The organism is Acutalibacter sp. 1XD8-36 (assembly GCF_009917525.1).
Taxonomy (GTDB): domain Bacteria; phylum Bacillota; class Clostridia; order Oscillospirales; family Acutalibacteraceae; genus Acutalibacter.
In genome coordinates, this window is the sequence record NZ_QZDU01000004.1 from 57,527 (window position 1) to 115,197 (window position 57,671).

Annotated in this window: 47 protein-coding genes, 1 tRNA gene and 3 pseudogenes (1 of these 51 cut by a window edge); 29 read left to right on the forward strand and 22 right to left on the reverse strand. The window is 55.2% G+C overall.

The features are described from left to right. Positions 1–9: 9 nt before the first annotated feature. From D5270_RS08245 to D5270_RS08255, 3 genes are all read left to right on the forward strand, one after another. Positions 10–786, forward strand: a complete 777-nt coding sequence (locus tag D5270_RS08245) for an HAD family hydrolase (RefSeq protein WP_166543650.1) — start codon at positions 10–12, stop codon at positions 784–786. A gap of 354 nt (positions 787–1,140) precedes the next feature. Beyond that, positions 1,141–4,272, forward strand: a complete 3,132-nt coding sequence (ileS, locus tag D5270_RS08250; RefSeq protein ID WP_166543651.1) for an isoleucine--tRNA ligase — start codon at positions 1,141–1,143, stop codon at positions 4,270–4,272. Beyond that, complete coding sequence (locus D5270_RS08255) at positions 4,269–4,979, forward strand: HAD family hydrolase (protein WP_166543652.1); 711 nt, start codon at positions 4,269–4,271, stop codon at positions 4,977–4,979. Before ileS ends, D5270_RS08255 begins: the two co-directional genes overlap by 4 nt. Before the next feature lie 57 nt (positions 4,980–5,036). Here D5270_RS08255 and D5270_RS08260 read toward each other — a convergent pair whose 3' ends face one another. After that, the gene (locus D5270_RS08260; protein WP_166543653.1) at positions 5,037–6,635 is read right to left on the reverse strand and encodes a xylulokinase; all 1,599 of its coding nucleotides are present in this window, start codon (positions 6,633–6,635) and stop codon (positions 5,037–5,039) included. Positions 6,636–6,828: 193 nt separating this feature from the next. On the opposite strand from D5270_RS08260, the gene D5270_RS08265 reads away from it, so the two are divergent. The 5 genes from D5270_RS08265 (at position 6,829) to D5270_RS08285 (ending at position 12,313) form a co-directional block, all read left to right on the forward strand. Further along, positions 6,829–7,371, forward strand: coding sequence for an RNA polymerase sigma factor (locus D5270_RS08265; RefSeq protein WP_166543654.1), 543 nt, complete (start codon positions 6,829–6,831; stop codon positions 7,369–7,371). After that, positions 7,368–8,189, forward strand: coding sequence for a hypothetical protein (locus D5270_RS08270; RefSeq protein WP_166543655.1), 822 nt, complete (start codon positions 7,368–7,370; stop codon positions 8,187–8,189). Before D5270_RS08265 ends, D5270_RS08270 begins: the two co-directional genes overlap by 4 nt. Before the next feature lie 163 nt (positions 8,190–8,352). Beyond that, positions 8,353–9,045, forward strand: coding sequence for a response regulator transcription factor (locus D5270_RS08275; protein WP_166543813.1), 693 nt, complete (start codon positions 8,353–8,355; stop codon positions 9,043–9,045). Positions 9,046–9,048: 3 nt separating this feature from the next. After that, the gene (locus D5270_RS08280; protein WP_166543656.1) at positions 9,049–10,599 is read left to right on the forward strand and encodes a sensor histidine kinase; all 1,551 of its coding nucleotides are present in this window, start codon (positions 9,049–9,051) and stop codon (positions 10,597–10,599) included. Then, positions 10,592–12,313 (forward strand): S1C family serine protease, encoded by a 1,722-nt coding sequence (locus tag D5270_RS08285; RefSeq protein WP_166543657.1) that lies wholly within the window; start codon positions 10,592–10,594, stop codon positions 12,311–12,313. Before D5270_RS08280 ends, D5270_RS08285 begins: the two co-directional genes overlap by 8 nt. A gap of 66 nt (positions 12,314–12,379) precedes the next feature. Here D5270_RS08285 and D5270_RS08290 read toward each other — a convergent pair whose 3' ends face one another. The 6 genes from D5270_RS08290 to D5270_RS08315 form a co-directional block, all read right to left on the reverse strand. Continuing rightward, the gene (locus tag D5270_RS08290) at positions 12,380–13,231 is read right to left on the reverse strand and encodes a hypothetical protein (RefSeq protein WP_166543658.1); all 852 of its coding nucleotides are present in this window, start codon (positions 13,229–13,231) and stop codon (positions 12,380–12,382) included. Further along, entirely contained in the window at positions 13,212–14,582 is a 1,371-nt protein-coding gene (locus D5270_RS08295) for a UDP-N-acetylmuramoyl-tripeptide--D-alanyl-D-alanine ligase (RefSeq protein WP_166543659.1), read from the reverse strand. The genes D5270_RS08290 and D5270_RS08295 overlap by 20 nt, the downstream gene beginning before the upstream one ends. A gap of 41 nt (positions 14,583–14,623) precedes the next feature. Continuing rightward, positions 14,624–15,958 carry an aminopeptidase C gene (locus D5270_RS08300; RefSeq protein ID WP_166543660.1) on the reverse strand — a complete coding sequence of 445 codons (1,335 nt, stop codon included), beginning with the start codon at positions 15,956–15,958 and terminating at the stop codon, positions 14,624–14,626. 186 nt (positions 15,959–16,144) lie between these two features. Continuing rightward, positions 16,145–16,507: an effector binding domain-containing protein gene (locus tag D5270_RS08305; protein WP_166543661.1), complete on the reverse strand. Its 363-nt coding sequence runs from the start codon at positions 16,505–16,507 to the stop codon at positions 16,145–16,147. Further along, positions 16,504–17,958 carry a UDP-N-acetylmuramoyl-L-alanyl-D-glutamate--2,6-diaminopimelate ligase gene (locus D5270_RS08310; RefSeq protein WP_166543662.1) on the reverse strand — a complete coding sequence of 485 codons (1,455 nt, stop codon included), beginning with the start codon at positions 17,956–17,958 and terminating at the stop codon, positions 16,504–16,506. The genes D5270_RS08305 and D5270_RS08310 overlap by 4 nt, the downstream gene beginning before the upstream one ends. A 40-nt stretch (positions 17,959–17,998) precedes the next feature. Next, positions 17,999–18,646, reverse strand: coding sequence for a lysoplasmalogenase family protein (locus D5270_RS08315; RefSeq protein ID WP_166543663.1), 648 nt, complete (start codon positions 18,644–18,646; stop codon positions 17,999–18,001). A gap of 236 nt (positions 18,647–18,882) precedes the next feature. On the opposite strand from D5270_RS08315, the gene D5270_RS08320 reads away from it, so the two are divergent. Both D5270_RS08320 and D5270_RS08325 read left to right on the forward strand, forming a co-directional pair. Beyond that, positions 18,883–19,950: an RING finger protein gene (locus tag D5270_RS08320; RefSeq protein WP_166543664.1), complete on the forward strand. Its 1,068-nt coding sequence runs from the start codon at positions 18,883–18,885 to the stop codon at positions 19,948–19,950. Between the two features lie 22 nt (positions 19,951–19,972). Next, complete coding sequence (locus tag D5270_RS08325) at positions 19,973–20,848, forward strand: UTP--glucose-1-phosphate uridylyltransferase (RefSeq protein WP_166543665.1); 876 nt, start codon at positions 19,973–19,975, stop codon at positions 20,846–20,848. A 69-nt stretch (positions 20,849–20,917) separates the two neighbouring features. Here D5270_RS08325 and nrdR read toward each other — a convergent pair whose 3' ends face one another. The 3 genes from nrdR to D5270_RS08340 all read right to left on the reverse strand — a co-directional run bounded on the left by nrdR (position 20,918) and on the right by D5270_RS08340 (position 22,181). Then, entirely contained in the window at positions 20,918–21,382 is a 465-nt protein-coding gene (nrdR, locus tag D5270_RS08330) for a transcriptional regulator NrdR (protein ID WP_161472936.1), read from the reverse strand. Positions 21,383–21,497: 115 nt separating this feature from the next. After that, positions 21,498–21,728 (reverse strand): hypothetical protein, encoded by a 231-nt coding sequence (locus tag D5270_RS08335; RefSeq protein WP_166543666.1) that lies wholly within the window; start codon positions 21,726–21,728, stop codon positions 21,498–21,500. An 18-nt stretch (positions 21,729–21,746) separates the two neighbouring features. After that, positions 21,747–22,181, reverse strand: a complete 435-nt coding sequence (locus D5270_RS08340) for a helix-turn-helix transcriptional regulator (protein WP_166543667.1) — start codon at positions 22,179–22,181, stop codon at positions 21,747–21,749. Positions 22,182–22,429: 248 nt separating this feature from the next. Here D5270_RS08340 and D5270_RS17240 point away from each other — a divergent pair. The 4 genes and pseudogenes from D5270_RS17240 to ppdK form a co-directional block, all read left to right on the forward strand. Further along, positions 22,430–23,039, forward strand: a pseudogene (locus D5270_RS17240) (ATP-binding cassette domain-containing protein); the annotation flags it as partial. An 86-nt stretch (positions 23,040–23,125) separates the two neighbouring features. Continuing rightward, a complete protein-coding gene (locus D5270_RS17245) occupies positions 23,126–24,355 on the forward strand; it encodes an ABC transporter ATP-binding protein (RefSeq protein WP_442858597.1) in 1,230 nt (409 codons plus the stop codon). Next, positions 24,345–25,643, forward strand: a complete 1,299-nt coding sequence (gene mtaB / locus D5270_RS08350) for a tRNA (N(6)-L-threonylcarbamoyladenosine(37)-C(2))-methylthiotransferase MtaB (protein WP_166543669.1) — start codon at positions 24,345–24,347, stop codon at positions 25,641–25,643. The genes D5270_RS17245 and mtaB overlap by 11 nt, the downstream gene beginning before the upstream one ends. Before the next feature lie 159 nt (positions 25,644–25,802). Beyond that, positions 25,803–28,433, forward strand: a complete 2,631-nt coding sequence (gene ppdK, locus D5270_RS08355; RefSeq protein ID WP_166543670.1) for a pyruvate, phosphate dikinase — start codon at positions 25,803–25,805, stop codon at positions 28,431–28,433. Here ppdK and D5270_RS08360 read toward each other — a convergent pair. From D5270_RS08360 to D5270_RS08380, 5 genes are all read right to left on the reverse strand, one after another. Then, positions 28,358–30,193 carry a recombinase family protein gene (locus D5270_RS08360; RefSeq protein WP_166543671.1) on the reverse strand — a complete coding sequence of 612 codons (1,836 nt, stop codon included), beginning with the start codon at positions 30,191–30,193 and terminating at the stop codon, positions 28,358–28,360. The two genes, ppdK and D5270_RS08360, sit on opposite strands and share 76 nt — an antisense overlap. A 194-nt stretch (positions 30,194–30,387) precedes the next feature. Then, complete coding sequence (locus D5270_RS08365; RefSeq protein ID WP_166543672.1) at positions 30,388–30,912, reverse strand: type II toxin-antitoxin system PemK/MazF family toxin; 525 nt, start codon at positions 30,910–30,912, stop codon at positions 30,388–30,390. 609 nt (positions 30,913–31,521) lie between these two features. Further along, positions 31,522–31,971 (reverse strand): RNA polymerase sigma factor, encoded by a 450-nt coding sequence (locus D5270_RS08370; protein ID WP_166543673.1) that lies wholly within the window; start codon positions 31,969–31,971, stop codon positions 31,522–31,524. A 565-nt stretch (positions 31,972–32,536) separates the two neighbouring features. Next, positions 32,537–32,941, reverse strand: coding sequence for a winged helix-turn-helix domain-containing protein (locus D5270_RS08375; RefSeq protein ID WP_207709336.1), 405 nt, complete (start codon positions 32,939–32,941; stop codon positions 32,537–32,539). 85 nt (positions 32,942–33,026) lie between these two features. Further along, positions 33,027–33,572 carry a flavodoxin family protein gene (locus D5270_RS08380; RefSeq protein ID WP_166543674.1) on the reverse strand — a complete coding sequence of 182 codons (546 nt, stop codon included), beginning with the start codon at positions 33,570–33,572 and terminating at the stop codon, positions 33,027–33,029. A 144-nt stretch (positions 33,573–33,716) separates the two neighbouring features. Here D5270_RS08380 and D5270_RS08385 point away from each other — a divergent pair, with 144 nt between their 5' ends. Beyond that, entirely contained in the window at positions 33,717–34,049 is a 333-nt protein-coding gene (locus tag D5270_RS08385; RefSeq protein ID WP_166543675.1) for a winged helix-turn-helix transcriptional regulator, read from the forward strand. A 67-nt stretch (positions 34,050–34,116) separates the two neighbouring features. Here the strand turns inward: D5270_RS08385 and D5270_RS08390 are convergent, their stop codons facing one another. Together D5270_RS08390 and D5270_RS08395 are read right to left on the reverse strand one after the other, a co-directional pair. Beyond that, positions 34,117–34,707, reverse strand: a complete 591-nt coding sequence (locus D5270_RS08390; RefSeq protein ID WP_166543676.1) for a DUF1349 domain-containing protein — start codon at positions 34,705–34,707, stop codon at positions 34,117–34,119. Then, on the reverse strand, positions 34,697–35,917 hold the full coding sequence (locus D5270_RS08395) for an MFS transporter (RefSeq protein ID WP_166543677.1): 1,221 nt from the start codon (positions 35,915–35,917) through the stop codon (positions 34,697–34,699). Before D5270_RS08395 ends, D5270_RS08390 begins: the two co-directional genes overlap by 11 nt. Positions 35,918–36,030: 113 nt before the next feature. Here D5270_RS08395 and D5270_RS08400 point away from each other — a divergent pair, with 113 nt between their 5' ends. Beyond that, entirely contained in the window at positions 36,031–36,975 is a 945-nt protein-coding gene (locus D5270_RS08400; protein ID WP_166543678.1) for an AraC family transcriptional regulator, read from the forward strand. 170 nt (positions 36,976–37,145) lie between these two features. Here D5270_RS08400 and D5270_RS08405 read toward each other — a convergent pair whose 3' ends face one another. The 4 genes and pseudogenes from D5270_RS08405 to D5270_RS08420 form a co-directional block, all read right to left on the reverse strand. Beyond that, entirely contained in the window at positions 37,146–37,607 is a 462-nt protein-coding gene (locus D5270_RS08405; protein WP_166543679.1) for a MarR family winged helix-turn-helix transcriptional regulator, read from the reverse strand. Positions 37,608–37,748: 141 nt separating this feature from the next. Then, positions 37,749–38,675, reverse strand: a pseudogene (locus tag D5270_RS08410) (CHAP domain-containing protein); the annotation flags it as partial. 767 nt (positions 38,676–39,442) lie between these two features. Continuing rightward, a pseudogene (locus tag D5270_RS16595) lies at positions 39,443–40,249 on the reverse strand (ParA family protein); the annotation flags it as partial. A gap of 417 nt (positions 40,250–40,666) precedes the next feature. After that, on the reverse strand, positions 40,667–42,445 hold the full coding sequence (locus D5270_RS08420) for an HAD-IIIC family phosphatase (RefSeq protein WP_166543681.1): 1,779 nt from the start codon (positions 42,443–42,445) through the stop codon (positions 40,667–40,669). Between the two features lie 186 nt (positions 42,446–42,631). Here D5270_RS08420 and pheS point away from each other — a divergent pair, with 186 nt between their 5' ends. The 4 genes from pheS to D5270_RS08440 all read left to right on the forward strand — a co-directional run bounded on the left by pheS (position 42,632) and on the right by D5270_RS08440 (position 46,758). Next, a complete protein-coding gene (pheS, locus tag D5270_RS08425) occupies positions 42,632–43,660 on the forward strand; it encodes a phenylalanine--tRNA ligase subunit alpha (protein WP_166543682.1) in 1,029 nt (342 codons plus the stop codon). Between the two features lie 16 nt (positions 43,661–43,676). Further along, positions 43,677–46,052 carry a phenylalanine--tRNA ligase subunit beta gene (gene pheT, locus D5270_RS08430; RefSeq protein WP_166543683.1) on the forward strand — a complete coding sequence of 792 codons (2,376 nt, stop codon included), beginning with the start codon at positions 43,677–43,679 and terminating at the stop codon, positions 46,050–46,052. A 92-nt stretch (positions 46,053–46,144) separates the two neighbouring features. Next, the gene (locus D5270_RS08435; protein ID WP_161473437.1) at positions 46,145–46,396 is read left to right on the forward strand and encodes an IreB family regulatory phosphoprotein; all 252 of its coding nucleotides are present in this window, start codon (positions 46,145–46,147) and stop codon (positions 46,394–46,396) included. A 29-nt stretch (positions 46,397–46,425) separates the two neighbouring features. Next, a complete protein-coding gene (locus D5270_RS08440) occupies positions 46,426–46,758 on the forward strand; it encodes a hypothetical protein (RefSeq protein WP_166543684.1) in 333 nt (110 codons plus the stop codon). Between the two features lie 95 nt (positions 46,759–46,853). On the opposite strand, the gene D5270_RS08445 is transcribed toward D5270_RS08440, so the two are convergent. After that, positions 46,854–47,696 carry a GNAT family N-acetyltransferase gene (locus D5270_RS08445; RefSeq protein WP_166543685.1) on the reverse strand — a complete coding sequence of 281 codons (843 nt, stop codon included), beginning with the start codon at positions 47,694–47,696 and terminating at the stop codon, positions 46,854–46,856. 192 nt (positions 47,697–47,888) lie between these two features. On the opposite strand from D5270_RS08445, the gene D5270_RS08450 reads away from it, so the two are divergent. From D5270_RS08450 to D5270_RS08490, 9 genes are all read left to right on the forward strand, one after another. Further along, complete coding sequence (locus D5270_RS08450; protein ID WP_166543686.1) at positions 47,889–49,274, forward strand: NCS2 family permease; 1,386 nt, start codon at positions 47,889–47,891, stop codon at positions 49,272–49,274. Between the two features lie 69 nt (positions 49,275–49,343). Beyond that, complete coding sequence (locus D5270_RS08455) at positions 49,344–49,874, forward strand: GNAT family N-acetyltransferase (protein ID WP_166543687.1); 531 nt, start codon at positions 49,344–49,346, stop codon at positions 49,872–49,874. Positions 49,875–50,455: 581 nt separating this feature from the next. After that, positions 50,456–51,862 (forward strand): MATE family efflux transporter, encoded by a 1,407-nt coding sequence (locus D5270_RS08460; RefSeq protein ID WP_166543688.1) that lies wholly within the window; start codon positions 50,456–50,458, stop codon positions 51,860–51,862. Between the two features lie 457 nt (positions 51,863–52,319). Next, positions 52,320–52,943 carry a histidine phosphatase family protein gene (locus D5270_RS08465; RefSeq protein WP_166543689.1) on the forward strand — a complete coding sequence of 208 codons (624 nt, stop codon included), beginning with the start codon at positions 52,320–52,322 and terminating at the stop codon, positions 52,941–52,943. Between the two features lie 259 nt (positions 52,944–53,202). Further along, on the forward strand, positions 53,203–53,412 hold the full coding sequence (locus D5270_RS08470; protein ID WP_120427046.1) for a cold-shock protein: 210 nt from the start codon (positions 53,203–53,205) through the stop codon (positions 53,410–53,412). 275 nt (positions 53,413–53,687) lie between these two features. Continuing rightward, positions 53,688–53,763: transfer RNA gene (locus tag D5270_RS08475), tRNA-Gly, on the forward strand. A 95-nt stretch (positions 53,764–53,858) separates the two neighbouring features. After that, a complete protein-coding gene (locus D5270_RS08480) occupies positions 53,859–54,797 on the forward strand; it encodes an AAA family ATPase (RefSeq protein ID WP_161473430.1) in 939 nt (312 codons plus the stop codon). A 13-nt stretch (positions 54,798–54,810) separates the two neighbouring features. Further along, positions 54,811–55,971, forward strand: a complete 1,161-nt coding sequence (locus tag D5270_RS08485) for a DUF58 domain-containing protein (RefSeq protein ID WP_166543690.1) — start codon at positions 54,811–54,813, stop codon at positions 55,969–55,971. A gap of 20 nt (positions 55,972–55,991) precedes the next feature. Beyond that, positions 55,992–57,671, forward strand: the 5' portion of a protein-coding gene (locus tag D5270_RS08490; protein ID WP_166543691.1) for a transglutaminase-like domain-containing protein. It continues 1,119 nt past the right edge of the window; 1,680 of the gene's 2,799 nt are visible here — the first part of the coding sequence; its start codon is at positions 55,992–55,994; its stop codon lies beyond the right edge, outside the window.

The window sequence follows — 57,671 nt, forward strand, 5'->3', positions numbered from 1 at the left end:
GCGGCTGAAATGGCAATCAAAATGATAGTGACCGACCTGGACCGGACCCTGCTCCGGGACGACAAGACCATCTCAGAATATACCTCAAATACCCTGGAGGAGCTGGCCCGCAGGGGCATATCATTTGTGATAGCCACAGCCAGGCCCGCCAGGGCGGTGCGGAAGGCCATGCCATGGCTCAGGTATGACGGAGCCGTATTCTTCAACGGCGCGGTGGTAATGGCGGGAGAGGAAAGCCTGGGAGCCTATAAGGTGGAGGGGGCTTTCCGTATAGTGACGGATATACTCAGGGAGAGGCCCGGGACCCTGCTCTCCGTGGAGATGGACGACTATCTCTACAGCAATATCCCCCCTGAGGGGATGGGGGACTGGGGCAGCGACTACTGCTATACCACGGACTTTAAGGAGACCGCCGGGCGGCTGGTTGAGAAGATTCTCATATCCTCAAAGGAACTGCCGCCAGAGAGGTGGATGGAGGAGTACGCAAGGTACATACCCCAGGGGCTCTACATGCAGATGTCGGAGAAAACCCTGATAATGGTGATGAACCGGCAGGCCACGAAGCTGGGCGGCATAAGGCTGTTGGCTGAGCGCTGTGGGGTGGGGCTCAGCGAGATTGCCGCATTCGGGGACGATGTGAACGATATGGACATGCTCCGGGAGTGCGGCACCGGGGTGGCGGTGGGAAACGCCCTGGCGGAGGTGAAGGCCGTGGCCGACGAGGTCTGCGGGAGCAATGAGGAGGACGGGGTGGCCCGGTGGATAGGGGAGAATGTGCTGGCGTGAGGGAAGGGCTGTATAATGTCCCAAGGCCAGCCCAATGACCCTTGACTTTCAACCCCCTTTATGCTATAATACCCGGTAAAGACGCTGACGGAGACAGGCAGGCGGAGTGTATGGCCCCAGAGAGCCGGTGGGTGGTGTGAACCGGCGCCGAAGCTTTGCGCTGCATCCCTCCCAAGTCGCGAGCCGAACACGACATTCGCCTGACGGCGAAGTCGTCAAGTAAGCAAGCCGGGCCCCACCGTTACCGGGGAGCTATTGGTGGATAGTGTAAATGGGTGGTATAGCGAAGGTTCCCTTCGTCCCGTTTCGGGGCGGGGGTTTATTTTTTTGAAAAAGCTGAAAGGAAGATTGAAGATGAGCAAGTACAGGGAGGTCTCCGCAAACATGGATTTTGTGGAGCGGGAGAAGGCCACGGAAAAATTCTGGCGGGAGAACAGGATATTTGAAAAGAGCGTGGAGGAGCGGGAGGGGGCCCCGGCCTATATATTCTATGACGGCCCCCCAACAGCCAACGGCAAGCCCCATATAGGGCACCTGGAGACCAGGGCCTTTAAAGACATGTTCCCCCGGTACCACACCATGAAGGGCAGGGAGGTCCAGCGCAAGGCGGGGTGGGACACCCACGGCCTGCCTGTGGAGCTGGAGGTGGAGAAGCTGCTGGGAATCAACGGCAAGGAGCAGATAGAGGAGTACGGAATCGCGCCCTTTATTGACAAGTGCAAGGAGAGCGTGTGGAAATATAAGGGCATGTGGGAGGATTTCTCAAAGTCTGTCGGCTACTGGGCGGACATGGAGCACCCCTATGTGACCTATGAGAACAGCTTTATTGAGAGCGAGTGGTGGGCGCTCAAACAGATATGGGACAAGGGGCTGCTTTATAAGGGCTTCAAGATAGTCCCCTACTGCCCCCGCTGCGGCACGCCCCTTTCATCCCACGAGGTGGCCCAGGGCTATAAGGACGTGAAGGAGCGCTCGGCCATCGCCAAGTTCAGGTGCAGGGGCGAGGACGCATACATCCTGGCCTGGACCACCACCCCCTGGACCCTGCCCTCCAACGTGGCCCTCTGTGTCAACGCCGGGGAGGACTATGTGAAGGTCAACTATACTAAGGAGGATAAAACCGAGACCTACTATATGGCGGAGGCCCTCTGCGACAAGGTGCTGGGGGAGGGGAGCTATACTGTGCTGGAGCGCTATAAGGGCTCGGAGCTTGAGAACAAGGAGTATGAGCCCCTATTTGACTTTGTCTCCCCCAAGGAGCGCTGCTGGTATATAGTCTGCGACGACTATGTGACCCTCACCGACGGCACCGGCATAGTGCATATAGCCCCGGCCTTCGGCGAGGACGACGCCAAGGTGGGCAGGAAATACGGCCTGCCCCTGGTGCAGCTTGTGGACCAGAAGGGCCAGATGACCTCTGAGACCAAGTGGCCCGGAGTGTTCTGCAAGGATGCGGATAAGGAAATACTAATAGATTTGGAGGAGCGGGGCCTCTTATTCTCCGCGCCCAAGTTCGAGCACAGCTATCCCTTCTGCTGGCGCTGCGACACCCCCCTTATATACTACGCCCGGGAGAGCTGGTATATCGAGATGACAAAGGTGAAGGACCGGCTCATTGCAAATAACAACACCGTCAACTGGCTCCCTGAAAGTATCGGCAGGGGGCGCTTCGGGGACTGGCTGGAGAACCTTCAGGACTGGGCCGTAAGCCGTAACCGCTACTGGGGCACGCCGCTGAATATATGGGAGTGCCAGTGCGGGCACAGGCACGCGGTGGGGAGCATTGCGGAGCTGAGGGAGCTCTCCCACAACTGCCCTGAGGACATAGAGCTCCACAGGCCCTATGTGGACGAGGTGACAATCACCTGCCCCCACTGCGGCAAGGAAATGCACCGTGTGCCCGAGGTAATAGACTGCTGGTTTGACTCCGGGGCCATGCCCTTCGCCCAGCAGCACTACCCCTTTGAAAATAAGGAGCTATTTGAGAGCCAGTTCCCCGCGGACTTCATCAGTGAGGCCGTGGACCAGACCAGGGGATGGTTCTACTCCCTTCTGGCCATATCCACCCTGCTTTTTGACAAGGCCCCCTATAAAAACGTGCTGGTGATGGGCCTTGTGCAGGACGAGGAGGGCAAGAAGATGTCAAAGTCCAAGGGCAATGCCGTGGAGCCCATGGAGGCCCTATCCGACTTCGGCGCGGACAGCCTCAGGTGGTTCTTCTACACCTGCTCCGCCCCGTGGCTGCCCAAGAACTTCAGCAAGAAGGGGGTTGTAGAGGGGCAGAAGAAGTTCTTCTCCACCCTCTGGAACACCTATGCTTTCTTTGTGCTGTACGCCAATATAGACGAGTTTGACCCCACAAAGCATAAGCTTGAGGACTGCCCGCTGACGGTGATGGACCGCTGGCTCCTCTCAAGGCTCAACTCCACCGTGAAGGCCGTGGACGAGAACCTTGCCGCCTATAAGGTGCCCGAGACCGCCAGGACCCTCCAGGACTTTGTGGAGGAGCTCTCAAACTGGTACGTGCGCCGCAGCCGCGAACGCTTCTGGGTGCAGGGGGAGGCGGGGGACAAGACCGCCGCATATATGACCCTCTATACGGCGCTGGTGACAGTGGCGAAGCTCCTGGCTCCAATGGCCCCCTTTATGAGCGAGGAGATTTACCGCAACCTGGTGTGCTCTGTGGATGAAAAGGCCCCGGAGAGCGTGCACCTGTGCACCTTCCCCGCCTGTGAGGAGGGCCGCGTGGACAAAAAGCTTGAGAACCATATGGACGAGGTGCTGAGGGTAGTCACCCTGGGCCGGGCCGCAAGGAACCAGGCCAACATCAAGAACCGCCAGCCCCTGGGCAAGCTCTTTACAGACGCGGACCCGGGCCTTGGGGAGCTGTACAGGGAGATAATCCGCCAGGAGCTGAACGTAAAGGAGATATGCTTCCTCAGCGATATGTCCGGGCTCACCTCCTACAGCTTCAAGCCACAGCTGAGGATACTGGGCCAGAAGTACGGCAAGCGCATAGGAGCTATACGCCAGGCCCTCTCTGAGCTGGACGGCAGTGCGGCGAAAAAGCAGCTCGACACAGAGGGAGCGCTCACCCTCACCCTGCCGGACGGCGGCATCAGCCTCACCCCCGAGGAGCTGCTCATAGAGACCAGCCGCAAGGAGGGGTATACTTCAGAGTCCGACAGGGGGCTCACGGTGGTGCTTGACACGGCCCTCACAGAGGAGCTCATAGAGGAGGGATTTGTCAGGGAGATAGTCTCGAAGCTCCAGTCCATGAGGAAGGACGCGGGCTTCTATGTGACCGACCATATCGTGGTGAGCCATAAGGGTAGCCCCAAAATAGAGGAGATACTTGAGCGCAACTCAGAGGAGATTCTGGGCGACGTGCTGGGCGACAGCCTTGCCTGTGGGGAGCTTAGGGGGTATACCGCACGGTGGGACATCAACGGTGAGCAGACTGAGCTGGGGGTTGAGAAGGTGTGAGCATAAAGGCAAAATGCGTGCTCTTCGACATCGACAACACCCTCTTGATAAAAAAGCCCACCATCCAGGAAAAGGTCTATGAGGCAGCAAAGCCATTGCTGCCGGAGCTCACCATGGAGGATGTGGAGAGAGCCTATGCCAGCAGCGAGCTCTGGCAGGGGGAGCAGATACAGAGGGAGAACGAGACCGGCGTGCGTATGCCCGACGGGGAGTACCTGCAGAATATCCTGAGGATTTACAGGGATGCCCTTGGGATGCCGGAGGAGTTGCCGGAAGAGCTCCGGGGGGTGTTCATGAGGAACTATACCATGGAGTATGAGCCCGCGCCCGGGGCGGCGGAGACCCTTGAGATACTGAAGGCCCGGGGGCTCAGCCTGGGTATCGTCAGCAATAACACCTCAAAGGTGCGCGGCGCGCTGGAGGGGCTTGGGCTGGACAGGTTCTTTGGCAGCATAGTCATATCAGAGGAGGCCGGGCTCTATAAGCCGGACCCGGCTATACTGGAGCTGGCCTGTAAACAGCTCGGGGCCGCCCCCGGGGAAAGCGTGTACGTGGGGGACCACCCCTTTGACATACTCTGCGCCCACTCGGCGCATATGCCTGTTATCTGGATGCCGGTAAACCTGTATATGAGCGTACCTGAGCATATAGGCCCGCCGGAGCACAGGGTGGAGTCCCTAAGCGAGATAGCCGGACTTTTAGAGTGATAATAATAAATAAGCAGGTCCCGGTTTTCCGGGGCCTGCCTGTTTGTTTATCGGGTCTTATAGCTTTGCCTCACCGGCAAGCTGCTCGGCGGGCAGTAGGGCCTTATACCTTTTAAGGAACCCTGCAAAGCCCTCTGTGTCCACAGGGTCCGGGGCCGAGGTGGAGCCCTTTGCCCCGGCGAAGACCTTTTGCTCCAGATAGCCGGGGAGGTCCATGCCGCCGCCGTTCATACTGTACATTGCGAGGACTGCCATGCCCCAGGGCCCGCCCTCACCGGCGGTGGACATGACGCTTACAGGCACGCCAAGGGCGCCGGCCATAAGCCGCTGGCCCACCTCGGGTGTCTTGAACAGCCCGCCGTGGCCGGTGAGACAGTCCAGGGCGGCGTGTTCCTGCTCCAGCAGCAAATCCATCCCCAGCTTCAGTGGGGCCATTGCCGCAAAGAGCTGGGCGCGCATGAAGTCCCCAAGGGTCAGGGGAATCTCTGGCTGGCGGGCGAGCAGGGGGCGGCCCTCCCTAAGGCCTATTACAGGCTCCCCTGAGTAGCAGTTATAGGCGGTCACCCCGCCGCAGTCCGGGGCCCCGGAGAGGGCCTCGTTATATAGCATATCGTAGAGCCGGGGCTTTGTGAGCTTTGTACCGGCCCTCTCCAAAAGCTGGGCAAAGAGGGACACCCAGGCGTCTAAATCCGAGGTGCAGGTGTTGCAGTGGACCATGGCTACAGGGGCCCCGGCGGGGGTCGTCACCATGTCCAGCTCCGGGTACACCCTGGAGAGGGGCTTCTCCAGTACCACCATTGCGAATATGGACGTGCCGGCGGACACATTGCCTGTGCGGGGGGCGACGCTGTTTGTAGCCACCATGCCTGTGCCCGCGTCGCCCTCGGGTGGGCATAGAGGTATGCCCGGCTGAAGGGTCCCGGTGGGGTCCAGGAGCCTTGCGCCCTCCTCTGTAAGGGCTCCGGCGTTTGCCCCGGCGGGCAGGACCTGGGGAAGTATGTCCGAAAGCCGCCAGGGTACGGCTTCATCGCTAAGGAGCCGGTCGAAGCTCTCCTCCATGCCCCTGTCAAAGGAGCAGGTTTCGCTGTCTATGGGGAACATCCCCGCCGCCTCGCCGACGCCCAGCACGTGCCTGCCGGTGAGCCGCCAGTGTATGTAGCCCGCAAGGGTAGTCAGGTGGGCAAGCCTCGGGATATGGGGCTCCCGGAGCCTTATGGCCCTGTAGAGGTGGGCAATGCTCCAGCGCTGGGGTATGTTGAAGCTAAAGCGCTGGGTGAGCAGCCCGGCCTCCTCCTCGGTGATGGTATTGCGCCAGGTGCGGAACTCCGTAAGGGCCGCGCCATTTTCGTCAAGGGGCAGGTAGCCGTGCATCATAGCCGAAATCCCCAGGGCCCCAAGGGTGCGAAGCTCCGCGCCGCACTGCTCCTTCACACTGAGAGAGAGCTCCCTATAGGCGCTCTGTATGCCTGAGACCGTGTCCTCCAGCCTGTAGGTCCATACCCCGCCTGCAAGGCTGTTCTCCCAGTCGAAGGCCCCGGAAGCGATTGGGGAGAAGTCCGGGCCAATCAGCACGGCCTTTATGCGCGTGGAGCCCAGCTCTATGCCAAGGGCGGTTTCACCGGCGCTTATTGCGGCGGCGGTTTGAGTTACCGTCATAAAATATCCTCCTATAATCCCAAAGATTTTGCCTTGAACTGACAGGCGGGATGTCATATAATAATAATATACCCTAAAGTGGAAGTTCGCAAGGGCGGGTAAAAATTTTTTGGAAAAAATTTTTTGAACCCTGCAACCAAAGGGGATTTTCATGTATTCTTATGGGTGAAACACTAAAAAAGGGGGCGAAGCCGTGCGCGGGGATTACGAGATGCTTATGCGCCTGAGGGACCGGGAGCAGGCGGCGCTGGAGAGGGCCATCCGCCAGTACTCGGGGTACGTTGCGGCGGTGGCTAAAAAGACCCTGGGGGAGTACGGCACCAGGCAGGACGTGGAGGAGCTTACCTCGGACGCATTCGTGGCGCTCTGGGCCAACGCCGGGAAGCTCAGGGACGACAGCGACCTGAAATACTGGCTGGCTGTGGTGGTGCGCAACGCCAGCCTGCGGCGGCTGAAAAAGGCAGGCGGCACCGTGCCGCTGGAGGAGAACCTGGTGTTCGACCGGTCCCCGTCTAACCAGGCCGAGAAGCAGGAGCGGATTATGGCGGTGAGAGAGGCCGTGGACGGCCTGGAGCCGGTGGACAGGGAGATATTCCTGCGCCACTATTTCTGGCACCAGACAGTGCGGCAGATAGCAGAGGAGATGGGCAAGAACCAGGGGGCCATAAAGAGCCGCCTGCAAAGGGGCCGGGAGAAGCTGAAAAAAGTTTTGCTAAAGGAGGACTGCCCGCTATGAGTGAAATAGACAAGCTGATAGGAAAGGCCTTTCCCGACGAGCTGCGGGACGTTGAGCCTATAGCCGTGGACGAGGACGCCATACTGAAAATGACCCTTGATACCCTTGGGCTGAAGCCCTCCCCAAAGCCCGGCCTGCCGGAGCCCGGGGCCCTTCGGCGGCAGAGGGGCACAGCCGGGGAGGACAGTAAGCCGCAGCCCGAGTTTGTAGAGGTGCCGGTGGTAGTCCACCACCGGTGGGTGGACTGGGCAGGCTGGGCCATAGCCGCCTGCCTGGTGCTGGTGCTGGCGGTGAACTGGGGGCCATGGTTTATAAACAACCTGGATTTCGGCCTGGGGCCAAGGAGCCCCGGGGGCGTCTCCTCCCGGAAGGAGGGGTCCGCCTCTGAAAACGGGCAGTGGGTTATGCAGAACGTGCTCGGGGCCAGCGTGGAGGAACTCTCGGCGGACTACGGGGAGGACGGCACGGTGACCTTCAGGCTGAGAATTGAGCCGGTGGGCAGCAGCCAGGAAATCGACCTTGACAAATTCGACATTCAGCTGGAGGGTAAGGACGGGGAGAGGCTTAACCGGGTCATCCGCAGCAGCTCCGGGAATGAGGTCTCCCTCACCTATGAGATGGGCAGGGACGTGGGGCTCGTGATGACCCTGCAGCAGCCGGTGCCCCTTAAGGACAGCAGCACCGGCATGGACATAGGCTATGCATATGAGATGATTGACAAGCTGAGCATAGATATCAGCACCGGCACGGCATACAGCGTGTGGAAAAACGGCAGCTTCCGGTTTGAGAGCTACTACGAGTGGCAGAATGCCCAGTGACGGCAGAGGGTATAAAAAATATAAGTGCCTCCCTTTTTATGGGGAGGCACTTATATTAAACCGAGGCAGCTATATATTATTCACGCTTTATTCACCTGTTTTTCTTGCTTTTGCCATATATCTGGGGTAAAATATAGGGGAACATAGAATGAGAGGTGTTTTTATGGGGTCCGGAAAGATTCTGATAGTTGACGACGATACAAATATATGCGAGCTTCTGCGGCTGTATATAGAGAAGGAGGGCTTCGAGGCCGCCATCTCCAACGACGGCGAGAGCGCCCTTAAAAAGTTCGACAGCTTCTCTCCAGACCTTATCCTCCTTGACATAATGCTCCCCGGCCTTGACGGCTGGCAGGTGTGCAGGGAGATAAGGAAGAAGTCGGCCTGCCCTATTATCATGCTCACGGCAAAGGGCGAGGTCTTCGACAAGGTGCTGGGGCTGGAGCTTGGGGCGGATGACTACGTGGTGAAGCCATTTGAGACCAAGGAGGTCGTGGCCAGGATAAACGCCGTGCTGCGCCGGAGCGGCATGGGCGGGGACAAGCCGGACAATAAGGAGGTCTCCTATGACGAGCTGGTGATAAACCTTACAAACTACGAGCTGAAGGTGAAGGGCGTGCAGATAGACACGCCCCCCAAGGAGATGGAGCTTATCTACCACCTGGCCTCAAACCCCAACAGGGTATTTACCAGGGACCAGCTTCTGGACGAGGTATGGGGCTTTGACTACTACGGTGACAGCCGCACGGTGGACGTGCACATAAAGCGCCTTCGGGAGAAGCTTGAGGGGGTGTCAGACAAGTGGAGCCTCAAGACAGTGTGGGGCGTGGGCTATAAGTTCGAGGTGAAGGACTAGACTATGCAGAGGAGCATATTCAAGCGGTACCTCTCCATAACCATGGCGATAATCCTTTTGGGCTTTACCATACTGGGCAGCATGATGATGGTGTTTTTCGGCAAATACTGGCGCCAGGAGAAGGAGGGGCTGCTCACACAGAACGCCTCCTCCATAGCCCAGACGGCGGGGCGCTTCCTCAAAGAGAAATCCGAGGGGAAGTACGAGCTCCAGGGGGACGTGCTCATGCACTTTATGGAGAGCTTTTCAATGAGCATAGAGGCGGATATTTTCATCACGGACCTTGACGGTAACGTGCTCCTTGGGAGCTATGAGTGCAGTAGGGTAGAGGGCATTGAGAAGATACAGCCCTTCTATGCGGCGAGGGCTTCCGAGGGGCTCTATAAGGGCCGGGGAAGCTTTGAGGGGCTCTATAAGGAGAACTATTATGTTATCGGCGTGCCAATGCTCGCGCCGGAGGGCACGCTCCCGGTGGGGGCGGTCTTCGCCACCACAAGCCCGGCCTCAATGAGCGCAATGCAGCTGGAGGCCTTCAAGATATTCCTGGTGGCGGCGGCGCTGGCTCTTGGTATCTCCTTCTGCGCAGTGGGCGTATTCGCCTACAGGATGGTAAGGCCCTTAAGGCAGATGTCGGCGGCGGCAAGGAGCTTCGGGGCGGGGGACTTCTCCGTGCGGGTGCAGGTCACAAGCGAGGACGAGATGGGCCAGCTTGCCATGTCCTTTAACAATATGGCGAACTCCCTTACAAACTCCGAGGGAATGCGCCGGAGCTTTATAGCAAACGTGTCCCACGAGCTGAAGACCCCCATGACTACAATAGCGGGCTTTATAGACGGCATTCTGGACGGCACCATACCCCAGGGGGAGCAGAGCAAGTATCTGCATATAGTCTCGGGGGAGGTAAAGCGGCTGTCAAGGCTTGTGAAGTCCATGCTGGACCTCTCCCGCATAGACAGCGGGGATATGCAGATACACCCCTGCTCCTTTGATATAACCAATACGGTGGTAAACACCCTGCTCACCTTCGAGCAGGCCATAGACGAGAAGGGGATAGAGATAGGGGGCCTGGAGGAGGCCGCCCCGGTCACTGTGTGGGGGGACCAGGACCTTTTGCACCAGGTAGTGTATAATCTGCTGGAAAATGCCGTAAAATTTACAAATCAGGGGGGCTCTATAAGGGTCGGTATAATCGACAGCGTGGACCGCACCACGGTGACTATAGAGAACACCGGCCCGGGCATAGCCCCCGAGGACCTGCCCATGATATTTGACCGCTTCTATAAGGGGGACAAATCCCGCAGCAGGGACAAGAACGGCATGGGCCTGGGGCTGTACCTTGTGCGCACGATACTGCAGCTCCACGGCGGCAATATACAGGTGAGCTCCATCCAGGGGCAGTACTGCCGCTTTGAGTTCTACATCCCCAAGCCCCAGGAGTCCCCGCGCCTGAAGGACGGTCAGCAGAAGGCCAAGGAGGGCGCGCCGAAGCTCAGGGAGCCAAGGGCAAAGAAAGCAAAGAAGCCGGAGACCGAAAGGAGTAAGGAAGATGAGTGACTGGAAAGAGGATATTAACAACGGGGAAAATGTTCAGGCCCCGGAGGAGCCCGGGGAGGATATGCAGAAATCCGAAGAGAATATGCAGATACCGGAGGACGGCGTAGAGCCCGTGCCCCCGGAGCCGGTGGAGCCGGTAATGCCCCCGGCGCCGGAGGCTTACCCGGAGTACCCGGCGTACGGCGGGCAGTATCCGGGGCAGCAGGTCCAGTGGCAACAGCCGGGGGCGCCCCAGCCGCCGGTACAGCAGGGCTTCCAGCAATACCCGCCGTACTATCCCCAGGGCCCCCAGCAGTTCGGGCAGTATCCCCAGCAATATGCTGCACAGCAACATGCTGAGCAGCAGGGAGCGCAATATAATGCCGTCCAGCAGTATGGTGTACAGCAGACGGCCGTACACCAGTGGCAGGCGCCGTACCCGCCGTATCCGGGGGCATACCAGCCGCCTGCGCCGCCAAAGAGGAAGATGTCGGCAGGGGTCAAGGTGTTTCTGTGGATAGCGGGGATTCTGGCAGTGGCGGGTATGTCCAGCGCGGTGATGTACTTCGCCCTGGCGGCGGACAGGGGTATTGAGCCGGAGGAAAACTACCCGGGCTTTAGGGTGCCCTTTGACGAGGACGAAATCGAGCCCGACGGCCCGGAGGACGGGGAGCCCGGCCCGGAGCCATCTGAGGAGGCCCCGGAGGAGCCGGAGCGTCCCAAGGTGGACGTGACCCCCAACACCGAGGGCATTGCCATATCACCCAGGCCCTCGGGGGACACCCTTGACGCCGAGGCGGTATATAACAGGATAGTCACCTCCACGGTGACGGTGTCGGCACAGCTCACCCAGGACGGCAAGAAAACCGGGGAGAGCACCGGCACAGGGATTATAGCCACAAGCGACGGCTATATAATCACAAACTCCCATGTGGTGCTAAACTCCCGCTCGGCGGTGGTGACAATCACCACCCACGAGGGCCTGGAGTATGAGGCGGTGGTGGTGGGCGTGGACCGCACCACGGATTTGGCGGTGCTCAAGACCAACGACCACGACTTTGTCCCGGCGGAGTTCGGGGACGCAGACGAGTTGTCGGTAGGCGAATGGGTGCTGGCTATAGGCAACCCCGGCGGCGCGCGCTTCTCAAGCTCCCTGACCAGGGGCATCATCTCCGGCCTTGACCGGGAGGTGGGCAAGTACAGCGAGGAGGGCATGACCTATATCCAGACAGACGCCGCCATAAACCCTGGGAACTCCGGGGGGCCCCTGGTGAATATGTACGGCCAGGTGGTGGGCATAAACTCCTCGAAGATAGTCACCGAGGGCTATGAGGGCATGGGCTTCGCCATACCTGTCAGCCGCGCCCAGCCCATTATCAACAACCTGCTCTCCGACGGCTATATCAAGGGCCGCACAAGGCTTGGGATAATGTGCATGGAGATAAGCGAGAGCATGGCCCAGATGTACAGTATCCCCAGGGGCCTGCAGATAACTGAGTTTAACGAGGGCTGCACCCTGGCGGGCACCGAGGCCCAGCCCGGGGATATTATAACCGCCATAGAGGGGGAGCGGGTGGAGAGCCTTAGGGACGTGTCAAACCTCCTGTTGCGCTACTCCCCCGGCGACCAGGTGACCCTCACCCTCTACAGGCCCTCCCAGACCTTCGGGCAGAACGGCAGGGAGCTGGAGGTGGAGATAACCCTACTTGAAGATAAGGGCGAGACTCAGGATTAAGTTAATATGCAAAAGCCCCCGGGGTTTCCGGGGGCTTTCCTTATGCAGATACTAATAGCTTATAAGCTATAGCTTATAGCTGTAGCCGAAATATGTGTCGATAGTGCGTATACCCACGCTGTTTACAGCCGGGCGGGACTCCTGGTCGTGGAAGAAGGTCATGTCCTTCATGCCGTCCCTCTTGGATTCATTCAGCGCCCGGACCATCAGGGCCCTGAAGCAGCCCTCGTCAAAGCGGTCCCCTTCAAAGTCAATGCCGAATATCTCCATGGAGCCGTCCACGTATCTGTAGTAAACGGCGGCAAGAGCCCGGCCCTCTTTCTGCACATAGTAGATATGCCAGTCGTCCAGGGCCTCAAGCAGGTGGGCGTTGTCCCAGTACATCTGGCCGTCCCACTGGGAGTGGAGCTCTGCAAAGGTACTGAAATTCTCCCGGGTCACAGGGACTACCCCCTCGGTTTCCGGCAGGGGGCTGTACTCCTCAAAGCGCATTACCCCCACAAGGCTCACCTCGTCCCGACTTGCTCCCAGGCCCTCCAGGGCCCCTACTGCCTCCGTATTCTTCTCGGAGACGCCGAAGTGCAGGGTATAGCCCGGGAGCTCCCTGTGCAGATACTCCGCGAACTCCTCCACGGCCCTGCCATAGTCCTGCTCTATGCAGAAGATGTCCGGCTGGACGTACTTGTCTTCATCCAGCACATAATACTGTATGAGCCCCAGGGCCTTGCCCTCCTGCTCATAGAGGAGCATGGTGTAATTATCTCGCTTAAAAGGCCGCTTGGCAGCCTCGTCAAAATCCTGCCGGGTCTTGAGCCCATCCGCGTAGGTGGGGTAGCAGGAACGGCTCATATCCAGGGCCAGCCTGTAGGCGGAGTCCAAGTATTGGGCATAGCTGTCCTCATAGAGCTTCCTCAGCATTAAAATTCCTCCTTATCATGTTTACGATTTCCTCTGTCTTCATCCCCCTCGAGCCCTTCACCAGCACAGCGTCCCCGGGCCGGAGCACATCCCGAAGGAGCTCCCAGGCCTCAGGGTTGCCGGCGGCGCGAAGGGCCTCAGGGCCGAAGCCCTCGGCTATAATCCCGCCGGGCTCACCCACGGCGATAAGGGCGTCTATGCCACGCTCCCTAGCGTATGCCCCGGTGAGAAGGTGCCCGTCCCGGGTGTAGTCCCCCAGCTCGCGCATACCGGCAAGCACGGCTATCCTGCGCCCGGGGATGTCCCGGCCTGCAAGCAGGTCAATGGCGCTTCGCATGGAGTCCGGGCTGGCATTATAGCTGTCGTCAATAAGGCAGACTCCGCCCACGTCACTGATGACCTGGCGCATACTTGGGGGGGTATAGCCGCTAAGGGCCCGGGCGGCGCTCTCAAGGGGGACGCCCAGGAAGTCGGCGGCGGCAAGGGCGGCAAGGGCGTCGCAGGCGATATGGTCCCCCGGCACAGGCAGGCGTACCTGCTGGACGCGCCCGTCCGGGGCATGGCAGGTGAAGGCCTGACCCTCGCCGTCCTCCCGGATATCAACGGCCCGCCACTGGCAGCTTTCACCCAGGCCGAAGGTCACCACCCGGAACCGCCCCCCGCCGTCAAGGGAGGCTAAAAGGTCGTTGTCCCCGCAGACGAACAGGGGGGCTTCGGGAGTGAGATAGTCCGAAAGCTTCGCCTTCTCAGAGAGGATATTCTCCCTGGACTTCATGAACTCGATATGGGAGGTGCCGATGGTGGTGATTATCCCGCAGGTGGGCTTTACCACCCGGGCGATACGCTCCATCTCCCCGGGCATGCTTACGCCCATCTCAACTACGGCGGCGGTGTGCCCTCCGTCTATGGCGCAGACGGTTATGGGCACGCCCACCTGGCTGTTGGCGTTGCCGGGGGTTTTAAGTACATTATGCCCCGCGCCTATAGCCAGGGCCGCAAGCTCCTTTGCGGTGGTCTTGCCCACGCTTCCGGTGACGCCCACTATAGGTATGCAAAAGCGCTCCCTATGCTTCTGCGCCGCCATCTGCAGGGCCGCCCGGCAGTCCTCCACCAGCAAAAGGGGGCCGGAGGACTCTATGGGATGGTCCGTGAAGCTGGCGGCGGCCCCTTTTTCAAGGGCCGGGGCTATGAAGCTGTGGCCGTCCAGGTTTTCGCCCCTTATAGGCACGAACATCAGGCCGGGCCGGGCCTCGCGGCTGTCTGTAAAAAAGCCGGTTACGGCAGTATCCGGGTCTCCCCCGAGTATTTTACCGCCGGTCATGGCGGCTATTTCCGAAAGCGTGTATTTCATTGACATTACCTCGTGACTGTTTTATTTGCCCCTGTAAAACCTCAGGCCAGGGAGCCCATGGGGTCCCAGGGCTCCAGCTCAATGGGGGCCTGCTCGAGCTCGGCCCTCTGGGAGTCTGTCAGGTACTTTTTATGTATCACCACCTGGTAGGTGTACTCGGTAAACCAGTCGTCGCTCATAACAAAGTAGCCCTTTTCCCCCAGCTCGTCGCCCCAGCTGTTTTCCACCTTCCAGCGGTCGGGGGCGCCGTTTTCGTCCAGGTTTACCCCCTGGAACACCATGGCGTGGGTCATAAGGCTGTCGCAGTAGTCCAGGCGCTGGGCCTTATCCATGCCGAACTCCACCCCGAATAGCTGGTCGGGCCTCAGGGCCTCCAGGTCCATAATGCCAGTCTTCCTGGTGGAGCTCTTGCCCACGTCGCAGCCAAACCATACCGGTGAGCCGCCCTCAAGCTGGCGGACAGCCGCCTGCTTGAGCTCCTCGACAGGCAGGTTAAGGTACTTCACCGGGCGGCCCTCCTTCACGTTGCCCAGAAGCTTCACGGTGAAGGTCCTGTGGAAGGGCTTATCCTTGGTGGTGGCGTTTATAAGGCTCACATAGTCCGAGAGCTCCCAGCCCACGTACTTCTCATAGAAGCTTCTGCCGGTAAGCCCGGTGTCCCGGATAAACTTATTGTCCTTGTCCCTGATTTCAAAGGTGAAGGTCTTGGGCGGATTTCCGAGGGCTATGCAGAGCATATTGTAAATGCTGCAGAGCATGCCCTCCTTCATCTTACGGAGCTGCCCTATATCCCTGCCCTGGGCATAGCCTTCGCGCAGGGTGCAGGCAAACTCCCGGAGCCTGCGGGTCATATAGGAGGTTATCTCCCCGGTGGAGGAGGAGCAGGCGGTCTCGGGCATGGCGTCCTTGGGCACAACGCCGTACTTGTCGACTATATTGCACAGCATATCCCACTGGCCGCCGTCGTTCAGGGGCGCGGTGAGCAGGTGGGCTATGAGCCTGCCGTTTGTGGGCTCGTCCAGGGTCTCAAGGATACTCTCAAGGAAGTAGTTGGATTTCTCCAGCTTGTCGTAAAAGAGCAGGTAGTTCTGGGAGAGCTCGAAGTCCTCAAGGTTCAGCTTTTTCATTACCTCCATGCGCATGGTGTTCATTGCGGCGAACAGCCAGCAGCGCCCGGAGGCTTTCTGATTGGTGATATGCCCGGTCTTTAGCTCCACAGAGAACTGGAAGCGGTCACGGCGCAGGGTGAAGGGGTCCGCGGCGCTCTGGTTCACGCCGTTGGAGGTCACCGCAAGCTGGGCCACCCGCTTTGCCGGGTCCCTGTGGAAATCTTTCTCAAATTCCTCAAGCTGAGTAAAACTGATGCTTTTGTCCATAACTAAATTCCTCCGTAAAAATTATATATTCCCTTATTACACTTTAAGATAAGGCTGTTTATTTGCGGGGCTCTATAGGCACCCATACCTCGTACCGGCTGCCCTCCGGCGCGCCGGCGTACTCCTTCTCTATCCTGAATATCAGTGCCTGTGGACCGTCGGCCCGGACCCAGCCCTCGGGCGGTTCTACCCTGTCGGCGTATATATTGCAGCGTCCGTTGCCTCATTATTACTCTCCATCCACTCGGTGGTCACCGCCAGATAGTCCCCGCCGGGGAAGTCCATCAGCGTATAGCCCTCGGGGACCTCTGTCACGCCCTCCACAAAGAGCCCCTGGAAGTACACTGTCCGGCCATCCCCGTCATGGTACCACACTTGTACAGGGCTCCTCTCCACTGCATAGGGGCGTATGGGCCTATAGCCGCCCATCTTGAAGAAGCCGTCCCAAATCTGCCCGAAGTCGCTCCTCTCGTCCACCAAGTTGGTCTTGCCCAAAAACTTAAAGCCGTCCAGATGGAGCTGGTAGGTAATGATAGCTTTCTCACTCATTTCAAACCCTCCAGTATCTCCCTTATGACCACCCGCTCGTCGAAGGGGTACCTGACGCCCTTTATCTCCTGGTAGTCCTCGCTGCCCTTGCCTGCCAGCACGATGATGTCCCCGGCCCGGGCGTTCTCAATACACCAGCGGATGGCCTCCCGGCGGTCGGGTATCTCGATATATTTCCCCTCGGTCTTTTTCATGCCTATCTTTATATCCTCGATAATGTCCAGCACGTCCTCAAACCGGGAGTTGTCGGCGGTTATTACAGACAGGTCCGCAAGCCTGCCGCTGGCCTCGCCCATCTCATAGCGGCGCACCTTGGGCCGGTTGCCTCCCGCGCCGAAAAGGCATATGAGCCGCCCGGGGTTATACTCCCTGAGGGTGGTGAGTATGCTCTCCATGCTAACGGCGTTGTGGGCGTAATCCAAAAGCAGGGTGTAGTCCCCCGGCACCGGCACCGGCTCCACCCGGCCCTTTACCTTCACGCCCTCAAGGCCATTTAGCATGGCCTCCTCTGGTATGCCCAGCTTATAGCAGCAGGAGATGGCGGCAAGGGCGTTATAGGCGTTGAAGCGCCCGGGTATGCCCACCTTGGGAGAGAGCTTTAAATCCCCGTCAATGTCAAACTCCACGCCCAAAAGCCCCGGCCTGTTCAGGTGGCGGCAGCCGCCGCCGTTCATGCTGCCCTGCCCCTGCATACTGAACCTGTATACCCGGCAGGTGCTCCCCAAGAGGAGCTTTTCTGCCGCCGGGTCGTCGGCGTTTATAACCCCGGTCTCACACATGGAGAAGAGCATGGCCTTGCACTGAAGGTACTCCTCCATGTCCTTATGCTCCACGCCGCCGATATGGTCCTCTGAGAAGTTTGTGAAAATCCCGATTTTAAAGGGCAGGCCGTATACCCTGTCCTCCCTGAGGGCTATGGAGCTCACCTCCATGACGGCGTACCGGCACCCGGCGTCCGCCATGCGCCTTAGCTGGCGGAAGACCTCATAGCTTATGGGGGTGGTGTTGTCAAGGGGCTCTATATCCCCGCCGATATCCGCGCCGATGGTGCCCATAACGCCGGTTTTGTGCCCGGCGGCCTCCAGTATGGCCCGGACCATATAGGCCGTGGTGGTCTTGCCCTTGGTGCCGGTGACGCCGATTACCTCTATATCGGTTTTTGCAGGGTCCCCGAAGAAGGCCGAGCTCATCAGGGAGAGGGCCTTCTTTGTGTCGGGCACAAGTATTACCTGGGCGCCTTTAACGTCCACAGGCTCCTGGGCGACTATTACAGCCGCGCCGGACCGGGCGGCCATGGGTGCGAAGCTGTGGCCGTCGGAGGCCGACCCCTTCAGGCACAAAAAGGCACAGCCGGGCACGGCCTTCCGGGAGTCGTAGGCTATGGCGGTGATGTCCGTATCGGTAAACCCCTCCTTTATGCCAAGGGGGGCGAGAAGCGCTGAAAGCAGCATGTAAAACAGTCCTTTCCGTTCTAAGATTATTGAGCAGGGCTTAACCGTTCCAGAGGGCCGAGGAGATAAGGTATAGCGCGGCCCAGTACAGTAGCATGATTGGCTTCTGCCATTTGCTGTCAAGGCCGCAGAGCTCAGCTTTAGCCACCATCATGTCCGAGACGAAGAAGCAGAGGGTCCCAAGGGCCAGGGGCCAGAAGCCCGCCCCGCCGGTGAAGGGGAGCAGGAGTCCCAGGGCCAGGGACCCGCCCAGCAGCCCGGGGTACAGGCAGAAGGGCAAAAGAAGTTTTCCCAGCTTTGGCAGCTCCCTTCTGAAGAGCAGGAAGGCGAGGCCGTAGGCCAGAAGCCATGCAAAAAGGCTCCACAGCCCCGGGGGAGCCAGCCCCCAGAGCCATATTATCAGGCAGGCATGGGCCCCGCCGAAGAGGAGCATTCCGGGCACGAAGCTTATCTCCAATAAAGCGTCGGCGGCGGTGCACAGGACAAAGAACCAGAACACCGGCTCCTGCAGGGGGAGCCTGCCGGAGATATAAAGGCCCACGCCCGCCGAGGCCACAGAGAGAAAGCTGCCAGAGCACTTTGCTATAAGGCTCTCCTTTATCAGCCCGGCCCGCCTTAAAATAAAGTACAGCGCGAAGGCCGAGCACCAAAGGGGCAGGGCAAAGGCCGAGTAGAGGGCAAAACCCATATGGGCGCCTCCCTTCCAGTTTATTTATAGTTGGCAGGTCTCAAAAGAATGACCGGGATTCTTTATCCCATTATAAGCCCAAACTTTGGTTTTATCAATGGGAAAATCCGCGGAAGGGTTACAAAATGGCAACAACTTTGTAAACAGAATGAAAATTCCTTTGGTTTCAGTTGCAAGCTTGCTGAAAATCGTGTACAATAACTGTAAACTAAATAAAAAGGGAAGGCATTATCAGTATGATAAACTTTACCGGGATAAAATGTCCGGTCTGCGGCAAGGCTTTCACGGACGAGGACGATATCGTGGTCTGCCCTGCCTGCGGCGCGCCCTACCACAGGGAATGCTACCAGGAGAAGGGGAAGTGCATATTTGACGACCTCCACGAAAAGGGGAAGGAGTGGGCCCCGCCGCCCCCGCCGAAGCCCCCTGTCACAGCAGAGGTGAAGGATACGGAGTGCCTGTTCTGCGGGGGGCTCAACGCCCGCAGCGCAAAGCTCTGTGCCCACTGCGGGGCTCCCCTTCCCATAATGGGGGAGCGGGAGGTAAAATCGCCGCCGCCCTTTACCGGCGCAGGCCCAGCGGCGGGCAGGCAGCAGGCTCCAGGCCAGCAGGCCTATGGGACAGGCGCGCCCCAGGGGAGGTACTACGGGCAGGTGCCCTTTGTGTTCGACCCCATGGGCGGGGTGAGCCCGGCGGACACCCTGGACATGGGGGTGAGCTACGGCGACGCCTCAAAGCTTGTAAGGCAGAACACCTCCTATTATATGCCCACCTTCCGCTATATGAAGCAGACCGGGCGCAATAAGTTCAACTTCAGCGCGTTTCTTTTCTCCGGGGCCTGGATGCTCTACAGGAAGCAGTATAAGTACGGCATAGTGGTGACGGCGCTGATGTTCCTTTTGTACCTTCTGTACCTTGCCTCCTCCATATTTGTGGCGACCCCGGCGCTGCTGGAGGTGATGAAGCAGGCGGGGATAGACGTTTCGGCAGGGCTCAGCCTTACCAACGAGCAGATTTTGGTCATAAGCCAGTTTATAGCCCAGGAGCCCTCCCTGTATCTGGAGCTGTGCCTGCCCATGATATGCCTGCTGCTTATGCTGTCGCTGATGATATTTATAGGCGTGCGGGGGAATAAGATGTATATGCGCCACTGTATTGTGACGGTGCGCAGGGTGAAGTCCGCAGATTTAGCAGCGGAGCCCAATATGACCCTGGACCAGAAGGGAGGGGTGAACACCTCTGTGGCTGTGTGCATGTTCGTATGCTATTTCCTGCTTGTAAACGTGGTGCCCCTATTATTGTAAGCTTCAGAAGGAGAGGATACAGGTGAAAAAGATACGCAAGGCCGTTATACCCGCCGCCGGGCTTGGCACCAGGGTGCTCCCTGCCACAAAGGCCATGCCCAAGGAGATGCTGACTATTGTGGACAAGCCCGCCATCCAGTATATTGTGGAGGAGGCGGCGGCCTCGGGCATTGAGGACGTGCTTATAATCACCAACCGGGGCAAGGGCCTTCTGGAGGACCACTTCGACCGGGCCCCGGAGCTGGAGGAGCGCCTTGCGGCGGACCCGGGAAAGGCCGCGGTGCTGGAGGCGGTCCGGAATATATCAAGGCTCTGCAACGTCTGGTATGTGCGCCAGAAGGAGACAAAGGGCCTGGGCCATGCGGTGAACTGCGCCAGGTCCTTTGTGGGCGGGGAGCCCTTCGCGGTGCTCTACGGCGACGACGTGATAATAGGGGAGGACCCCGCCTGCGCCCAGCTTATCCGGGCCTATGAGAAATACGGCCTGGGAGTGGCGGGGGTGAAGGAGGTCAGCGCCGAGGCTATCAGGAAGTATTCCTCCCTGAAGGTACAGCCCTTGGAGGGCGGCTGTATGCGCTGCACGGACATGGTGGAGAAGCCGGGGCCCGGGGAGGAGTTCTCCCTCTACTCGATTCTCGGGCGCTGCATACTGCCGCCTGAGATATTCGACATTCTGGACAGCACCCCGCCGGGCTTCGGCGGGGAGATACAGCTTACGGACGCGATGAAGGCCCTTGCCAGGGAAAAGGGCATGATAGCCGTGGACTTCACCGGCAAGCGCTATGATATGGGGAGCAAGCTGGGGGTCATGCAGGCAAACGTGGAGGTGGCCCTGGGGCACCCGGAGATAGGGGAGGCCTTCAGGGAATACCTGAGGGGCCTTGCCGGGAGTATCTGAAAGAACAAAACCAGACGCACACGTCATAAACAGTGCGTCTGGCTTTTTTATTGGCTTTAGGCCCGGGCGTTAATTCCCCTGCTTCTGGCTGATAATCTTGCTCAGCTCCTCCATGAAGCTGTTGATATCCTTAAACTGCCTGTAGACCGAGGCGAAGCGCACGTAGGCCACCTCGTCCACGCTCTTGAGCTTCTCCATGGCATAGGTGCCTATGCGCTGGGAGGAGACCTCCTTATCAAGCGAATTTTGCAGGAGCACCTCTATCTCTCCCACAATATGCTCCAGGGTGTCCAGGGAAACCGGGCGCTTCTCGCAGGCCCTGAGAAGGCCGTTTAGAAGCTTCTGGCGGTCGAAGGCCTCCCGGGACTTGTCCTTCTTTATAACGACAATGGGCACGCTCTCTATGACCTCATAGGTGGTGAAGCGCTTTGAACACTTGAGGCATTCCCGGCGGCGGCGTATGCGCTCGCTCTCGTCGGTGGGGCGGGAATCTACGACCTTGCTCTCGGTATAACCGCAATAGGGGCATTTCACAGTGACTACATCTCCCTTAAAAAGAACTATTAGATTAGATTATACACTATATGTGGCGCAAAAGCAAGGCTTATTTATAAAATACTTTACATAAAAAGCCCCAGGCCTCCCGGGTTCAGCCCCAGGCCCTCCTGGCGAAGCTCCGGGCGATAAGGCCGCACATTATGATACCCGCCCCATATGGTATGCAGTACAGAAAAGCGGTGTCCGGCGGGGCGCTGCAGCCCAGGTACCGCCCGCAGTACTCCAGGGAGCAGTAGCTGTACGCCACCGTGGCGCACATGACGTTTGAGAGCAGTATGGCAAGGGCTGCAAAGATATAGGCCAACAGCCGGTGTTTTTTCATTTTAAAGCCTCCTTATGTCTATTTCTTTCTGAATATCAGGACCGCCCCAAGCGCCATCAGCAGCACAAACAGGGCGGCAAGTATCCCTGTCCCGTTTATTACTATCACCGACGACCCGTTAATCTGGCTGGCGGCTGCGGGCCGGATAAGGGTCAATGCCCCAAGCAGCGCCAGGCAGACCGCGCCGGTAAGGCAGAGGAAAATGCCGGCCCTGTTCTCCCGGCCCCTGCTGGGGGCAGGCCTGCCGCTGTCCTCCGGGACCCGGCTGCCGGTGAGCTCGTCTATGGTGACATGGAAGTATTCGCTCAGGGCCCTCAGCTTATCCAGCTCCGGGACGGACAGCCCGCCCTCCCACTTGGATATCGCCTGTCTTGAGACGCCGATTTTTTCCGCCAGCTGCTCCTGGGACAGCCCGCTTTTCCGTCTGAGGGCATATATATTTTCAGACAGCATCCGTCTTTACCTCCTTGCCCAAATTATACCGTAAGCCCCTGTGGCACGCTATCAACCGCCCCTGTCATTTCAGCAACCGGCGGTTGCATTATTATCATACTTCAATCCCGCACGTATTGCAAGGGCTGCGCCGGAGGGAATATGAAACGGGGGCCCCCAGCGCATTTGACAAACTGCCGGGCTTTGGTTATAATTATACCGTATGTCTATTTTAAAGATATCGGCCCCGGGCCGGAAAGGAAATATCAATGGCTATCCTCACCGTAACAGACATCTCCCTTGCCTTTGGCGAGGAGACCATCATAAAAAATATAAGCTTCGAGCTGCAGAAGGGCGAGCATGTGGGCCTTGTAGGGGTCAACGGCTCGGGGAAGACCACCCTCTTTAAGACCATCACCGGGGAGTACAGCCCCGACACCGGCTCGGTTGTCTTCTCTAAGGAGACCGTGCCCGGGTATATGGAGCAGCACGTCTGCCGGGATCTCCATAAGACCGCCTTTGAGGAGGTCATGACGGTATTCGCCCATCTGACGGATATGGAGCGGGAGCTGGAGGAAATCACCGGGAGGCTAAACTCCTCTCCCCAGGGGGAGGAGCTGGAGGAGCTCATACTGCGCCAGGACCGGCTCAACGACAGGTATGCCGCCGAGGGCGGGCTCACCTGCCGCTCCAGGGCGCGCTCGGCGCTTATGGGCCTGGGGCTCACAGAGGAGCAGATACAGAATAGGGTCGGGGTTTTAAGCGGCGGGCAGAAGGCCAAGCTGCAGCTTGCGAAAATGCTCCTGAGCGGCGCCAACCTCCTGCTGCTGGACGAGCCCACGAACCATCTGGACATCCAGTCGGTGGAGTGGCTGGAGGGCTTCCTTCTGAACTACCAGGGGGCCTATATAGTCATATCCCACGACCGCTATTTCCTTGACAAGGTCACGGAGCGCACCCTGCTCATGCAGGGGAAGACGGTGGAGAGCTATAAGGGCAACTACTCAAGGCACCTGGAGCTCAAGGCCGAGAAGCGCCTTGCGGCCCAGCGGGTGTATGAGAACACCAAGAAGGAGATAAAGCGCATTGAGGGCATTATAGAGCAGCAGCGCCGCTGGAACCAGGAGCGCAACTATGTGACTATAGCCAGCAAGCAGAAGTCCATAGACAGGCTGGAGGCAACCCTTGAGAAGCCTGAGGCGGACCCTGAGAGCATACGCTTCCAGTTCCGGGCCAGCAGGCGGTCCGGGGACGACGTGCTCACGGCTGAGGATTTGAGCCTGAGCTTCGGGGGGCCTAAGATATTTGAGAACGTGGGCCTTGAGATAAAGCGCGGGCAGAAGATATTTTTAATCGGGCCAAACGGCTGCGGGAAAACAAGCCTGTTTAAAATACTCCTTGAGCAGTACAGGCCCGACACGGGCTTTGTGAAGGTGGGGGCGGGGGTGGACCTTGGCTACTATGAGCAGTCCCAGATGAGCCTGCACGACGGCAAGGAGGTCATTGACGAAATATGGGACGAGCACCCGCGCATGACAGAGACCCAGGTGCGCAATGCCCTGGCGGTGTTCCTCTTTAAAGGGGAGGACGTTTTCAAGCCCGTGGGGGCCCTGTCCGGCGGGGAGCGGGCGAGGATACTCCTTTTGAAGCTCATGCTCTCAAAGGCCAACTTCCTGCTTCTGGACGAGCCCACAAACCACCTGGACATAGGCTCCTGCGAGGCCCTGGAGGAGGCTCTTTCAGGCTATGACGGCACGCTGTTTGTGGTGAGCCACGACCGCTACCTTATAAATAAGCTTGCCGATAAGGTGTACGAGCTCTCTCCAAAGGGGGCGGAGCTCTATAACGGCAACTATGACTATTATATTGAGAAGCGGCAGGCACAGCTTGAGAGGCAGGAGCAGCAGGCCCCCCCCAGGGTAAACCTCTATAAGCTGCGCAAGGAGCGGGAGTCTGAGCTGCGGCGCATGCGCACGGCCCTTAGAAGGCTTGAGGAGGAGATAGAGGCGGCGGACGCAAGGCGTGGGGAGCTGGAGGAGCGGCTAAACTCCCCGGAGGTATCGGCGGACTATGAGGAGCTTACAAGGGTGACAGGGGAGCTCACGGAGCTTAATTCTAAAAGCGAGGAGTTGCTTATGGAGTGGACGGAGCTGTCTGTGGAGCTTGAGAGGCAGGAGGCTGAGAGTGAAGGTTAGGTTTTTTACGCTGGGGTGCAAGGTGAACCAGTATGAGAGCGAGGCCATGCTGGAGGCCCTGGAGGACAGGGGCTTTTCCATAGCGGGGGAGGGGGAGCCCGCGGATGTGCTGGTGGTGAACTCCTGCACGGTCACGGCCCAGAGCGACCAGAAGGCAAGGCAGGCTTTGAGAAGGCTTAAGCGGCGGGAGCCGGGGGCAGTGACGGTGCTCACCGGCTGCTGGCCCCAGGCCTTCCCCCGGGAGGCTGAGAAGCTGGGTGAGGCCGATATAGTCCTCGGGAACTCCCGAAGGGGGGAGCTGGGGGACAGGATACTCCAGTACCTCTCCACCAAGCAGCGGATAGTGGAGGTGTCCCCCCACGGCAGGGAGGAGGGCTTCGAGCCCATGAGCGTGAGGGGGCTCGCGGGCCATACCCGGGCTTTTTTGAAGATAGAGGACGGCTGCGAGCGGTACTGCGCCTACTGCATAATCCCCTATGCCCGGGGCCGGGTGCGCTCGAAGCCCCTTGCCGACTTGGTAAAGGAGGTGGAGGGCCTGGCCCAGCGGGGCTATAGGGAGGTGGTGCTCACAGGGATAAACCTCCCCGCCTACGGGCAGGATCTGGGGCTCTCCCTCTGCGACGCTGTGGAGGCGGCCTGCGGGGTGGAGGGCATAAGCCGGGTGCGCCTTGGCTCCCTGGAGCCGGAGCGGCTGACCCCAGAGGTCATAGGGAGGATGAGAGCCCAGGAAAAGCTCTGCCCACAGTTCCACCTGTCCCTGCAGAGCGGCTGCGACGAGACCCTGCGGCGTATGCACAGGCACTATACCTCGGGGGAATATATGAAGATTGTGGAGGATTTGCGCGCCGCCTTCCCCGGCTGCGCCATAACCACAGATGTGATGGTGGGCTTCCCCGGGGAGACCGGGGAGGAGTTTTCCCAGTCCCTGGACTTCTGCCGTCGGGTGGGCTTCTCAAAGGCCCACGTCTTCTGCTACTCCCGCCGCCCCGGCACCGTGGCAGACAGGGCCCCCTGCCAGGTGGAGGCCGCTGAAAAGGAGCGCAGGAGCCGCATACTGTCGGCGGCAATGGAGGAGTCAAGGCTGCGGTTCATGAGGTCCCAGGAGGGCCTTACGGAGGAGGTGCTCATAGAGCGGGAGGTCTGCCCCGGCCTGTGGGAGGGCCTTACCGGGAACTATACCCCCGTGCGCATAGAGGGGGGGGAGGGGCTTTCGGGCAGGATACTTACCGTGCGGCTATTAAAAGCCCTGGACGGCTGCTGCATGGGGGAGGTTTTAGGGGGCTTTTAGCCCCTCTTTTCCCACAAAAAATAGTTTTTTGCAAAAAATTTTGAAAAAGTTACGGTTTCCTATGGAATTTTTCGGAAATCCTTGATATAATTGGACTGTAATCGGAGAGTAAAGATATTTTCAGATTCCGGTTGAGTATTCTTTAGGAGGTTGTTACCAATGAGCCACAAGTATGTGTACCTGTTTACTGAGGGCAACGGTTCCATGCGCGAGCTGCTGGGCGGCAAGGGCGCGAACCTTGCGGAGATGACCAGTCTCGGACTGCCCGTGCCTCAGGGCTTCACTATCAGCACCGAGGCCTGCACCCAGTATTACGAGGACGGCCGGAAAATCAACGACGAGATTCAGGCGGAAATTATGGAGTACGTGGGCAAGATGGAGGAGATTACCGGCAAGAAGTTCGGGGACAAGGAAAACCCGCTGCTGGTGTCCGTGCGCTCCGGCGCCCGCGCTTCCATGCCCGGCATGATGGATACCATCCTGAACCTGGGCCTCAATGAGGAAGTGGTGGAGTATATGGCAAAGGCCTCGGGGAACCCCCGCTGGGCCTATGACTGCTACCGCCGCTTTATCCAGATGTACTCAGACGTGGTCATGGAGGTGGGCAAGAAGTATTTCGAGGAGCTCATCGACCAGATGAAGGAGAAGAAGGGCGTCACTCAGGACACCGAGCTTGACGAGAACGACCTGAAGGAGCTGGCTGAGCAGTTCAAGGCCGAGTATAAGGAGAAGATAGGCGCGGACTTCCCCACCGACCCCAAGGAGCAGCTTATGGGCGCAGTGAAGGCCGTGTTCCGTTCCTGGGACAACCCCCGGGCCAATGTGTACCGTCGCATGAACGAGATACCCTACAGCTGGGGCACCGCCGTCAACGTGCAGATGATGGCCTTCGGCAATATGGGCGACGACTGCGGCACCGGCGTTGCCTTCACCCGCGACCCCGCCACCGGCGAGAAGAAGCTCATGGGCGAGTTTTTGACCAATGCCCAGGGCGAGGACGTTGTGGCAGGCGTGCGCACTCCCATGCCCATCGCCCAGATGGCAGAGAAGTTCCCCGAGGCCTTTGAGCAGTTCCAGAAGGTCTGCAAGCTCCTTGAGGACCACTATAAGGACATGCAGGACATGGAGTTCACCGTTGAGCACGGCAAGCTCTACATGCTGCAGACCCGCAACGGCAAGCGTACCGCCACCGCCGCCATCAAGATTGCCTGCGACCTTATCGACGAGGGCATGAAGACCGAGGAAGAGGCCCTGCTGATGATAGACCCCAAGCAGCTTGACGCTCTGCTCCATCCCCAGTTCGACACCAAGGCCCTGAAGGCCGCCACCCCCGTGGCCTCCGCCCTGGCTGCCTCCCCCGGAGCTGCCTGCGGCAAGATTGTCTTCACCGCCGAGGACGCTGTGGAGCAGGGACAGGCCGGCGAGAAGGTCGTGCTGGTGCGCCTTGAGACCTCCCCCGAGGACATCGAGGGCATGCACTACTCCCAGGGTATCCTGACCGTGCGCGGCGGCATGACCAGCCACGCGGCTGTTGTGGCCCGGGGCATGGGCACCTGCTGCGTATCCGGCTGCGGCGCCATCAAGATGGACGAGGCCAACAAGAAGTTCACCCTGAACGGCCGCGAGTACCATGAGGGCGAGTATATCTCCCTGGACGGCACCACCGGCAATATCTACGGCGAGGCCATCCCCACCGTGCCCGCCTCCACCGAGGGCGGCTACTTCGGCCGTATTATGGAGCTCTCGGACAAGTACAGGACCCTCCAGGTGCGCACCAACGCCGACACCCCCAAGGACGCCGCCCAGGCCGTGGCCTTCGGCGCAGAGGGCATTGGCCTGTGCCGTACTGAGCACATGTTCTTCGACCCTGACCGCATTGCCGCCATCCGCGAGATGATTTGCTCCGACACCGTGGAGCAGCGCAAGGCAGCTCTTGCAAAGCTTGAGCCCATGCAGCAGGGCGACTTCGAGAAGCTCTATGAGGCTCTCGAGGGCAAGCACGTGAACATCCGCTTCCTGGACCCCCCGCTGCACGAGTTCGTCCCCACCGACGAGAAGGACATCGAGCTGCTGGCAGAGGCACAGGGCAAGAGCGTTGAGGATATCAAGGCCATTATCGCCGGCCTGCACGAGTTCAACCCCATGATGGGCCACCGCGGCTGCCGCCTGGCTGTCACCTATCCCGAGATAGCCGAAATGCAGACCGAGGCCGTTATCAGGGCCGCCATAAACGTGAACAAGGCCCATCCCGACTGGCATATCGTGCCCGAGATAATGATTCCGCTGGTAGGCGAAATCAAGGAGCTGAAGTTCGTCAAGAAGACCGTTGTGGAGACCGCCGACAGGATTATCTCTGAGGAGGGCGCAGACCTTAAGTACAAGGTGGGCACCATGATTGAGATTCCCAGAGCCGCCCTCACCGCGGACAAGATTGCCGAGGAGGCCGAGTTCTTCAGCTTCGGCACCAACGACCTGACCCAGATGACCTTCGGCTTCAGCCGCGACGACGCGGGCAAGTTCCTCTCGTCCTACTACGAGAACAAGATTTACGAGAACGATCCGTTTGCAAAGCTGGACCAGGAGGGCGTGGGCCAGCTGGTGAAGCTTGCCTCCGAGAAGGGCAAGTCCGTGCGCCCCGATATCACCCTGGGCATCTGCGGCGAGCATGGAGGCGACCCGACCACCATCGAGTTCTGCCATAACGTGGGCCTGACCTATGTGTCCTGCTCACCCTTCCGCGTGCCGATTGCCCGCCTTGCCGCAGCACAGGCTGCTATTAAACAAAGATAGGCTATCGTCCCGTTAGAGGAAAACTGAATAGACTTATCATATGTACGGTGAGAATGCTCGTCATTCTCACCGTATTCTTTTATGTCGGCAGTTGCTTTGCCCTTGCGCCCCTCAACAGAGCCGATAATAGCCTGTTTTTTATTCTGCGTAAAGTTCAAATCCCAACGGTAGTGTCCGTTATCAATCGGAGTAATTCGGGAAACAAACTTTTCAATGATGTTTTCGTCGATTGTAGGTCCAGAAAAATCAATCATTTCTTCAAGGGCGGCTTTAATAGCGTTCATATCGAGGGATTCAACAGATTCATCCGAAACAGCATTTAGCTTGTCAAGTTCTTCGTTTAGAGTGGCGAGTTCGCTTTCTGCTTTTTGCCGTAATTCTCCAAATTTCTCTTTGGATATTTCACCGTCTGCACGCATGGCAATCAAATTATCCAACCTTGCCGTCGCACGAGAGATTTTGCCTTGAACGGCAGCAATAGTCGCCTTGTTATGACTTGTATCGGATTGATAACACTCTCCGAGAAGTTTATAGGCCTCCATAACGGCATCTTTTCTGTCCGTCCAGATACTTTCAAAAATCTTTTTTGCCATAAGGTCGAGTTTCCAATCGCCAATCATGCGAATATCGCAATAGCCGTCGGTATCAAGACCATTTTTCTCTCGGAACGATTTACTGCCGTTATTTACTTGGTTGTAGCATTGATAGCCGAATACGGTATCGCCGCGCTGGTTGGTTCTCCATTTGTTTTTTCGGAAAGTAGAGCCGCAGGCACAGCGAAGTTTCCGCAGCCATACATCCTGTGAAGCCTTCTTTCCGTAGGTTCGTTCTCCCTTATTGACAATCATTTTGGTTGTTCGGCTTTTGCGGATTTCCTCGCAACGCTTAAAAACTTCCTCTGAAATGATAGGTTCAAAGTCACCTTTTACATAAAGATATGTGCTTTCGTCAAGGTTCTTGATACGCTTTTGTTCCAGATAGTTATTGCTGTATGATTTCAAATAGCACTTGTAACCCATATAGGTTGCGTTTCGTAAAATGCGGCTGATTTTTGAAACGCTCCAGCTTACATTTCCGTGCCCGTCTTTTCTTTGGCGTCTGCAAAGTTCTTTACAAATTTTCGTTTCGCCAAGTCCCTCTAAATAAAGGTCAAAAATCATTTTCACGGTTTCGGCCTGATCCTCGTTTATAACATAAGTGCCGTCCACACGATCATAGCCGATAATATTTCCGCTGCCGTAAAGAACACCATTATCACGGCTGATTTTTTGACCTGCCCGAACACGCTCTGAAATTTTGCGGCTTTCTTCTTGGGCGAGAGTAGCCATAATCGTTAAGCGCAGTTCACCGTCGCCGTCCATAGTCCAAATATTATCCTCGACGAAATAGACCTCTACGCCGTAGTTCTTCAATTCCCGTGTCATAACAAGAGTATCAACGGTGTTACGAGCAAAACGGCACACCTCACGGGTAACAATTAAATCAAATTCTCCCTGCTTTGCGTCCTCAATCATTTGCATAAAAGCAGGGCGTTTTTTTGCCTGTGTGCCGGTTATGCCCTCGTCGATATACTTGTCAAGTACAGTCCAGTTCGGATGAAATTTTGCTTGGTCGTCATACCATTGCATTTGGTTTTCCAATGCTGCTAACTGTGCCTCGTGCTCCGTAGAAACACGACCGTAAAATACGGCTTTGCGTTCTCTGTTTCTATCCAAAACAAAAGTATTTGGAATCCTAAAAGCTGTGTTTGTCTGATACATAAACTTACCTCCTTGATTTGGTATCTATATTGTACTTATAAACAGGCTGTTTGTGAAATGTGCGAATTTAGCCGTTTCTTTGCATTTATATTATGTCTGCCTGTTTACAAGACATTTTTCAAAGAGAATTTCAATCAGAAGAACAGCTACATATTCATTATCAATCTGAATGTTGTATTTCATAGGCAGCCCCCTCAACGGTTCTTCGGGATAATCTCGTAGTCATATCCTTTTCGCTGATTACAATAGGTGCAGGTGTCTTTCTCGGTCTGCTGCGGGTCAATCCTGCGTAAAGAGTAAGCGCCCGTACCGTAGAAATTGTCGGCACAAGCGCTGCAAAGGCAAAGGATTAACTTTTTCGGCAGGCTCTCGATCAGACCGATACTGACTGCCAGAGCGTGATTGATACCGTGTATATGTTTTTCGGACAAGTGACCGATAAAGTCACCCAAGCGGCGTTTATCCACGGTTCGCAGTTGTTCTAAAAGAACGATAGAGGGCAATTCCAAGCCGTTCTCGGCGTCGATGTAGTAGTGGGTAGGTAGTTTCGGCTTTGCGTCCTTTTTGCTGGTGATAGAAGCGATAATCACCGTAGGGCTGTGCTTGTTGCCGACATTGTTCTGAATAATAACGACGGGACGGTAGCCCTCTTGTTCCGAGCCGATCCCTTGTCCCAAATCGGCGTAATACATATCGCCTCGTAAATATGTGTGGTTCATAGTGTTATGACCTCCTTTGAAAATTTAGGCGGTTTGCCGCCTATGTAGAGGTCAAGGGCAGAACAGAATTAAGGTCGGAAAGATATAAACAATTCTCCGTTTCAGTAGACCCGTCCTGCCGTTTGACCTTGTATACAGAAACAATCCTATTTGTCCTCGACACCCCGGATTGTTGCGGGAAGTCATCAAACGGCTGGCGGCTTGTCAGCTCCACGGGAATCTCACCCCCGGCAGGTTCTCTGTCGGCTGCTCTCATTGCCTGCGACGGATCACGCACGAAAAACGCTTCAACGCTCGGACTGTGACTGAACAGGAGTATCATTGTCCCTATTGCTTGTCGTCGCCATATCGGGAGCCGCCCGATACTCATAGCCGACTGTTATTCGCTCCTTGCAGGAAATGAAAGCCATAGACTTAAAAACATACAGATGAAATCTCGTTGCTTTCTTTCCAGCAGATCGTGGCGTAGCCGCTAATGTGGCTTATGCTCATCACAATAGCAATAGGAATGTGTTTGATGAATGGGTATTCAGTTTTCAAAGAACGCCGAGAAGTCAATAAAAAAGACCCCTCGCTGTATTTGCCGTTCAGCGAGGGGTCTGCACACCTTTATTCCAAAAGTTTTTTTAGTTTTTCAAGAATATGCATTTTCTTCTTATGAACAGCATTGCGATATACGCCCAACTGTTCGGCATATTCCCGTTCTGTCATTTCTTCAAAGAACAATGCTTGAATCAAAGCCCGTTCCTTTTCAGTAAGCTGGGAAATCGCAGTATGTAGCTTGTCCACCATAATTTGCCGAAATACTACATCTTCAACGCTTTCCTGTCCGTTGGAGAATTGCTGTGCATTGTCCTCCATAAGCCTGTCTAATGAATCTTCGCGGCTGGGTATGATTTGTTCAAGCCGCCCGTCTTTAGTGAGAAGAAAACGCTCTGTTTTCAGGTCATTTTCAAAGTAACGCATTTTTCGGTCGCCTTTTGTATAGGCGGCATAAACTTCATCCGTTACCTCGACAAGTTGACCGCTTATCCATATTCTTTTTTTGTTAGCACTCACGCTGTTTACCTCCGATCAATCTGAATTTTTTGAGATTCAGATTGACACGGAGGGCTGCGCCCACTATGGAATATCAAAAATCGGCATATTATGACATAAAAGAAACGCACCCACTTTACAGCGGGTGCGTCATTTTGTAGAGGGCTGCCATATATTAGCCTGTATGGACTGAATAGGCAAAACGGTGTCGAATGAAAAAATACCGCAATCCCCTTAGAGACTGCGGTATGTAAAAATTGATATTTAAGTTTTTTATCAGGCGGTATTTTCGGCGGTTCGTTTTTTCTGCGTTTCATTATATCCCCTTTGCGGGGATAAGCCGACAGGTATTTTCAGTTTTCCCCTATCCGTTTTGTAGATAAAGGGATTATACTGTATGAAAAAGAGATTTCACCGAGATAAAACCGAGATTACGCCGAGGAATATTGCAAGTTCAGACAATATGCGAAAGCAATCTGTCATACCAACGCAGAATATAGAGAACCGTTGAAAAATCGCTCGAAATATCTTCTGTGGAATGAGAAAAGCAGCAGTCCAATGAAACAGACTGCCGCTTGAAATTGTTTTAATTATACTGAAACCGATACCCGACATCCCGAATACTCTCTATCTGATAGGCGGGTTCTTGGTCGGTATCAAATAGTTTTTTCCGTAGATTTCTGACATGGAAACCGATTGTTTCCCGTTCGCTACCCGAAGAAAAATCACCCCATACCTTTTCATAGATTTGGTCGTAGGTCAGCACACGGTTTTTATTAGCAACCAATAAACAGAAAATATCATATTCTTTTGCCGTCAATGATATTTCGTGTTCATCACTTTTGATCTTCCTGCGGGCAAGATTTATTTCAAGTCCGGGAAGTGATAATACCGGCTCGTCCCGAAGCTCCCATTTTTTCAAATCAGGGTGGCGTGATAAAAAGGATAGAATATCCTCAAAAGCAGAACTGTCACGCTCTGTCAATTCCAAAATAATGATTCGTCCGATAGTATCAGCCCCCTGCTATGTTTTTTTATATCTTAATTGTAATGGTGTGCTTTTAAGACATTTACTGTTAAAATTTATCTGCCAAAACAGCCGCTTGATTGCATCCCTCTGTTTTATCAATATCTCCTACATTGACAACTGCGGGAACTAATACCGTTCCTACCATTTTCCAGTTTAGCAATGCAGCAGAACGCTCTATCGGAACACGTACACCGTCAAAAACGGATTCATCATTTTCCTCACAACAGGAAATCAGCGCACATTCTTTACCCGATAGGTCAACCTTTGCATTGTAGAATGAAAACAGCTTATCTATTACTGCTTTAATTTGTGACGGGATAGAGTACCAGTAAACCGGGGTTGAGAATACTACTGCGTCTGCTTCCTGAATAGCCGGGGCAATGGTATTAAAATCGTCATTAAAGGAACAGGCTTTCCCCGTTTTGAAGCAAGTTTCGCAGGCACGACACCCGCCTACATTCATTGTTGCAATGTCAAACCGGGTTATTGTATGTCCTTTTTTTTCTGCCGCCTTGATAAAAGCCTCTGTCATGGCAAAGCTATTTCCTTTTTTACGGGGGCTGCCTGTGATTACAACTATTTTTTTGCTCATAAAATTATCCTCCTTTGATTGTGGGATTGACTTTTCCCATACAAGATATTATCATTATAGCAAGAATGAAACTAAAAGCAAGTACGCACATTTAAGTGCGATACTAACATAAAGGTTATAAACTATCAGAAAGGAAAGTGTAAAATGAGTGAACGGATTATTTCAAATGAATGTTTCAGAAGTACAGGATTTAGCTATACGTTGTCATTGATTAACGGAAAATATAAAATGACCATATTATATGTTTTAGCAGAATTTGGCATTGTCCGATTTAATGAAATGAAAAAGTACATTGAAGCGATTTCCTACAAAACATTAAGTGCAACATTAAAAGAACTGGAAGCTGATAAACTAATTCATAGAAAAGAATATCCGCAAATACCACCTAAGGTGGAATATAGTTTAACTGAACGTGGCAAATCACTGATTCCAATACTTAACGCAATATGTGATTGGGGAGAAGAAAACGCATTATGATATATAAAAAGAAACGGACTGAAACTGTTTGAGGTTTCAGTCTGTTTCTTAGGGACGATAAAGCCGTTTATTCACCCATACGAATATTTTTTACTGTTTTCTGTTCAAAAGTGAGGTCTGTATAAAACCTTGTCCCACCGTTTCCAACAGGAGCTTGCGGCAACAGTCCTACTTTTACCGTTTCGCCAACAGGAAGATTAAAAAATCTCGTCATGTAGAATTTTTTGCCGTCAACAGAATAATGGAACGCAAAGGATTTACCACATCTGCATACTTGCAGCCAAACTTCATTACCGTCAATGTTGCACCCATTTGCGTCGTCACATTCCCCGTTTCTTGCAATAACGCTAACAACAGCGTGCGTACCAAAATCAGTCATTTCAAAACACGACTTCGCCCAGTTTTTCATATCCTGCATTACCATAATGGAAGCGGAGTCATATGTATCTTTGAAATCATGGGACACTTTTACCCGCATAACGAAATCTCCGGCAATTTCAGTGTGGTAAAACGGAGCATTACATAAAGATTCCGGCGTAATTCCTTCTTCACTAACTGTACCGTTATTAAAGAAAAAATCACTTTGTGCCGGGGCAAACATTTCTATTCTGTTCCCTTCCTCTTTAACTTGTCCTTCATTTAACCATTTAAAATTCATAATGTAAGTCCTCCTTGCATTTTTTATTTATATCTTTTCTCCGCATACCTTTCAGTATGAGAAGCGATATTATAAGTATTAGCGGGAATATGCATCCTGTAAGCATTCCCATCTGTAAATTATTATTTGAACTTTGTGTGATTGCTCCAACAATACTTGGTCCCACCATTCCACCTAAATCACCCGACATAGCAAGCAAGGCAAACATTGCAGTTCCTCCTGTCGAAATACGGCTGGAGCATATACTGATAGCACCGGGCCACATAATCCCTACTGAAAAGCCGCACATAATACAGCCTATCAAACCTATAACGGGGTTGCTTGATACAGAAGCTGCAATATAGCATATCAGACAAAGACCGCCGGAGCCCAGCATAAATTTCATTAAATCCAGTTTTTCTCCATATTTCCCGTAAATAGCACGGCTTATCCCCATAGTTACCGCAAACATACAAGGACCAGCCAAATCGCCAACTGACTTTGATAGTCCTAAAGCCGATTCTGCAAACGCAGAAGCCCATTGCGCCATAGATAACTCTGAAGCGCCTGCGCAGATCATTAGGACAATCGCAATCCAAAATAGCGGGATATGAAGTAAGCTGCTTGTTTTCATTCCCTTTCCGTCTTCTGTAATGTGTTCGATAGGGCAGGCAGCAAAATTAAAGGCGTTATATATCGGAATCAACGCCCATACACAGGCAAGCCATCTCCAATTATCTGTTCCGAAAACTGCGAAAAAAACTGTTGATACAAGTATGACGCCCACCGAACCCCAACAATAAAATGAGTGTAACAGACTCATAGTGGCTTCCTTATGTTCAAAAGGACAAGCTTCTACGATGGGACTGCAAAGCACCTCAATCAACCCACTACCCAACGCATAAACAATTACACTTATCATAATGCCTATAAACGGCTCGGGCAAAAGTTCAGGCAGAAAGGCTAACCCTACCAGTCCAGCGGCAGCAAACACCTCTGAAGCTACAACACATTTACGATACCCTATGCGATCTACAAATTGCGTACACAAAATATCAACAATAAGCTGCGCAAGAAAAAGCACCCCTGATATAAGGGCAATTTTTCCTAAAGGTATATTATAATCGTTATGGAATTTCAAAAACAATAATGGAGCAAAATTAGCAGCGATTGCTTGTGTAATAAAGCCTAAATAACAAGCTTTTAATGTTTTTTTATAATCTTTAGCCATATTGACTTCCTCTCTTTCCAGCACTATAATTAGATTATATCGCATTATATTCTGAATTTGAATCCACTATATCGCAATATTATTACACAATATCCCAAAAATGAGGAAACTTGATGAACATTAATGATAAATATAGCAAAATTGTTACAGACGAAACATTAAGAGAAACTGCTTATCACGGGAACGAGGAATATCCGTTTCAATACTATGAAGAGGATATTTGGCAATTTGATTTCCACTGTATAGATTGGCATTGGCACTCCGAGATTGAATTTGTTTTCGTTAAAAAAGGAACGGCTCAATTTCTGGTAGGCGGCAAAAGATATGTCCTAACTTCGGGAATGGGCATATTTATAAATACGAAAGCCATTCACCGTTTTGAAGCGTCAGAAAGTGTCATTATCCCTAATATTGTATTTCTGCCAGATTTGTTATCTTCCAAAGAAAGTTTAATATACCGGAAATATATTTGGCCTATTCTTAATTCAAATATAGATTGTTTTGTATTAACTCCCAATGTGAATTGGCAGAATACTGTTCTAAATTTACTGCTGTCAGTATTTTCTGCTCAAAAAACAACAAATTCCCATGAAATAAAAACTGTAGAATTACTTTTAAAACTATGGACTGTGCTATATGAAAATGTGGAGATAAAAGAGGACTCCTCCGTTTCAGAAGTATCTGCACGAACCACAGCGCAGCTGCAAATTATGATGCAATATATCCATAAAAATTATTCTGATCATATTTCGTTAGATGATATTGCAAAAACCGTATCAATAAGTAAGAGCAGCGCATTAAATATATTTAATAAATATCTGAACACTTCTCCAATAAATTATTTAGTGAATTACCGCCTAAAACGTGCGGCAAGACTTCTTACAAATACAGATAATAGTATTTTTCTAATCGCACAGGCTACTGGCTTTGAAAATGTTGGCTATTTTTGTCGCAAATTTAAAAAATTATTCCAACTAACGCCGAGCGAATACAGAAAAAAGGCAGGTTTTCCTTACTCTAATGTTGGTAAGTATCTATGTAAAAAAACTGAGAAATAAATCTCTCTGTTTTTCTTTTGCCCATTTTTTTATATTGTGGCACACCGCATCCAAGTATTTAATAATATTTTACTACATAATGATTTTCTCGGTAATTATCACCAAAATAAGAACAGTAATAGTTCTCTTGTCGTTTTCCTTTTGTTAATTGCTTCGTAAAATTCCATCATTTAATCCTCCTTGATTTCACTGAATCTTTTTGCCATTTGATTAGAAAACAGCGTTGTAAGCCGCACCAATTCGGCAATATCTTCGCCGGACAAATCCAACTCAGCCATTGCGTTAATCTCGGCATTAGCAGCAGGAGGAATAATTTTAGCGGTGTATTCCTTGCCTGCGTCTGTGAAGCGAACTATTTTATTGCGCCGATCCGTTTCGGATTCTGTTAAGGATATGTAACCGAGTTTCCAAAACTTTTTGATAATAGCGCTGACGGTTTGCTTAGTAGCCGACAACCGTTCGCAAATTTCCGATTGCAGGCAACCGTCCGGCGCAAACCAAACAATATCAAGCACAAACAATTCTTTTGCAGTAAGGTTATACTTTCTTGCATACAATTCGTAGGCGGCAAACTGCACATCTCGCAGCCTGCAATATTGATTGACATAGTTTCTGACTTCTTCCCAGTTCATCAGTTCTCCTCTTTCTAATGTTAGACGGTCTAATATTGTACTTATTTTAACACAAACAGAGGAAGATGTCAAGGGAGATACTTCAAACAATATGTGAACTTATGTAAAAAGCTACCTGTGTTCGGCAGGCAGCTTTTTATTTTAGTATTGCGGCACACCGTACCCCAATATCTCATAATATCCTATGGCATAGTGATTTTCTCGGCAACTATCGCCGGAATTGCCCTCCACGGTGTAAACTGTTCCGTTCTCGACTTTCTCAACGATTCCCACATGATCGGATTCTCCGTCCTGCGAGCCTGACGAGCCTTTGTTGTCCCAATCAAAAAAGATAATGTCACCGGGGCGGGGTTCGTAGTTTCTGTTCTGCCAAAGTCCACGATCTCTGAACCATTCGACACCCCAGACGCAGCCTGCAAATTTCGGAATAACGCCTGCGTCAATATATCCGCACTCGTTAGCACACCACGAAACGAAGCAAGCACACCATTCCACACGGGAGTTAAAGCCATACCACGACCAATACGGCTCACCGCCCACATTGCCGATCTGCGAGAGTGCGACCGTTACAATCTCGCCGTCGCCTGTGCCGATACCGTAAAGAACGGCGCTCCACATACTACGGTTTTCGTCGGCAAGAAGCTCGGCAAGCTGCTTTCGCTGGTCTGCATTGAAATTGTACTGATCCGCCATTTTCTCGGCGGTCTTATGGCTGACCGTGATATACAGATAGGTTCGTGTAACGGTGGTCGTTGTTTCCACAATATTCCCGTGGCCGTCGTCGGTTTCGGTAATTACTTCCTCGGTCTTTGTTTCGGTCTGGGAAGATATTTCATTCATCTGCCAGAAAATATCTTTTAGAATCGCCTTTTTGGAATCGTTCATTGTGGCGACCTCCTGCGCATTGTCGGGATCGGTGGTGGTCTTGACCGCGTAAATAGCAAGCACTTCCGGCCAGACGGCGCGGGAGCCGGACATTTCCAACACATCATAGGAGATATTCGCCTTTGTCGTGTCAAGCTGCGTTTGATAGTCGGTGTTGATTTCCTGAACAACCACCTGCATGGTCTGATCCGCTTTGTCTTTGGTGCGGATATAGGCAGATTTCATACGCTCAGCGGCCACCGCTGATTTGTCAATCGCCTTGACCGTCCCTTTGGCAATCTCCATTGTCTTTATCTCCGGCATAGCGTCACCTCCGATCCGAGCCGTGAAAGCTCCTGCCGCAGAGCCGTATAAAACGCCCTGCTGCGGATATTGCCGCCGTTTTTCTGCCATTCGTCCTCAAAATCAAAACGGGCGGCAAGCTGACGGACGGAATAGTTTTTTAGAAATGTCCTCCAAGTGGAATTGTCCCATTCTTCAAGCTGCCGCCATAGGTCGGGAAAATGCCGATACAGCTTCCGCAGTTCCTCCAGACTTTGCAGAGGGCAGCACCAGCAGGAAACACGGCTGAAAATCTCATATAAACCGCCCCAATCAAAACCCCGCCTGTAACAATAGGAAAGACAGTCCTTTTCTGTCATTCCCCATTCTACAAGCGGGTAATTTTTGTCCTTGATTCGCTTTGTTTCGTCGGCGGCGATTCCTACATACTCAATAACCGTATATTCCTCTTTCAGCTTTTTCAGATAGGCGGCGACGATACGGGTTTTGAGAATCCCCGTACACCAGCGGCCACGGGGACCGGGCCAGCTCATACCCCTGTACTGCGATAGCGCGGGATTCTTTCGTTTCGGGGTGTATTCGTAAAAGTAGTATTCAAAATCGCGCGCCGCTTTCAGCCGGATAATAGGTCTGCCGATATACGCCTCCAATCGGTCAACGGCGTCATTCCTAAATCTCTCGGTTTTACGCTCAATCTCCAACACCTCCTTTGTCAGCGCGTGGTATGCGGCGGCAACCTTGCCGTTTTTGTCGTGAGCATAAATGCTCTTGCCTCTGCCGCTGGTTTCGGCGGCTCTCACGGAAAAGGGGATTTCCGTCCCGAACACACGGATTTTCTCGCCGTAGTGAGCACGCAGAGAAGCGATGATTTCCTTTGCCTCGTTGGTGCGGCTATCTACCATCGTAAAAAGAATCCCGTCGATTTTCAGCTTGGGATTGATCTGCCGTTTGACCTGTGAAATGGAGTGCATGAGCAAATCCAAACCCTTTGCCGAGAGAAACGACGGCTGCGACGGAATGATAACGCTGTCCGCTGCCGCTAATGAGTTCAGCGGCATAATACCGAGTGACGGCATACAGTCAATGAGAATATAGTCGTAATGGGGCTTTATCTCATTGATATATGTCCGCAGCGCCCGTTCACGGTTCATAGCGTTAATCAGCCGGATTTCCATACCCGACAATGTGATATTCGCAGGCAGCAGGTCAACGCCCTCGCCGTGGTGCAAAATACCGTGACCGTCGGGAATCGGCTTGTCGTCAATCACCGACTGTATAATGTCCGTAAGCGTAACGGGCAGATCGTCGGGTTTAAGATAACCGAGGGAGAGCGTCAAAGAATTTTGCGCGTCTGCGTCGATCAGCAAGACCCTTTTGTTTTCCTGTGCAAGACCGATTCCGAGGTTAGCGGTCGTTGTGGTTTTACCCACGCCGCCTTTTTGGTTCGTCACCGCTATTACTTTGCAATTCGCCATTTTGGGGTTTCCTCCTTTACATAGATTTAGCCGCCTGCGGCGAAGCAGACGGCTATGTACGAGTATGAAAAAAGCCGCTTGCTTTTGCAAACGGCTTCTTATATAATATGTATATATCTTAGAGGTACACATCAATGGTTAAATCTTCCCATTGGTTTTTACGGAGATAACAGCCAGCGGCTTTACGATATGCTTCGGCTTCTTCAAACTTTATATGTAAAGTGAGAAAAGGTGGAAAATAATCGTTGGGGTCATAAGCCAAGTGATTAGAGGGGTACGGTGCAGTCGTCCAAAAAGTCCTACCGGAGTACCGTTCAGCACAGGCTGCTATCAAGTCCAAGTAATCAGCCCCTGATTTAAATTGATATAGACAGAGCGCACCCCCTGCCCGGGACTCTCCCGGCAGGGGGTGCGTGTTTACTCTACGTTTACCTTTATCACGGTATTTTTGGGGGCATACCCGCTTATGGGGAGCTCCCAGACGGTGTCTTCGCCGTCCTCTGAGACCAGCTCAAAGCCGAACTCCTTATAAAAGTCCTTTACCATGCCGTTTTTTTGGGTTTTATAGTAGTACCCCCGGAGCCTTTTGGCCCCGGCCTTTTCCGCCGCCCGGATGAGCTCGTCCAGCATGGCGTGCTCCATGTTCCGCTTGAGCACCCGGCAGCTCATGAGCCAGAGCTCTATGTGGAGCAGTTCGCCGTCTATGCGGCCCATCACCACGGAGATGACCCCGTTGTCGCCAAACTTGTCGGTGAGCTTGCCGTAGAGGGTTATAATATCAGGGTCCCGGGAGGCGGCCTGCATTTGGGACTCGGTGAAGCGGCGGGTGGTGAGGTTGAACTGGTTCGACTTGTTGGTGAGCTGGGCTATGCGGGAGATGTACACCGGCTCGAAGGGGCGTATCAGGGCGTGCATGTCAAGGGAGAGCAGGTAGTCTTCATAGCTCCTAAAGCTCTTCTGGAGCTTTGTGCGCTGGGCGTTCGCCTTGTACATCTCGTTGCGGGAGAGGTCGTCCTTAGAGAGCTTTGTGGCCTCGAAGAAGCCGCAGCGGTCTATGGCGGTGATATAGTGCTCGGGGGCGTCCATTAAGGGGGCACAGACCCCGGGTATCTGCCCGGTGACTATGGCGCGCTCGGCGGGGTTGTCGTCGACGAAGACCATGCTCTCGGGGAGTATATTCAGCTCCCCGGCAATCTCGGCAAAGTTCAGGTCCTTGGGCTCCCAGTTGGCCTTGATGGAGATAAAGTCCTGGGGGCGCAGGGTGCCCTCGGGGTGGCTGAGCCCCGCGATTGCGTTCTCCTCGTCGTTTTTCGAGTCCACGTTGAGCATAATGCCGTAGCCTAAGAGCTCCTTCAAATAGGCCTGGAACTCGCTGTATACCTGGCCCATGGAGGTCTCGTGGCCTATCTCTATGCCCTCTGCGCCGTCGTCGCCTACTATGCCGCCCCATAGGGTGTTGTCCAAATCCAGCACAAGGGACTTCTTGTTTTTGCCGTATATGGACTTGATTATGCAGGCCACGCTGTATGAGAGGGCGGGGATTGCGTCTAAGTTCAGGCAGTATTTATACATATGCCAGTAAAAGGGGTCGGTCCACTTTAAAAGGCCGTAGTCGGCGCAGAGATAGCTGATATCGTTGATATAGAAATCCTGGCGGGAGGAGGCATATTCATAGAGCTTCATATTGAGCCTTGAGACAAAGTTTGTATGCCCCCTATAGTCCCAGGCGTCCCGGTTGCCAAGGAGCCTGTAGAAGGGCGGCTCGAAGTTGTTCTGTATCACCGGGCAGCGGTACTCCTCGGCCAAATGCTCCCACATGGCTTCAAGGCGGGAGAACTGGGCGTCAAGGAGCTCCGAGACGAACTCCGGGCTGTCCGAGGGGGCGGGGAGGCCGGTGATGTTCCGGCGGGAGGTGTGGATATAGATAAGGTCCGGGGAGAAGTCCCTAAGGGCCTCGCCGAACATTGCGTCCTCATAGTAGAGCCCGAACTCGGACTCGTAGAACTCCGGCTCTATGCCGAAATCGAGAAGGAACAGCTCTAAAACGGCGATTATGTCGTGGGTGGTGGAGCCGCCCAGCACGGCTATTTTCTTTTTTATGCGGGGCTCACCGGAGGCGAGGAGCTCCCGGCGTATGGATTTGCGCTTTTTCAGTATGGCCTGGGGGTCGAACGGATAGCATAACAGCTTGTGCATACTGGTCTCCCTTCTTGATATAAACGTAAAATGTATACTTGAATTATAATTATATCAGTATAAAGGGCCCATTTCAAGGGCGGCGAGAAAATATCTTGAAACTGCTGTAATAAAGTGGTATAATACGAAGGAACGCAGTTTTTTGCGTGTATACAGTAAATGAAGGCGTAGAAAGGACGTTTTAAGATGAAGGAAAGGATAGAGGGGCTGCGGGAGAGCTTTGAGCAGGAGCTGAAGGCTGCAGGCAGCAGCGAGGCCGTTGAAAAGCTGAGAGTGGCCTACCTTGGGAAAAAGGGCTCGGTGACGGAGCTGCTGAAGGGCCTTAAGGACGTGGGCGCACAGCAGAAGAAGGAGCTGGGCCAGCATGTGAACCTTTTGAAGCGCGCCGTTGAGCAGCGGCTTTCCGAGAGGATAGAGGAGATAAAGGCCGCCGAGGAGCAGCGGGAGATAGAGGGGGCCGAGCGCTACGACGTGACCCTGCCCACAGAGGGGGACCCGGGGTCCTACCACCCTATAACCGTGGTGCAGAGGCAGCTTGAGGAGATATTCACCTCCATGGGCTTTGTGGTGGAGGACTTTAGGGAGATAGTCACGGACTACGAGTGCTTCGAGGCGGTGAACATCCCCAAGGACCACCCCGCCAGGGACATGCAGGACACCTACTACCTGGAGAACGGCCAGCTATTAAAGACCCATACCTCCGCCGCCCAGAACTTCATCCTGCAAAAATACGGCGCACCCTGCCGGGCCATCTTCCCCGGGAGGTGCTTTAGGAACGAGGCCACGGACGCCAGCCATGAGAACACCTTCTTTCAGATGGAGGGAATCATGGTGGACAAGAATATCTCTATTTCAAACCTGATATATTTCATGAAGACCATGCTCAGTGAGGTCTTCCAGCGGGACGTGAAGGTGCGCCTTCGCCCGGGCTTCTTCCCCTTTGTGGAGCCGGGCTTCGAGCTTGATATAAGCTGCCTTATCTGCGGCGGCGAGGGCTGCTCCACCTGCCACCACTCCGGCTGGGTAGAGCTGTGCCCCTGCGGGATGATACACCCCAATGTGCTGAAAATGGGCGGGGTGGACCCTGAGGAGTACACGGGCTTCGCCTTCGGGCTGGGGCTCACCCGCCTTGTGATGATGAAGTACGGCGTTAAAGATATCCGGGATTTGAACAGCGGCAATTTAAAGGCCCTTGCCCAGTTCCGGCACGAGTGAGAGGGAGGGATAAAATATGCTGATTTCAATGAACTGGATAGGCGACTTCGTGGACCTTCGGGGCCTTGACATACCGGCTCTCATACAGCGCTTCACCCTCTCCACCGCCGAGGTGGAGGATATATACGAGATGGGCCGGGACCTGCGGGGGGTGGTCGCCGGAAAGATACTCTCTGTCGAGAACCACCCGGACTCAAAGAAGCTGCACCTTTTAAAGGTGGACGGCGGGGATAAGGTATACGACGTGGTCTGCGGCGCGCCCAACGTGCGGGAGGGGCTTATAGTGCCCTTTGTGAAGGAAGGCGGCATGGTGGGCGGCCAGGAGATAGGCATGGCGAGGCTTGCGGGGTTTGAAAGCCACGGCATGTGCTGCTCTGAAAAGGAGCTGGGGATATCCGCCGACCACTCCGGGCTAATGGAGCTGCCTGAGGACACTCCTGTGGGCAGGGACGTGACGGAGCTCTACGGCATTATAGACACGGTGTTTGAGGTGGACAATAAGTCCCTTACAAACAGGCCGGACCTGTGGGGGCATTACGGCATAGCAAGGGAGTTCGCGGCCCTCTCGGGCAGGGAGCTGAGGCCCCTTGAGACGGTTTCATTAGAACAGTTCGACAGTCTTGAGCCCATTGACATAGACGTACAGGACAAGGAGCTCTGCTATAGGTACAGCGGCCTGAAGGTGCGCAATATCACAAAGAAGGTAAGCCCTGTGGACATGCGTATAAGGCTTTTCTACTGCGGGAGCAGGGCCATAAACCTCTTGGCTGACCTTACAAACTACCTTATGCTTGAGATGGGCCAGCCCATGCACGCCTTTGACTGCGCCAAGGTGGACAGCATAAGGGTGAGGCGCTTTGACTCCCCCTTCACCTTCACCACCCTGGACGGCACGGAGCGCAGGGTGGACGAGAATACTTTAATGATATGCACAAAGTCCGGCGGTGAGGATATCCCTGTTGCCATAGCGGGCATTATGGGCGGCCTTGACTCGGAGATTGAGGGGGACACGGACAGCCTGCTTTTGGAGTCGGCCAACTTCGACGGGGCCTCTGTGCGCAAGTCCTCCACACGCCTGGGCCTTCGCACGGACGCCTCCATGCGCTATGAGAAGACCCTTGACCCGGAGATGACCGTCCCGGCCATAGGCAGGTTCATGAAGCTGCTTTTGGGAATCGACCCCCAGGCCCAGGTGATTTCACGGCTCACAGACGTATATGTAAAGCACTACCCGAAGGTTGAGCTGGCCTTTGACAAGGCGTATGTGGACAGGTACACCGGCATAGAGATAGAGGACGAGAGAATAATGGGCACCCTCAGCTCCCTGGGCTTTGAGCCGAGGCAGGAGGGGGACAGGTTCACAGTGGGCGTGCCCAGCTGGAGGGCCACTAAGGACGTGACTATCAAGGCCGATATCATCGAGGAGATAACCAGGATATACGGCTATGACAACTTCGAGATAGCCACCACCATGAGCCCACTGTACCCCAGGAGAAGGAGCGCGGGGGCCAAGGCCGACAACTTTGTGAAGGATATACTTGTGCAGACCTACCAGCTCCACGAGGTGCACTCATATATCTGGCAGGACGTTAAAAAGTGCCGGGCGCTGAATATCGAGCCCGAGGAGAATATAAGGCTGATAAACGCCCAGACCCCGGACCACGAGGTGATACGCCGGAGCATGGGGCCAACACTCCTGTCGGTGCTGGGGGAGAACAGGGCCTTTGGAGCCCAGTTCGGCGTGTTTGAGATAGGCCGCGTGGCAGAGGGCGTGAGGAAAGAGGACGGCCTCGTAAACGAGCGCAAGAATCTGGGAATAGCCCTTTTCAGCAGGACGTCGGGGGAGAAGGAGCTGTACCTGAAGCTTGCGGGGATTATCAAGTCCCTTGGCAGGAGCGTGAAGCGGGTGGAGCTGGAGCTTGCCAACTGCCAGCCCGAATTCAAGTGGCAGCACCCCAGGAATACGGCTGTTATCATGGCGGAGGGCACGGCCCTCGGCTGGATATGCACATTAGTGCCCTCTGTGCTCAGGAGCATTGACCGGAAGGCGGCGGTGGTCTGCGGGCAGCTTGACATGGACGCGTTTGCAAGTCTCCCCGAGGGAGAGCTCAGCTATAGGGAGCCCAGCCGCTTCCCGGGCATAGACATAGACCTCTCGGTGGTGCTGCCTGAGGGCATGAGGTTTGCCGATATGGAGCCCGCCTGGAAGGGGGCGGGGCACCTTGCGGGGGTGGGCCTTATCGACTCCTTCCAGCAGGCCGGGCGCAGGAGCCTTACGCTGCGCTTCAGCTTCTCCTCGGGGGAGAAGACCCTCTCCAAGGAGGAGGTACAGCCCATAGTCGACGGCATAATCGAGAGGCTGAGCGCCGGGGGCGCTGTGCTGAGAAGCTAGGGCCCCATTAAAGGACTTGATTTTTAGCGGGGAAACTGCTATAATATACTACCGACTTACTAAAACTTAACCTGATACGGAGGTGCCACACTATGCCTGAGGACCACAGCACTATAACATTCTCCCTGGACGAGGTGCGGGAGGCCGATATGAAGCGCATACTTCTTACGGTCTATGACGCTTTGAAGGAGAAGGGGTATAACCCCATAAGCCAGCTGGTGGGGTACCTTCTCTCGGAGGACCCGACCTATATCACCACCCATAACAACGCCAGGAGCCTTATCCGGCGGATAGACCGGGATGAGCTTTTAAAGGCGATGGTGCGGTCATATCTGGGCGAGTGAGCTAAATATACAGAAAGGGAGGCGGAGTCATGAGCGAAAAGAAGGGCGGCAGTAAGGAGACAAAAAGCGCCCCCAGGGCGAAGGGCGGATTCCCCAGCTATAAGGGAAGGCCGCTGGTGCGCAGCGGGGACACGCTTTACTATGGGAGCATGAGGGATAAGTACGTGGTGAAGCTGGACGTGAAGTCCAAAAAGGAAGTGCAGGGCCTGGAGGTGGCGGACAGGGTGTCGGTGCAGCTTATGAGCACTGACCCGGAGATACGCAACCGCAAGCAGATAGTGAAGTCCAGCGAAAAAGACGGACTGTATCTGGCCCTGGACATAGCGGACGCCTGGCTCACCCGAGAGCTGAAGGAAGACTAAGGCACGCGGTCAAGGGGCGTTAGGCCCCTTGCAGGGGTTCGGGGGCAGCGCCCCTGAGGTCCTGTGCGCGAGCGAAGCAAGCGCAAGTTTGCGCCCTAGCTCAGCCTATAATCACTGGAATCCTCAAGAATATCAAACCCGATTTTCCGGTATACCCGGTTGGAAATCGGGTTTTTCTTGTCCACAAAAAGGGTAATATACCCCTTACCCGAGGCAAGAAGCTCCCGGCAGAGGGCGGCAACAGTAACCTGACAGTACCCCTTGCCCCGGTGCTCCGGCGGGGTGTACACACCGGAGACACAGGCCCAGCCCTCCAGCATACGCCCGGAGTTAGCCATAGAGACCGGCTCCCCGGCCCCGTTCTCCATGAGCCACACCACGGAGCGCTCAAGCTGGCCGATGGTGGTACTGCGCACGCGCTGGGGCTCAGGCTCCTCGCCCACGGCCTCCCGAATCAGGGCGCATTTCCAGTTTGCTATAAGCTCCAGGTCGGAGAGGCCCGCCCTGCGGACAGTGCCATTGCAGGGGGGAGGCTCTATGAGCTTTTCCAGCACCATAATGTCCATAGAGGAGCGAAGGGCGAAGTCCCCGCCGTGGGCCTCCATAAAGGCCCGGCAGAGATTGTCCCGGCCTGAGACCCCGGCTATGGCTATATTGTTCTCACAAAGATATCCTGAAAGTTCCCGGGCGGCTTCGGGTACGCGCCTGTCGTCCGGGGCGGCGTTCAGGCAGAGGAAGTGGGGATGGGCGTTGCCGAAGAGCAGTACGGGCACGCTGCCCTGTTCCACCCTGCCGAAGAACAGCTTCGGGGAGCAGGGGGCGTCCCTGTGCAGGGCGGCGTTGTAGCAGTTGAGCTGGGCTTGGACCTCATATCTATGGAGAAAGTCACGGTTATCCCCAAGGAACTCCCCGGGGGTGGGGTATAGCTTTACTGTCATGCTCTTTGCCTCCTGAAAAAAATTTCTGACATTATATCACAAGGAACCCTTAATATCAAGAGGATAATGTAAAAATATGAATAATTTGTAACAAAACAGTTGCTTTTCTTTGAATTACCAGTTATACTAATAGAGTATTCTATTATTTTCCTGAAAATAAATTTCAGGAATCACCTACCAATTCAGAGGAGGATGTTTATTTTGGAAAAGCTTCTCGCACATTTTAAGCTCCGGGAGCACGGCACCGACGTAAAGACCGAGGTTATCGCCGGCATTACCACATTCCTGTCCATGGCCTACATACTGGCGGTGAACCCCAGTATGCTGGCTGCCGCCGGGATGGACCAGGGGGCTGTTTTCACCGCCACCGCGGTTTCAGCGGCTATCGCAACCGTTATCATGGGCGTGTTTGCAAACTACCCTGTGGCCCTGGCCTCAGGCATGGGCCTTAACGCCTACTTTGCCTTCACCGTGGTGCCCATGGTGTCGGAGATGGGCATAACCGACCCATGGAAGGTGGCCCTGACCGCCATACTTATCGAGGGCATTATCTTCGTCATTCTCTCCATCTTCAAGTTTAGGGAGACCCTGGTGAACTCCGTGCCCGCAAACCTCAAGTACGGTATCTCCGCGGGTATCGGCCTGTTTATCTCCATTGTGGGCCTCAAGGGCGCGGGCATTGTCTCCGCCGACCCCTCCACTTTGGTGGCCCTTGGAAGCATTGGCACGCCCCAGGTGGTGCTGGCCTTTGTGGGGCTTATCCTCATCGGCATTATGTGGCACTTTAGGATAAAGGGCGCAATACTGTGGGGTATCCTTGGCACATGGGTGCTGGGCATTATCGCGGAGCTCTGCGGCTGGTATACAGTGAACCCCGACGCTGGGGTGTACTCCCTGATACCCAACTTCAGCAGCGGCATCCTGCCTCCCTCCCTGGCCCCCACCTTCTTTAAGTTCGACTTCGGGTTCGTGGCCGGGCACTTTGTGAGCTTCGCCGCCATAGTCTTCGCCTTCCTGTTTGTGGACCTGTTCGACACTGTGGGCACCCTTATAGGCGTGGCGGACCAGGGGAACCTCTTAAACGAGAAGGGCGAACTGCCCAACGCCGGCCCCGCCCTTATGAGCGACGCCGTAGGCACTGTGGCGGGCGCTGTGCTGGGCACCTCCACTGTCACCAGCTATGTTGAGTCCACCGCAGGCGTGGCAGAGGGGGGACGCACCGGCCTTACCGCCATCTCCACCGCTGTGATGTTCGTGCTGGCCCTGTTCCTTTCCCCCATCTTCCTTGCAATCCCCAGCTTTGCCACCACCCCGGCCCTGCTGTTTGTGGGCCTTTTGATGATGAAGTCCGTGCTGAAGATGAAGTTTGACGGGGATATCGCCGACGTGCTGGGGGGCTTCCTGGCCCTTATCATGATGCCCTTTACCTACTCCATCGCCAACGGCATCATGTTCGGCATTATCGCCTGGGTGGTGCTGAAGGTCTGCACCGCCAAGGTGAAGGACATCCACCCGGTCATGTGGGTCTCCTTCGGGCTGTTCGTGCTGAGAATCATCACCCTGGTAATGGGCGCATAACTAAAGCTAAGACGAAATCCGGGCGGGGGGCTGTGAAGTCTCCCGCCTTATTTTTTAAGGAGGAAGCTTATGACAGAATATAGGAAAATCAGTGCTGAAATGCTTGATACAGAGCTCTTTTCCGGCTTTATACGCCGCCAGGAGGTGAAGAAGTGCTGGCGGAAGTCGGGTGGCCGGTGGGTGATAAAGGACATAGAGTTTGTAGACGACTGGGATGCCGGGGACCACCGGCGGGTGCTGGGCCAGCTAAGGGACGTGCTCGGCAGCGGCGGCGCCGTGTGGGGGGCCTTCCGGGAGGGCAGGCTCAAGGGCTTTGCCAGCGTTGACGGCAGGCTGATAGGCTCAGAGAGGCAGTACGCGGTACTGGCGGAGCTCCATGTCTCTGAGGACTGCCGCAGGATGGGCATGGGCAGGGAGCTGTTTTACAGGGCCGCGGAGTCCGCAAGGGGCCTTGGGGCCGGGAAGCTCTATATCTCCACTATGTCGGCGGTGGAGAGCCAGGCCTTCTATATCAGCATGGGCTGTGTGGAGGCTGTGGAGCCGGACCCCTGGCACGTGGAGAAGGAGCCCTGCGACGTGCAGAGGGAGTATGTTCTTTAGGGAAAACCCTTGCATATAGGGGGAATATTTGGTATTATGTATACGGAGTCCGCCGCACGGTGGACGGTTGGCCCTTAACAGAGGGCCTGAAGCCTCTGATTACATAGAAACCCATAATGGGAATCCTGTAAGAAAGGGGATGAGCTTATGAGCGTGCCGATAGGCGACGTCCTGGGGATGATGACCGCGTTGATAGTAGGCTTTGTCAACATTATAGTCATCCTCTTGATGGCCTTGATTAACGCAAAAAAGTAACCGCCCCATGAGCAAGGTTAGCGGTTACTTTTTTAAACAGTAATCTATAAACCTGGGCCAGCCGTTCACCGGCGGGCTCCTCTTTTTTCTATCTTTATTATAGCCCCTTATTGGGGCATTGTCAAGGCCTTATTGGCCCTGCTGTTTTAGTGTATGCATTATGAGTGAATAAAGTTTGTTCATCTGAACGAATTTCATTTATGCACTATAACCAGGGTGTGCCGATTGTTCGGAGCCTAACTTTGTCGAATACGCGATAGAGCTTTTTCCTGGGTTTTATGGTATAATGAACTGATAAATTAAAACTGTGAAGGAAGGATGATTTTATGGCAGGAAGGCTATCCTCGCTGTTCCAGGCGCAGGACATGACTGTGGGCAGCCCCACGCAAAACCTGATACGCTTCTCCGTGCCGCTGCTTATCGGCAATATGGCCCAGCAGCTTTACAGCACCGTGGACTCCATTGTGGTGGGCAACTATGTGGGCGACAGCGCCCTTGCGGCTATCGGGGCCAGCGGGCCGGTTATAAACCTTTTGCTGGTGCTGTTTATGGGCGTTGCGGTTGGAGCGAGCGTTATGGCGTCCCAGTATTTCGGGGCGAAGGAGCGGGAGAACCTGTCACAGACTATCGGCACCACCATAACCGCCACATTTGCATGCACTGTTTTCGTGATGGTACTGGGGCCGATAATCACAAGGCCGATTATGTCAATGCTGGACACGCCGGGGGACATATTCGACATGGCCTGCGACTATATGCTCGTAATGTTCCTGGGCTTTATAGGCAGCGCCTTTTACAATGTGATTTCCGGCGTGCTCCGGGGCCTTGGGGACTCGATTATGCCCCTTGTGTTCCTTTTGACGGCGTGCATACTGAACATCGGCCTTGACATCTGGTTCGTGGCGGGCTTCAGGATGGGCGTGGCTGGGGCGGCCTGGGCCACCATTATCTCCCAGCTTATTTCCGGCGCTATGTGCATGGTGCGCCTGCTGAGGATGAAGGAGCACTTTACCGTTACCCTTCGTACCCTCTGGCCCAAAAAGGAGTTTGTAATGCGCCTTTGCAAGCTGGGTCTGCCAAGCGGCCTCACCCAGGCCATATTCTCCCTTGCAATGATAATTGTGCAGAACCTGACGAACTCCTTCGGCACGGCGGTGCTGGCGGCAAATACTGTTGTAATGCGCGTGGACGGCTTTGCAATGATGCCAAACTTTACCTTCGGCTCCGCCATGACTACATACACAGGCCAGAACATGGGCGCAGGCAGGCTGGACCGCACAGAGAAGGGCGCAAAGTCCGGGATGATAATGGGCGTCTCCGTCTCGGTGGTGCTGGTGGGGCTGATACTTGTCTTCGGCAAGTACCTTATGCTCATGTTTACCGATACCCCCGAGGTGATAGAGCTGGGCCAGCGTATGCTGAACACCCTGGCCCTGGGCTACATAGCCATGAGCGTTACTCAGATACTCTCCGGCGTCATGCGCGGTGCAGGGGACACCATGACCCCCATGTGGATTTCCGTTGTCACCACAGTCATAGTGCGCGTTCCCGTGGCCTACGGCCTGGAGTTCCTCACCCGCCCCGAGGGCGGCGCAATGGGCTCCGGCAACCCCGACCCGCTGTTCCTCTCCCTGCTCATATCCTGGGTGGTGGGGGCGCTTTTGACGACTGCTGCATACCTTAGAGGCAGCTGGAAGAAGAAGGCCATCACCGAGAAGGCCGGGCAGGAGTGAGGGCTTGACAAGGCCCCCATGCGTGAGGTATAATAGAGACAGAAAAAGAGGAGCCCGCCGGTGAACGGCTGGCCCAGGTTGTGTTATTTCAATGTTAAATTAACAAAAAAGTAACCGCTATCCTTGCCGAGGGGCGGTTACTTTTTTGCGGCAATCAACGCCATCAGTAGAATGACTATAAGATTGATAAACCCCATCATCATCCCCAGGACGTCGCCTATCGGCACGCTCATAAGCTCATCCCCTTTCTTACAGGATTCCCATTATGGGTTTCTATGTAATCAGAGGCTTCAGGCCCTCTGTTAAGGGCCAACCGTCCACCGTGCGGCGGACTCCTGTATTATGTTAGCAGATACCTTGGGAAATTGCAACAGCTTTTAGATTATTTCCCGGCGCGACCGCTTGCCAAACCGCCGCAAGTGCGCTATAATACCCTAAAAGGAGAGGGGGACGCTTTGTGAAGTCGTATGTCATACACATCCTGCGGGCCATGCCGTCCCAGGGGACGCTGGAGGGTAGGTACGTGGGCAGGGCACAGTCGCCGCTGCCCATGGGGGCGGTGTCGGAGCTGGCGGGGCTCAAGAGGGAATACAGGTACCCGGAGGGGGAGCTCTACTGCGCAAGCCCCGCGGTGTCCTGTGTGGACACTTTGAAAATACTGTACCCGAAGGCGGAGCCGGAGGTGGTGCTGGAGCTGGCTGAGTGCGACTTCGGGGACTGGGAGAACAGGACGGCTGAGGAATTGAAAGATGAGCCGGGCTTTAAGGAGTGGCTCATGGGCCGGGGAGCGCCTCCGGGCGGCGAGAGCGGGCAGGTGTTTTTCAGGCGGGTCTGCGGCGGGTTCCAGCTGCTGGTGAAGAATATGATGGCAAGGGGCTGCGCCTCGGCGGTGCTGGTGACCCACGCGGGGGTGATGACCTCCATACTTGCCGCCTTTGGCCTGCCGAAGGGCGAGCCCCAGGACTGGCTCTGCGACCCGGGCTTCGGGTACTCCCTGCGCATAACCCCAATGCTCTGGATGAGGGAGCCGGTGGCCGAGGTTTTCGCCAGGGTCCCGGAGGGAAAGGAGGGCAAAATATAGGGCGGGGGAATTAAAAAGTTTCAAATCCCCTTGACAAAACTTGCGAAGCGTGGTATACTTTGCCTGTATTCTGATAGCACGAAAATGTACTCACAGTTTCTGTAGGTCATTGGGCGTCTGATGATTTACACAAGCTGTGAGTTCTTCTTAGCCAGGGGTGTACGATGGAAGGTGCGTTGGCGCTTGCTCTATGGGCGGCTCTGGCCCGGGTAATCGTGAAGCATTCGGATTACGAAACATTTCTATGGAGGTGCCAACTATGAACGGTACAGTCAAGTGGTTCAACGCAGAGAAGGGTTATGGCTTCATTTCCAACGATGAGGGCGGCGAGGACGTTTTTGTGCATTTCTCCGCCATCCAGGCCGATGGCTTCAAGACCCTGGAGGAGGGCCAGAAGGTTACTTTTGAGACCGAGCCCGACCCCAAGAACAGCGAAAAGCTTCGCGCTGTGAATGTTGTGAAGCTGTAAGCTAAAGAGGTGAAAAGGGCCGGGTCTCCATTTGGGACCCGGCTTTTTTGTTGCCGCCCGGGCGGGAAAGGCTGACTAAAAGTCAGTATAAATGACAGTGAAAACGATAGTGAAAGTGATAGTATAAGTGCGACAGAAAACGCGACACATATATAGAATAAGAAAAAGATAAAGAAAAAGAAGAATACCCCCTGTATCCCCCAGGGGGGGCCATACATTTTTTTATTTCTCTATTGACAAACAGACAAAAAAGGTGTATAATATAAAATATAAGCGCGGGCGTAGCTCATCTGGTAGAGCGCCACCTTGCCAAGGTGGAGGTAGCGAGTTCGAGCCTCGTCGTCCGCTCCAATTTAATAGCTCGAAAAGGAAGTAGAGGAGGCGCAAGCTTCCCTATTTTTTATTAGTACATGTATTTTTTATCACTCTTGAAAGGCGTGAGGGGAATGACGCAGCCAAAGGCGCTGGGGATTATAAACGAGGTCCGCAAGACCATTGTGGGCAAGGACACAGTGGTCTGCAAGACCTTGATGGCAATTATCGCGGGGGGCCATATCCTGCTGGAGGACAACCCCGGCGTGGGCAAGACCACTATGGCCCTGGCCTTCTCAAAGGCCATGAGCATGAGGTTCTCAAGGGTGCAGTTCACCCCGGAGACCATGCCCAGCGACGTGGTGGGCTACTCCGTGCCCGGGCGGGAGGGGGGCAAGCCGGAGTACAGGCCCGGGCCCATTATGAGCCATATGTTCCTGGCGGACGAGATAAACCGCACCAGCGCCAAGACCCAGAGCGCCCTGCTGGAGGCCATGGAGGAGGGTCAGGTCACGGTGGACGGGGTCAGCTACAGGCTCCCGAAGCCCTACACTGTTATAGCCACTCAGAACCCCCTTGGCACCGCGGGCACCCAGCCCCTGCCCGAGAGCCAGCTTGACCGCTTCATGCTGCGGCTCTCCATCGGCTACCCCACCGCCGAGCAGGAGATAGACGTGCTCCGGCAGACTGAGGGGGTGCGGCCCTTAGAGAATATCAGCCCCGCCGCCACCCTTGAGGAGGTGATGGGGATGAGGGCCGAGGCCGCAAAGGTACACGTGGCAGACGACCTATACCGGTATGTGGCGGACCTGTGCACGGCAACCCGGGAGGACCCCTCCCTGAGGCTCGGGGCCAGCCCCCGGGCGGGACAGGCCCTGATAAGGGCCTCCCGGGCCTCGGCCTGGATGGGCGGGCGGGACTATATAGTGCCCGCCGACATACACCTGCTGTTCTTCGACGTGATGTGCCATAGGGTGGTGCTGGAGCCCCAGGCAAGGCTTGGGGGCAGCGACGCCCGCTCGGTGCTGGAGGGGACCCTCTCAAGGGTTGCGGCCCCCAAGCTGCTGCGCTGAGCAGGGGGCCTGTATGCTCAAGAACCGTATCCTCTACCTGTTTATACTGCTGTGTACAACAGCTTTCTTTATCTGCTTCAACGGCTACTACTCCTGGTACGTGTTCCTGCTGTCCCTGGTGCTGCCCGGGGTGTCCCTTATACTGTCCCTGCCGGGTATGCTCACCTCCTGGGCGGAGATAGGCGTGCCGGGGGGCGGGGGCAGGGCCAAAAAGTCCGCCGCCGTACCCATACAGGTTGCCGCCGGGAGCCGCTGGCCCCTGCCCTCGGGGAGGATAAGGCTTCGGCTCAATATCCACAACACCCTCACAGGGGAGAGGAGGACCGAGGCCCTGGAGCTCTCCCAGGGGCGCATGCCCCAGGCCGTGGAGCAGAGGCTCACCTCACACACCTGCGGGAGGATAGTCTGCAGGCTGGACAAGGCCCGGGTCTGTGACCTGCTGGGCCTTTTTTCCCTGCCTATAAGGCTTCGGGAGGGGCGGTCCTGTGAGGTGGTAGTGCTGCCAAATATTTTTCAGACGGCAATAGGACTTAGGGACAGGAACATCCCCGACGCCGGGGGTGAGCGGTACTCCCCCACAAAGCCGGGCCCGGACCCCACCGAGTTCTTTGGCCTTCGGGACTATAGGCCCGGGGACAAGCTCAACAGGGTGGACTGGAAGCTCTCTGATAAGGCCGGGGCCCTGCTGGTGCGGGAGGGCAGCCTGCCGGTGGCAAAGCGGGCCCTCTTTATTATCAGCCTCAATGGTGACGGCAATGAGGCCGACCTGCTAATGGACACCCTTGCAACTTTGGGCCACAGCCTCTCGGGGCAGGGGGCCGGATATGCCCTGGCCTTCTCCGGCGGGGAGGGGCTGGTGTTCATAGACGTGGACAGCCCTGAGGACAGCGGGGGGGCCCTGGAGGCCGTGCTCCGCCACTGTGACAGGGGGCGGTTCCCGGGGCTCATTGCAGAGGGGGCCGAGGCCCCCCGGGACATAGCAAGGGTAGTCTATATCTGCCCGGAGCCGGAGCCCGCCGCCATAGGCTTTATAGGGGAGCGGTACGCCTTTGCCGGGGCCACGGTGGTACATACAAGGCCCCTTACAGAGGGGAACAGGCTTGAGGGGGACATGTACCCTGTGCGGGTGCAGCCGGGGAGCTTAGCCGCGGACCTTGCGGGGCTGCAGATTTAGGGCCGAGGAGGTGCACTGTGATGGACAAAGAGATACAGACTGGCCTGCAGCTTGACAAGCCACGGCTCCTCTTACAGGACGAGGCCCTTATAGGCCGGGGGATATTCTACGGGCTGATTATCCTGCTGGGGGGAGTAGGGGGCTGGGGGAGCTTTCTGACGGCCTTTAACATAGAGGTATACCCAGTAAGGCTCATTGCCGTGGGCGTTATATCCTGCGCCTTTGCAGTGTGGCGGCAGCTGGACTGTAATAAGGGCCGCTGGCGGCTGTCACTTATAGGGTGGATGATATGGCTGGCTGTGCTGGTGTTCGCCTTCGACACCATAGCCCACGGGGCCGTGCGCATAGGGAACACAATGCTTGACAGCTACGGCGCAAAGCTCAACTACGAAATGCCCAGCCTCTACCTGCCCTACCAGGCGGGCACAAGGGCGGGGATAGACGGCGTGGGGGAGAGCACCGGCTTTATATCCGTGCTGCTCCTGCCCTTCTTCTGGGCCATGTCCCGGATGTGGATAAGGAGCAGGAACAATAGGGGGCCCTTTGGCCTCACCGGTATCCTGCTGGTGCTGCCCATGAGCTTCTCCATAGTCCCGGCGGGCTGGGCCTTCGGGGCCCTGCTGTTGTTCTGGTGCATGCTCCTGCTGCTGGCGGCCACACTGGGCGGGCCCGAGGGTTCCTTCGGGCGAAGGAAAAGGGGCTACAGGGCCTCGGGGGTGGGGGCGGCAAGGCCCCTGGCCCTCCTGCTGGCGGTTATTGTGGGGCTCAGCATGTGGGGGGTGTATTTATTTGCCCCTATTGAGACCTATAAGCGCCCGGAGCTTGCGGAGAACCTGCGCACCGGCCTTAGGGAGGGCTTCGGCTCCTCCCGGTATATCCAGGGGGGCCAGGGGAGCAACAATAAGGAGGTACAGCTAAAGGGCCTTGGGACAAGGTACTACACCGGGGAGACCATGCTGCGGGTGAAGTTCGACTGGCAGGACGACCCGGAGCCTGTGGGGATGTTTCAAAGGCAGGGCAGGGACGGCGAGACCTATTATGAGACCCTCACCGACACAAGCGGCACCCGCACCTCAAACGCCGGCAAGGAGTACCTTAAGAGCTTTGTGGGCACGGTCTACACCGGGGACAGCTGGGAGCGGATGGACTCTAAGGGGCGGGAGGAGCTTGCCGGACTGGAGCTAAGGGCCCAGAACCAGATATCAAGGTATAAGCACGAGCTCTTCTCCATAGGGCGGGACAAGCGGAACTGCTATAGGCTCAGCGTTCAGAACCTTGGGGCAAATCCCAGGTGCGTGTATATCCCGGCGAGCCTGAAAAGCGGCCCCGGGGAGCTCTCGGAATATAATATAGAGTTTGTGGACGACGGCTACGCCAAGTCCGGGAACTTTATAAACGGCACCAGGGAGTATGAGCTCTTCGGGGAAGCAATGAGCGAGGGATACAACTATTTCAGCCGGGTGGTGTCCTATCTTGCCTGTAAAAACTATGGGGTCACAAGTATCGGCAATCTGGGCGCGGCCCGTCTGGGGAACACCGGCGGGAGCGAGTACGAGATTCCGGTGTTTGAGTACGGCTCGCGTATACTGTTCCTGGACGGCTACACCTCGGTGGGGGACGACATCATGGGCCTTTTCGACAGCATAAACGGCCAGGCAAATATGGGCGGCTTCGGCTGGCCCGCGGACCTCTGGGAGGTG

Coding starts and splice junctions, on each gene's coding strand:
- D5270_RS08420 (WP_166543681.1), bottom strand. CDS start 42,445: ATGCACAAGCTGTTATGCTATCCGTTCGACCCCCAGGCCATACTGAAA.
- D5270_RS08310 (WP_166543662.1), bottom strand. CDS start 17,958: ATGCTGCTTTCAGCGCTTCTCGCCCCCCTTGGCATAAAGGAGGGGTTT.
- ileS (WP_166543651.1), top strand. CDS start 1,141: ATGAGCAAGTACAGGGAGGTCTCCGCAAACATGGATTTTGTGGAGCGG.
- D5270_RS08260 (WP_166543653.1), bottom strand. CDS start 6,635: ATGACGGTAACTCAAACCGCCGCCGCAATAAGCGCCGGTGAAACCGCC.
- D5270_RS08245 (WP_166543650.1), top strand. CDS start 10: ATGGCAATCAAAATGATAGTGACCGACCTGGACCGGACCCTGCTCCGG.
- D5270_RS08445 (WP_166543685.1), bottom strand. CDS start 47,696: ATGACAGTAAAGCTATACCCCACCCCCGGGGAGTTCCTTGGGGATAAC.
- D5270_RS08450 (WP_166543686.1), top strand. CDS start 47,889: ATGTTTATTTTGGAAAAGCTTCTCGCACATTTTAAGCTCCGGGAGCAC.
- D5270_RS08305 (WP_166543661.1), bottom strand. CDS start 16,507: ATGAGTGAGAAAGCTATCATTACCTACCAGCTCCATCTGGACGGCTTT.
- D5270_RS08295 (WP_166543659.1), bottom strand. CDS start 14,582: ATGAAATACACGCTTTCGGAAATAGCCGCCATGACCGGCGGTAAAATA.
- D5270_RS08395 (WP_166543677.1), bottom strand. CDS start 35,917: ATGGCTAAAGATTATAAAAAAACATTAAAAGCTTGTTATTTAGGCTTT.
- ppdK (WP_166543670.1), top strand. CDS start 25,803: ATGAGCCACAAGTATGTGTACCTGTTTACTGAGGGCAACGGTTCCATG.
- D5270_RS08280 (WP_166543656.1), top strand. CDS start 9,049: ATGCAGAGGAGCATATTCAAGCGGTACCTCTCCATAACCATGGCGATA.
- D5270_RS08460 (WP_166543688.1), top strand. CDS start 50,456: ATGGCAGGAAGGCTATCCTCGCTGTTCCAGGCGCAGGACATGACTGTG.
- D5270_RS08290 (WP_166543658.1), bottom strand. CDS start 13,231: ATGCTGAGGAAGCTCTATGAGGACAGCTATGCCCAATACTTGGACTCC.
- D5270_RS08435 (WP_161473437.1), top strand. CDS start 46,145: ATGCCTGAGGACCACAGCACTATAACATTCTCCCTGGACGAGGTGCGG.
- D5270_RS08365 (WP_166543672.1), bottom strand. CDS start 30,912: ATGAACCACACATATTTACGAGGCGATATGTATTACGCCGATTTGGGA.
- D5270_RS08315 (WP_166543663.1), bottom strand. CDS start 18,646: ATGGGTTTTGCCCTCTACTCGGCCTTTGCCCTGCCCCTTTGGTGCTCG.
- pheS (WP_166543682.1), top strand. CDS start 42,632: ATGAAGGAAAGGATAGAGGGGCTGCGGGAGAGCTTTGAGCAGGAGCTG.
- D5270_RS08390 (WP_166543676.1), bottom strand. CDS start 34,707: ATGAATTTTAAATGGTTAAATGAAGGACAAGTTAAAGAGGAAGGGAAC.
- D5270_RS08385 (WP_166543675.1), top strand. CDS start 33,717: ATGAGTGAACGGATTATTTCAAATGAATGTTTCAGAAGTACAGGATTT.
- D5270_RS08400 (WP_166543678.1), top strand. CDS start 36,031: ATGAACATTAATGATAAATATAGCAAAATTGTTACAGACGAAACATTA.
- D5270_RS08275 (WP_166543813.1), top strand. CDS start 8,353: ATGGGGTCCGGAAAGATTCTGATAGTTGACGACGATACAAATATATGC.
- D5270_RS08320 (WP_166543664.1), top strand. CDS start 18,883: ATGATAAACTTTACCGGGATAAAATGTCCGGTCTGCGGCAAGGCTTTC.
- D5270_RS08340 (WP_166543667.1), bottom strand. CDS start 22,181: ATGCTGTCTGAAAATATATATGCCCTCAGACGGAAAAGCGGGCTGTCC.
- D5270_RS08360 (WP_166543671.1), bottom strand. CDS start 30,193: ATGTATCAGACAAACACAGCTTTTAGGATTCCAAATACTTTTGTTTTG.
- D5270_RS08300 (WP_166543660.1), bottom strand. CDS start 15,958: ATGGACAAAAGCATCAGTTTTACTCAGCTTGAGGAATTTGAGAAAGAT.
- D5270_RS17245 (WP_442858597.1), top strand. CDS start 23,126: ATGCAGGGGAAGACGGTGGAGAGCTATAAGGGCAACTACTCAAGGCAC.
- D5270_RS08335 (WP_166543666.1), bottom strand. CDS start 21,728: ATGAAAAAACACCGGCTGTTGGCCTATATCTTTGCAGCCCTTGCCATA.
- pheT (WP_166543683.1), top strand. CDS start 43,677: ATGCTGATTTCAATGAACTGGATAGGCGACTTCGTGGACCTTCGGGGC.
- D5270_RS08470 (WP_120427046.1), top strand. CDS start 53,203: ATGAACGGTACAGTCAAGTGGTTCAACGCAGAGAAGGGTTATGGCTTC.
- D5270_RS08405 (WP_166543679.1), bottom strand. CDS start 37,607: ATGAACTGGGAAGAAGTCAGAAACTATGTCAATCAATATTGCAGGCTG.
- D5270_RS08440 (WP_166543684.1), top strand. CDS start 46,426: ATGAGCGAAAAGAAGGGCGGCAGTAAGGAGACAAAAAGCGCCCCCAGG.
- D5270_RS08455 (WP_166543687.1), top strand. CDS start 49,344: ATGACAGAATATAGGAAAATCAGTGCTGAAATGCTTGATACAGAGCTC.
- D5270_RS08285 (WP_166543657.1), top strand. CDS start 10,592: ATGAGTGACTGGAAAGAGGATATTAACAACGGGGAAAATGTTCAGGCC.
- D5270_RS08270 (WP_166543655.1), top strand. CDS start 7,368: ATGAGTGAAATAGACAAGCTGATAGGAAAGGCCTTTCCCGACGAGCTG.
- D5270_RS08485 (WP_166543690.1), top strand. CDS start 54,811: ATGCTCAAGAACCGTATCCTCTACCTGTTTATACTGCTGTGTACAACA.
- D5270_RS08380 (WP_166543674.1), bottom strand. CDS start 33,572: ATGAGCAAAAAAATAGTTGTAATCACAGGCAGCCCCCGTAAAAAAGGA.
- D5270_RS08480 (WP_161473430.1), top strand. CDS start 53,859: ATGACGCAGCCAAAGGCGCTGGGGATTATAAACGAGGTCCGCAAGACC.